The 57,671-nt window shown below is 62.1% G+C and carries 40 protein-coding genes, 2 tRNA genes, 2 pseudogenes and 1 riboswitch (1 of these 45 running past the window's edge); of the genes and pseudogenes, 20 read left to right on the top strand and 24 right to left on the bottom strand.

The window, feature by feature from the left end:
• On the bottom strand, positions 1–258 hold a 258-nt coding region (locus tag Uis1B_RS08010), incomplete at its 3' end, for a helix-turn-helix domain-containing protein (RefSeq protein ID WP_133124894.1).
• A 131-nt stretch (positions 259–389) separates the two neighbouring features.
• Between Uis1B_RS08010 and Uis1B_RS08015 the strand changes: the two genes are divergently transcribed.
• The 3 genes from Uis1B_RS08015 to Uis1B_RS08025 all read left to right on the top strand — a co-directional run bounded on the left by Uis1B_RS08015 (position 390) and on the right by Uis1B_RS08025 (position 4,763).
• Complete coding sequence (locus Uis1B_RS08015; RefSeq protein WP_101617232.1) at positions 390–1,724, top strand: Mbeg1-like protein; 1,335 nt, start codon at positions 390–392, stop codon at positions 1,722–1,724.
• 109 nt (positions 1,725–1,833) lie between these two features.
• Positions 1,834–3,204: an NAD-dependent succinate-semialdehyde dehydrogenase gene (locus tag Uis1B_RS08020; protein WP_101617234.1), complete on the top strand. Its 1,371-nt coding sequence runs from the start codon at positions 1,834–1,836 to the stop codon at positions 3,202–3,204.
• A gap of 170 nt (positions 3,205–3,374) precedes the next feature.
• Positions 3,375–4,763 (top strand): NAD-dependent succinate-semialdehyde dehydrogenase, encoded by a 1,389-nt coding sequence (locus Uis1B_RS08025; protein ID WP_101617236.1) that lies wholly within the window; start codon positions 3,375–3,377, stop codon positions 4,761–4,763.
• Between the two features lie 186 nt (positions 4,764–4,949).
• On the opposite strand, the gene pdxT is transcribed toward Uis1B_RS08025, so the two are convergent.
• The 5 genes from pdxT to Uis1B_RS08050 form a co-directional block, all read right to left on the bottom strand.
• Positions 4,950–5,570, bottom strand: a complete 621-nt coding sequence (pdxT, locus tag Uis1B_RS08030) for a pyridoxal 5'-phosphate synthase glutaminase subunit PdxT (RefSeq protein ID WP_101617238.1) — start codon at positions 5,568–5,570, stop codon at positions 4,950–4,952.
• A gap of 7 nt (positions 5,571–5,577) precedes the next feature.
• Complete coding sequence (gene pdxS, locus Uis1B_RS08035) at positions 5,578–6,453, bottom strand: pyridoxal 5'-phosphate synthase lyase subunit PdxS (protein ID WP_101617240.1); 876 nt, start codon at positions 6,451–6,453, stop codon at positions 5,578–5,580.
• A 433-nt stretch (positions 6,454–6,886) separates the two neighbouring features.
• Complete coding sequence (locus Uis1B_RS08040; protein ID WP_101617294.1) at positions 6,887–8,542, bottom strand: ClC family H(+)/Cl(-) exchange transporter; 1,656 nt, start codon at positions 8,540–8,542, stop codon at positions 6,887–6,889.
• Between the two features lie 223 nt (positions 8,543–8,765).
• Positions 8,766–10,121, bottom strand: coding sequence for an MFS transporter (locus Uis1B_RS08045; RefSeq protein ID WP_207763400.1), 1,356 nt, complete (start codon positions 10,119–10,121; stop codon positions 8,766–8,768).
• Positions 10,122–10,447: 326 nt separating this feature from the next.
• Complete coding sequence (locus Uis1B_RS08050) at positions 10,448–12,046, bottom strand: alpha-N-arabinofuranosidase (protein ID WP_101617244.1); 1,599 nt, start codon at positions 12,044–12,046, stop codon at positions 10,448–10,450.
• A gap of 216 nt (positions 12,047–12,262) precedes the next feature.
• Between Uis1B_RS08050 and Uis1B_RS08055 the strand changes: the two genes are divergently transcribed.
• Positions 12,263–13,288, top strand: a complete 1,026-nt coding sequence (locus Uis1B_RS08055; protein ID WP_165782804.1) for a LacI family DNA-binding transcriptional regulator — start codon at positions 12,263–12,265, stop codon at positions 13,286–13,288.
• A 41-nt stretch (positions 13,289–13,329) separates the two neighbouring features.
• Here the strand turns inward: Uis1B_RS08055 and Uis1B_RS08060 are convergent, their stop codons facing one another.
• The 3 genes from Uis1B_RS08060 to Uis1B_RS08070 form a co-directional block, all read right to left on the bottom strand.
• Positions 13,330–13,719 (bottom strand): fluoride efflux transporter FluC, encoded by a 390-nt coding sequence (locus Uis1B_RS08060; RefSeq protein WP_243390318.1) that lies wholly within the window; start codon positions 13,717–13,719, stop codon positions 13,330–13,332.
• On the bottom strand, positions 13,716–14,264 hold the full coding sequence (locus Uis1B_RS08065; RefSeq protein WP_207763401.1) for a FluC/FEX family fluoride channel: 549 nt from the start codon (positions 14,262–14,264) through the stop codon (positions 13,716–13,718). Before Uis1B_RS08065 ends, Uis1B_RS08060 begins: the two co-directional genes overlap by 4 nt.
• Positions 14,265–14,464: 200 nt before the next feature.
• Positions 14,465–14,589: riboswitch (Fluoride riboswitch) on the bottom strand.
• 204 nt (positions 14,590–14,793) lie between these two features.
• Positions 14,794–16,095, bottom strand: a complete 1,302-nt coding sequence (locus Uis1B_RS08070; protein WP_101617247.1) for an adenylosuccinate synthase — start codon at positions 16,093–16,095, stop codon at positions 14,794–14,796.
• Positions 16,096–16,696: 601 nt separating this feature from the next.
• Here Uis1B_RS08070 and Uis1B_RS08075 point away from each other — a divergent pair.
• The gene (locus tag Uis1B_RS08075) at positions 16,697–18,136 is read left to right on the top strand and encodes an MFS transporter (protein ID WP_101617250.1); all 1,440 of its coding nucleotides are present in this window, start codon (positions 16,697–16,699) and stop codon (positions 18,134–18,136) included.
• Positions 18,137–18,310: 174 nt separating this feature from the next.
• Here Uis1B_RS08075 and Uis1B_RS12465 read toward each other — a convergent pair whose 3' ends face one another.
• Positions 18,311–18,433, bottom strand: a complete 123-nt coding sequence (locus tag Uis1B_RS12465; RefSeq protein ID WP_279324941.1) for a hypothetical protein — start codon at positions 18,431–18,433, stop codon at positions 18,311–18,313.
• Between the two features lie 321 nt (positions 18,434–18,754).
• Between Uis1B_RS12465 and Uis1B_RS12240 the strand changes: the two genes are divergently transcribed.
• Positions 18,755–19,144 carry an AlbA family DNA-binding domain-containing protein gene (locus Uis1B_RS12240; protein ID WP_207763402.1) on the top strand — a complete coding sequence of 130 codons (390 nt, stop codon included), beginning with the start codon at positions 18,755–18,757 and terminating at the stop codon, positions 19,142–19,144.
• Positions 19,145–19,183: 39 nt separating this feature from the next.
• Positions 19,184–20,224 (top strand): ATP-binding protein, encoded by a 1,041-nt coding sequence (locus Uis1B_RS08080; RefSeq protein ID WP_207763403.1) that lies wholly within the window; start codon positions 19,184–19,186, stop codon positions 20,222–20,224.
• Positions 20,225–20,531: 307 nt separating this feature from the next.
• On the opposite strand, the gene Uis1B_RS08085 is transcribed toward Uis1B_RS08080, so the two are convergent.
• From Uis1B_RS08085 to Uis1B_RS08105, 6 genes and pseudogenes are all read right to left on the bottom strand, one after another.
• Entirely contained in the window at positions 20,532–22,913 is a 2,382-nt protein-coding gene (locus tag Uis1B_RS08085; RefSeq protein WP_165782803.1) for a PASTA domain-containing protein, read from the bottom strand.
• Positions 22,914–22,916: 3 nt separating this feature from the next.
• Positions 22,917–22,979, bottom strand: a pseudogene (locus Uis1B_RS12560) (zinc-ribbon domain-containing protein); the annotation flags it as partial.
• Between the two features lie 91 nt (positions 22,980–23,070).
• Positions 23,071–23,925 carry an inositol monophosphatase family protein gene (locus Uis1B_RS08090; RefSeq protein ID WP_101617254.1) on the bottom strand — a complete coding sequence of 285 codons (855 nt, stop codon included), beginning with the start codon at positions 23,923–23,925 and terminating at the stop codon, positions 23,071–23,073.
• A 738-nt stretch (positions 23,926–24,663) separates the two neighbouring features.
• Positions 24,664–24,734 (bottom strand) — tRNA-Gly (locus tag Uis1B_RS08095).
• Between the two features lie 103 nt (positions 24,735–24,837).
• A complete protein-coding gene (htpX, locus tag Uis1B_RS08100; RefSeq protein WP_101617256.1) occupies positions 24,838–25,767 on the bottom strand; it encodes a zinc metalloprotease HtpX in 930 nt (309 codons plus the stop codon).
• A 226-nt stretch (positions 25,768–25,993) separates the two neighbouring features.
• Positions 25,994–27,457: an FAD-dependent oxidoreductase gene (locus Uis1B_RS08105; RefSeq protein WP_101617258.1), complete on the bottom strand. Its 1,464-nt coding sequence runs from the start codon at positions 27,455–27,457 to the stop codon at positions 25,994–25,996.
• Between the two features lie 309 nt (positions 27,458–27,766).
• Between Uis1B_RS08105 and Uis1B_RS08110 the strand changes: the two genes are divergently transcribed.
• Positions 27,767–29,230: an amino acid permease gene (locus Uis1B_RS08110; protein WP_101617260.1), complete on the top strand. Its 1,464-nt coding sequence runs from the start codon at positions 27,767–27,769 to the stop codon at positions 29,228–29,230.
• A 16-nt stretch (positions 29,231–29,246) separates the two neighbouring features.
• Positions 29,247–30,242: an asparaginase gene (locus tag Uis1B_RS08115; protein ID WP_101617262.1), complete on the top strand. Its 996-nt coding sequence runs from the start codon at positions 29,247–29,249 to the stop codon at positions 30,240–30,242.
• Positions 30,243–30,351: 109 nt separating this feature from the next.
• Here Uis1B_RS08115 and Uis1B_RS08120 read toward each other — a convergent pair whose 3' ends face one another.
• Complete coding sequence (locus tag Uis1B_RS08120; protein ID WP_165782805.1) at positions 30,352–32,739, bottom strand: HAD-IC family P-type ATPase; 2,388 nt, start codon at positions 32,737–32,739, stop codon at positions 30,352–30,354.
• Between the two features lie 673 nt (positions 32,740–33,412).
• Positions 33,413–35,578: a S1C family serine protease gene (locus tag Uis1B_RS08125; RefSeq protein WP_101617264.1), complete on the bottom strand. Its 2,166-nt coding sequence runs from the start codon at positions 35,576–35,578 to the stop codon at positions 33,413–33,415.
• A 270-nt stretch (positions 35,579–35,848) separates the two neighbouring features.
• Between Uis1B_RS08125 and tgt the strand changes: the two genes are divergently transcribed.
• The 5 genes from tgt to msrA all read left to right on the top strand — a co-directional run bounded on the left by tgt (position 35,849) and on the right by msrA (position 40,149).
• On the top strand, positions 35,849–37,258 hold the full coding sequence (gene tgt, locus Uis1B_RS08130; RefSeq protein WP_101617267.1) for a tRNA guanosine(34) transglycosylase Tgt: 1,410 nt from the start codon (positions 35,849–35,851) through the stop codon (positions 37,256–37,258).
• 178 nt (positions 37,259–37,436) lie between these two features.
• Positions 37,437–38,189 carry a nitroreductase family protein gene (locus Uis1B_RS08135; protein WP_101617269.1) on the top strand — a complete coding sequence of 251 codons (753 nt, stop codon included), beginning with the start codon at positions 37,437–37,439 and terminating at the stop codon, positions 38,187–38,189.
• Positions 38,190–38,341: 152 nt separating this feature from the next.
• Positions 38,342–38,424 (top strand) — tRNA-Leu (locus Uis1B_RS08140).
• A 158-nt stretch (positions 38,425–38,582) separates the two neighbouring features.
• Positions 38,583–38,831 carry a hypothetical protein gene (locus tag Uis1B_RS08145; RefSeq protein WP_101617271.1) on the top strand — a complete coding sequence of 83 codons (249 nt, stop codon included), beginning with the start codon at positions 38,583–38,585 and terminating at the stop codon, positions 38,829–38,831.
• Positions 38,832–39,168: 337 nt separating this feature from the next.
• The gene (msrA, locus tag Uis1B_RS08150) at positions 39,169–40,149 is read left to right on the top strand and encodes a peptide-methionine (S)-S-oxide reductase MsrA (RefSeq protein ID WP_243390320.1); all 981 of its coding nucleotides are present in this window, start codon (positions 39,169–39,171) and stop codon (positions 40,147–40,149) included.
• Between the two features lie 156 nt (positions 40,150–40,305).
• Here the strand turns inward: msrA and Uis1B_RS08155 are convergent, their stop codons facing one another.
• Positions 40,306–40,857 (bottom strand): NADPH-dependent FMN reductase, encoded by a 552-nt coding sequence (locus Uis1B_RS08155; protein ID WP_101617275.1) that lies wholly within the window; start codon positions 40,855–40,857, stop codon positions 40,306–40,308.
• 208 nt (positions 40,858–41,065) lie between these two features.
• On the opposite strand from Uis1B_RS08155, the gene Uis1B_RS08160 reads away from it, so the two are divergent.
• From Uis1B_RS08160 to dcd, 3 genes are all read left to right on the top strand, one after another.
• Positions 41,066–41,431 carry a GntR family transcriptional regulator gene (locus Uis1B_RS08160; protein WP_101617277.1) on the top strand — a complete coding sequence of 122 codons (366 nt, stop codon included), beginning with the start codon at positions 41,066–41,068 and terminating at the stop codon, positions 41,429–41,431.
• Between the two features lie 118 nt (positions 41,432–41,549).
• Entirely contained in the window at positions 41,550–42,797 is a 1,248-nt protein-coding gene (locus Uis1B_RS08165; RefSeq protein WP_101617278.1) for an MFS transporter, read from the top strand.
• A 238-nt stretch (positions 42,798–43,035) separates the two neighbouring features.
• On the top strand, positions 43,036–43,617 hold the full coding sequence (gene dcd, locus Uis1B_RS08170; RefSeq protein ID WP_101617280.1) for a dCTP deaminase: 582 nt from the start codon (positions 43,036–43,038) through the stop codon (positions 43,615–43,617).
• A gap of 25 nt (positions 43,618–43,642) precedes the next feature.
• Here dcd and Uis1B_RS08175 read toward each other — a convergent pair whose 3' ends face one another.
• Together Uis1B_RS08175 and Uis1B_RS08180 are read right to left on the bottom strand one after the other, a co-directional pair.
• Positions 43,643–44,746 (bottom strand): LacI family DNA-binding transcriptional regulator, encoded by a 1,104-nt coding sequence (locus Uis1B_RS08175; RefSeq protein ID WP_101617282.1) that lies wholly within the window; start codon positions 44,744–44,746, stop codon positions 43,643–43,645.
• A 213-nt stretch (positions 44,747–44,959) separates the two neighbouring features.
• Positions 44,960–47,998 carry a cation-translocating P-type ATPase gene (locus Uis1B_RS08180; protein WP_101617284.1) on the bottom strand — a complete coding sequence of 1,013 codons (3,039 nt, stop codon included), beginning with the start codon at positions 47,996–47,998 and terminating at the stop codon, positions 44,960–44,962.
• Positions 47,999–48,416: 418 nt separating this feature from the next.
• Between Uis1B_RS08180 and rlmB the strand changes: the two genes are divergently transcribed.
• Complete coding sequence (gene rlmB, locus Uis1B_RS08185; RefSeq protein ID WP_101617286.1) at positions 48,417–49,430, top strand: 23S rRNA (guanosine(2251)-2'-O)-methyltransferase RlmB; 1,014 nt, start codon at positions 48,417–48,419, stop codon at positions 49,428–49,430.
• A 61-nt stretch (positions 49,431–49,491) separates the two neighbouring features.
• Here rlmB and Uis1B_RS08190 read toward each other — a convergent pair whose 3' ends face one another.
• From Uis1B_RS08190 to Uis1B_RS08200, 3 genes are all read right to left on the bottom strand, one after another.
• Entirely contained in the window at positions 49,492–50,955 is a 1,464-nt protein-coding gene (locus Uis1B_RS08190) for a DUF4032 domain-containing protein (protein WP_101617288.1), read from the bottom strand.
• A gap of 181 nt (positions 50,956–51,136) precedes the next feature.
• Positions 51,137–52,267 carry an ABC transporter ATP-binding protein gene (locus Uis1B_RS08195; RefSeq protein WP_101617290.1) on the bottom strand — a complete coding sequence of 377 codons (1,131 nt, stop codon included), beginning with the start codon at positions 52,265–52,267 and terminating at the stop codon, positions 51,137–51,139.
• 221 nt (positions 52,268–52,488) lie between these two features.
• Positions 52,489–53,688, bottom strand: a complete 1,200-nt coding sequence (locus tag Uis1B_RS08200; RefSeq protein WP_101617292.1) for a glycosyltransferase family 2 protein — start codon at positions 53,686–53,688, stop codon at positions 52,489–52,491.
• A gap of 142 nt (positions 53,689–53,830) precedes the next feature.
• Between Uis1B_RS08200 and Uis1B_RS12490 the strand changes: the two are divergent.
• Both Uis1B_RS12490 and Uis1B_RS08210 read left to right on the top strand, forming a co-directional pair.
• Positions 53,831–54,736, top strand: a pseudogene (locus tag Uis1B_RS12490) (serine/threonine-protein kinase); the annotation flags it as partial.
• A 2,027-nt stretch (positions 54,737–56,763) separates the two neighbouring features.
• Positions 56,764–57,671: the 5' portion of a DsbA family protein gene (locus Uis1B_RS08210; protein ID WP_101617301.1), read on the top strand. The gene runs 79 nt beyond the window's last position; the window shows 908 of its 987 coding nt (coding positions 1–908); the start codon lies at positions 56,764–56,766; its stop codon lies off the right edge, out of view.

Here is a 57,671-nt window from a genome sequence, read left to right on the forward strand (position 1 = left end):
CTTGCGCTGCGCGGTCAGGGCCGAGTAGAACGGGCGCGCGGTCCATGCGCCCGTCTTCAGGCGTTTCGGCCTGTACGGACGGTAGGAGTCGTTCTCGTTGGACGCGAACCACAGGCCGCGCCTCAGCTCGCGGCTGACCGTGGACTTGTCCCGGCCGATCCTCAGGGCGATCTGGCGCACGCCGAGCCCCTCTCGGTTCCTCAGTTCGTCGATCCGGACTCGTTCCTCGGCCGACAGGTGGGAATACACTTTCGTCATGGGCGCAGCACTTTCTCTTCGGTTGTGGACTTGAACACTTCCAACCTTAGACAGGTGTTGCGCTTCTATTTAGAACCCGGGATCCGTGTTCGATCCGAATTCGATCCGTATGATGGAACCGGGAGGCCATCATGGGCAATATCACCGATTTCGCACGCGTCGAAACCCGGGACTTCACCGCACGGCCGTTCGACGATGTCGACGCGTTGGTGCTGTCCCAGCTGATGTACGAGCGCATGCCCGACTGCGTGCCGACCCTTGCCGACGCCGAACGCCGGTACGCCGGTCTTCCGGCCCGACTGCGGTCGTTTTCGCCCGCGCATCCCTTCGCCTCCCTGCGGGCGCTGTGGAATCCACCGTTCCCGGCCGTGTCGCTCAAGCGGATCGATCACGATCTCAGCCCGTCCGACTTCCGGCTCGACACCAATTACGCCGGTCTGGGAGATCCGGCCTGCACCGCCGAGTTCTTCCGCATTCTCGCCGTGAATCCGCGGTTCGCCGATCTGCGATTCGGCGCATACGAGGAGCTGCACGACGAAACCCGACAGGTGCAGTTCGGCGCGGCGACGGTCGATCTGGGGCGGATCCCTGCGCCTACGCTCGCCGTGGTGTTCCGCGGCACCGACACCTCGCTGGTCGGCTGGAAGGAAGATCTCAACATGGCCTCCCGGTATCCGATTCCCGCGCAGGAGGCGGCCGCGCGCTATCTGTGCCGAGTGGCGAGCCTGTGGCCGGGCCGACTGCTCGTCATGGGCCATTCCAAAGGCGGCAATCTTGCGGTGTATGCGGCGATGGCCGCACCCGACGAGGTGGCGGATCGCATCGGCTGCGTGTATTCGCTCGACGGCCCCGGCTTCCTGCCCGAACTGATGGGCGACCGCGCCGCCGACTATCACGCGATCAAGGCCAAAGTGCGCAAGATCGTGCCCGAAGCCTCCAGCGTAGGCATGATCTTCGAGCAGCTGGACGACGCCGATCTTGGCGAATACGCGGCGTTCGTGCCGGTGAAGTCCGACGGGGTGGGCGTGATGCAGCATTTCTCGTTCACCTGGCAGATCGATGTGGCGGGGGTCGATGGCGAACGGCGGTTCGAGGAGGCTGTGTCGGGGGTGGCCGCGCCTACCGGGACGTCGGCTGCGACGTCTGCCGGGGCTGGTGCGACGTCTGCCGGGTCGGGGCCGGCTGCGTCGGCGGGACTGGCTACATCGTCGATGCGATTCAACAGGTCACTGAACGACTGGGTGCTGAGCATGCCTGTGGAACAGCGTCGCCGCGTGATCGACAGCGTGTACGACGTGCTGCGGGCCAGCGGCGTGACATCGATCGTGGACCTGCCGAAATCACTGCCCGGCTCGATTCCCGCGATGCTCGCCGCGGTGCGCAATCTTTCCGCCGACGACCTCGCACAGGTCGGTTCGGCGCTGCGGCTGCTCGCCTCCGCAACGCTGAACAATCTCGGCAAATAGTCGCAAATAGTCAAGTGGCGTTTGGCAAGTCGTAACATCGAGTTCCTCGACAGGCGGGACAATGGGCGTGGGTATGCGGCGGATACATGCGAATACAAGGAGGCCAACGATGGCATACGCAACAACCAATCCGTACACCGGGCAGACGCTGAAAACCTTCCCCGACGCCACCCTTGAGGAGACCGACGCGGCGCTGGAAACCGCGCACGCCGCCTTCGAGCAGTGGAAGGGCGAGCCGATCGAGGAGCGCACCGAGGTGCTGCGGAAGGCAGCGGCGATTCTGGAGACCGAGCGCAACGAATACGCAACGATGCTGACCACCGAGATGGGAAAGATCAGCTCGGAGGCGCAGGCCGAGGTGAGCGTCTGCGTGGCGATCCTGCAGTATTACGTGGAGCACACGAAGGATCTGCTGCGCCCGCGGATGCTGCTCACGAAGGGGTTCGGTGAAACCGATGTGCATCTGGTGAACGACCCGACCGGCATCATCTTCGCCGTGGAGCCATGGAACTTCCCGTATTATCAGGTGATTCGCGTGGCAGCGCCGCAGCTGGCCGCCGGCAATGTGGTGATGCTCAAGCACGCCTCGAACGTGCCGCAATGCGCGCAGCTGATGGAGCGGCTGTTCCTTGAGGCCGGGGCGCCCAAGGGGGTGTTCACGAATCTGTTCCTTCCGCATGAGCTCACTGAGCATGTGATCGCCAGCCCGTACGTGCGCGGTGTGGCGCTCACCGGTTCGGAGAAGGCGGGGGCGATCATCGCTTCGCTGGCCGGCAAGCATCTGAAGAAGAGCACGCTGGAGCTTGGCGGCATGGATGCGTTCATCGTGCTGGAGGACGCCGACATTCAGCTGGCGGCCGAGTGGGCGGTACGCGGGCGTAACCGCAACGCCGGTCAGGTGTGCGTCTCCTCGAAGCGGTTCATTGTGGTCGATGCGGTGTATGACGAGTTCGTACGCCGGTACCGTGCGGAGGCCGCGAAGCTGGTGCCGGGCGATCCGGCCGATCCGAAGACCACGCTCGCGCCTCTTTCCAGTGCCGCGGCGAAGCGGCAGGTGGAACAACAGGTTGCCGACATCGTGGCGCAGGGGGCGTCGGTGGAGTATCTCGTAGACGTGCCCGCCGAGGGCAATTTCTTCCCATCGGCGCTGTTGACGAACATTCCCGAGGGTTCGGCGGCCACGCGCACCGAGATCTTCGGCCCGGTGGCGCAGCTCTATCGGGCCGCCGACGAAGCCGACGCGATTCGCATCGCCAACGACTGCCCGTATGGCCTCGGCGGATCGGTGTTCACGTCGGATGTTCATCACGCGCAGGAGATCGCCCGGCAGCTCGACACCGGCATGGTGACCATCAACCGCGCGAGCGCTTCGGGACCGGACATCCCGTTCGGCGGCGTGAAGAACTCCGGATACGGCCACGAGCTGATCGATCTGGGGCTCAAGGAGTTCCTGAACCAGAAGGTTGTGATCAACGGCTGAGGCCTGACGCAGTCTCCGTCCGAACCACGATGGCGAGCCGACGCCGTGGTTCGGACGCGACCCTTCGCAAAAAACGTTGGCAACTTCTTGACATGTCTCATCGGCGTATCCGCATAATGGTGGCGTCGGGTTTCATTGTCGTCAATGCTGACGATCGAAAGGGGAATACCATGGCATACGCCACCATCAATCCGTACACCAAACAGACCATCAAGACATTTCCCGATGCCACCGAGGCCGAGGTCGATGCCGCGCTGAAGACCGCACACGCCACGTTCCTTGAATGGAAGACGAAGCCGATCTCCGAGCGCGTGGCCGTGCTCGCCAAGGCCGCGGAGATCCTGAAGAACAATCGCAGCGACTACGCCTCCACACTCACTCTGGAAATGGGCAAGATCACCGCCGAGGCCGAGGCCGAAGTCGACCTGTGCGTGGCCATGCTGCGCTACTACGTGGAGCACGGCGAAGAGCTGCTGTCCCCGCGTCTATTGCCGGCGAAGGGCTACGGCGACACCGATGTGCAGTTGGTCAACGACCCGATGGGCATGATCTTTGCCGTGGAACCGTGGAACTTCCCGTACTATCAGGTCATACGCATCACCGCGCCGCAGGCGACCGCCGGCAACGTCGTGGTGCTCAAGCACGCGTCGAATGTACCGCAGAGCGCGGCCCGTATGGAGCAGCTGCTCCTCGAAGCGGGAGCACCTAAGGGGCTGCTCACCAACCTGTATCTACCGCATGCCCTTACCGAGCATGTGATCGCCAGCCCGGTCGTACGCGGCGTGGCGCTCACCGGCTCGGAAAAGGCCGGCGGACACGTAGCCTCGCTCGCCGCGAAGCATCTGAAGAAGAGCACGCTGGAGCTCGGCGGCGCCGACGCGTTCATCGTGCTGGATGACGCTGATGTGGAGAAGGCCGCCGACTGGGCGGTGTTCGGTCGCAACTGGAACGCCGGCCAAGTGTGCGTCTCCTCGAAGCGCCTCATCATCGATGATTCCGTATACGACCGGTTCCTCGAACGCTACCGTGAAGGCGCCGCGAAGCTGGTGGCGGGGGATCCGACCGATCCGAAGACCACCCTCGCGCCGTTGTCGAGCGCCGGAGCCGTGGAAACCCTGAAGCGCCAAGTGGCTTCGGCCGTGGAACAGGGCGCCAAGGTGGAATATCTGGCCGAAGTGCCTGGACAGGGAGCGTTCTTCCCGCCTGCGATCGTCACCGACATCACCGAAGACAACGACGCCTTCCACACCGAGTTCTTCGGACCGGTGGCGCAGGTGTACCGTGCCAAGGACGAGGACGACGCGGTCCGCATCGCCAACGATTCCCCATTCGGCCTTGGCGGCTCCGTATTTAGCTCGGACATCCACCGCGCCCAGCAGGTGGCGCGTCGTCTCGACACCGGTATGGTCGCCATCAACCATCCGACCGTCGTCGCCGCGGACATCCCGTTCGGCGGCGTGAAGAACTCCGGGTACGGCCACGAACTGCTCGATCTCGGACTCAAGGAGTTCGTGAACCAGAAGGTCGTCGCCGTGGCCGATATCAACGGTCCGTTCTAACTGAGTTTTCCCGTTCACTCTTTTCGAGGGTCTTCAAAGAGTGAATGAAAATATGTTCGCATTCACAGAATATTGAACAGGCCGTTCTTGGAGATCGTTGGATTTCCGAGAACGGCCTGTTCAATATTGTGCGTTCTCAATTCACTCTTTTTCGGGGGCCTTCAAAGAGTGAATTGGGATCAGCCCTCACAGCCCCAAAAAGAGCTCGTGAATCCTGGTGTCATCGGTAAGCTCGGGATGGAACGCCGTGGCGATGATGTTGCCCTGACGCAGGCCCACCACGTTGCCGTTCACCTCGGTCTCGACCGAAGCCTCCGGGCCGACGGAAACCACGAATGGCCCGCGGATGAACACCAGCGGGAAATCCCTGATCGCGCCGAAGTCAGCGGTCGCGGCAAACGAGCCAAGCTGACGCCCGTAGGCGTTGCGACGAACGACGGCGTCAAGCGCACCGAAATACACGTTGTCGTCGTTGTCGAGCTTCTTCGCAAGCAGAATCATGCCGGCGCAGGTGCCGAACACGGGCTTGCCTGCGGCGATATGCGCGGCGACCTTTTCGAACAGCCCCGTGGAGTGCAGCAGCTTGCCCTGCGTGGTCGACTCTCCGCCCGGCAGGATCACACGGTCGATGGAATCGTCGAAGTCCTCCGCCGCGCGCAGCAGCTTCCACTGTGCCCCGAGACGGTCGAGCATGGCCGCATGTTCGGCGAACGCACCCTGAACGGCGAGGATGCCGGTCACGCCATGCTTGGCATTCTCAGCCTCGGCCGACTCCTCCTTGGAAATGTATTCAACGGCTACTACCACTGCTGCCTCACTCGCCGCGAGCGGCCATGATGGTTTCGATCTCGTCCTCGTTGATGCCGACCATGGCCTCGCCAAGGTTCTCGGAGAGCTTGGCGAGCAGATCGGCGTCCTGCCAGTTGGCGGTGGCCTGAACGATGGCGGCCGCGCGCTTGGCCGGATCGCCGGACTTGAAGATGCCGGAGCCGACGAACACGCCTTCGGCACCGAGCTCCATCATCAGGGCGGCATCGGCGGGGGTGGCGACGCCGCCGGCGGCGAAGTTCACGACGGGCAGACGGCCGTTGTCGTGCACGTACTTGGCGAGGTCGTAGGGCACGGCCAGCTGCTTGGCGGCCTCGAAGATCTCGTCGTCACGCAGGCCCACGAGCTCGCGGATCTGCTTGTTCATCGTGCGCATGTGACGCACGGCCTGGATCACGTCGCCGGTGCCCGGCTCGCCCTTGGTACGGATCATCGCGGCACCCTCGGCGATGCGGCGCAGCGCCTCGCCCAGGTTCTTGGCACCGCACACGAACGGCACGTCGAACTGGGTCTTGTCGATGTGGTAGACGTCGTCGGCCGGGCTCAACACCTCGGACTCGTCGATGTAGTCGATTTCGATGGCCTGCAGAATGCGGGCTTCGGCGATGTGGCCGATGCGAACCTTGGCCATCACCGGAATCGACACGGCCTCCTGGATGCCCTTGATCATCGCGGGGTCGGACATGCGGGAGACGCCGCCGGCGGCTCGGATGTCGGCCGGAATGCGCTCCAGCGCCATCACCGCGCACGCGCCGGCGTCTTCGGCGACTCGCGCCTGCTCGGGCGTGGTCACGTCCATGATCACACCGCCCTTGAGCATCTGGGCAAGATTCTTGTTCAGCTCGGACCTGTTCTCGGCCATGCTTTCTCCTCTGTTATCGGTACGCCCATATCGTTCGATTGGCGTCTCCCGTCACTCCGCACGCAGGTTCAATCCCGACGATGGCTTGACGGCAGCATACACACAACCATCCATGCTATGAACCCCGCGTTACATCCACCCGCATTGCCCGCATTTCGGCGCGAAACACGCGTTTATGAGATAGGAAATTCCGATAGCCCGCTCAAACATCCCAAATACGCGGGGCACATGCGGCGTCACGGGGCACAGGTATACCCGGTCACACCGCTCGAGGATCGCTGCAATTTCAACGGTTTCCCCAAGGCGTGACCAGGCATAGGTATACCCGGTCACGCAACCCATGCCCGGTTATGCGGGACCCATGCCCGGCTATGCCATGCCCGGCTATGCCACGGTTATGCCCCGCCCGGCTATGCCCCTCGCGTGAGCATGACTACCGCTGCAACCGGCACAACGCATCCATAGCCTCCCGCACGGCGGGGGCATCCTCGCCGCTGAACAATACGATCAGATAGTCGCCGGCGCGAACCTGCGTATCACCGCGCGGCACGATCTCGCTTTCACCTCGACGCAGTCCCACGATCAGGCATCCCGAAGGCCATGCCACGTCACGCACCCGATGCGCGTCCGCGGGCGCCCCCATCTCCACCGGGAACTCCATCACGCCGCGCCCCACCTTGCCTGGCACGCGCGTCCCGGCAGCCCTGACGGCAGGATCATTCGGATGCTGCTCCATATAGCGCTCCAGCAGCGCACCGTAGATCGGCTTGGTATGCAGCACGTCGGAAACCAGCAGTCCGATGAACGCCGCCAGCGCCACCGGCAGCATATGCGTCACCGTGCCGCTCATCTCCACGGTGAGCAGAATCGAGGTGATCGGGGTTTTCACCGAGGCCGAAAGCGTGCCCGCCATGCCGCATACGGCGAACAGCGGGATGCTCTGCGCGGGAAGCCCGGCGATCTGGTGCGCCGCCAGCCCGCAGATGCCTCCACCCAGCGCACCGACCGAAAGAATCGGCATGAAGATGCCGCCCGGCGTTCCCGCACCGAAGCTGGTGGCGGTGAACAGCACCTTGACCACGAACAGCAACGCCATCATGCCGAGCCCCACTTCGGCCGCATCACGAACCGAATCGAATCCCGCAGCGGCCGACTGCAATCCCGCGGCAACATCCGCTCCCGACGCGGCTCCGGAACCACCAGCCGTCAGTACATCCCCGTCGCCCATGCCACCGCCCACATGTTCGGCGAGCGCGATCAGATTCGCGCCCCCACCCAATACCTGCGGCAGCATCAACCCCACGGGCAACGCCAAGCCCAACGCCACCACGGGTCGAATCATCGCCGGCAGCCTGCCGAACAGCGTCTGGAATCCCAACAGGGCACGGTTCATCACCACGCCGACCAGACCGGCGACCACCCCCAGCGGCAGCACCCAGACGTACTGCCCGATCGGCAGCTGCGGCAACGATCCGAAATCCAACACCGGCGTCAGTCCAAAGCAGTATTTGGAGACGAAGTCGGCGGTGAGCGATGCCGCAGTGGCCCCCATCAGTATCGCCGGCGAAAAGCTGCGATGCACTCCTTCAAGCGCGAACATCATGCCGGAAAGCGGGGCGCTGAATGCCGCGGAAAGTCCGGCCGCCGCACCCGCCGTCACCAGATAATGCTCCTGCATATCCTCTCGACGCCCGCGCCGAAGACGATGCGCCACAAACTGTGCTCCGGAGGCGCCGATCTGAATCGACGGGCCTTCGCGGCCCATCGAAAGACCGAACGCCCCCGCCAGAAGCCCCCCGATGAATCGCACCGGCAGAATCGTCTGCCAACGCATCCGCAGTCCGAACAGCACTACGCCTTCGGTCTGGGGAATGCCGCTGCCCGACGCCATCGGCTCCTTGCGGATCATCCACGCGATCAGCACACCAGCCGCCACCGCAGCCATGGCCCACGGTGCGATCAGCCACGGCGTCTGCCGAATCTGTCCGTACATCCACCGCGCGAATTCCACGCCGTATTCGATGCCCAGCCGGTACGCCACCACCAGCACGCCGGAAACGAGGCCGATCAGCACCCCGGCCGCCGCCATCTTCCATTTGAGACGGTTGAACGAGGAAAGCAGCCTGTTCACCCTCGATTGCGTGTTCAAGCCGCCTCCCTCGTCCTTCTTCTCCAGCCGCCGAATGCCATGCAGATGACGTGCAAATCGCCACGCAAGCCGCCGCACCGGCCGCTGTATTCCTAGAGCGAGTCTACGCCTCCTCGTTCTGGATCCTCCAGATCCTCCGGAGCCTCCAAAGCAAGACTCGGTTCTACGCCTCCTTCGCCTCCTTATTCTCCGCATTGCGGCGAGCCACGCCCTCCATGATCTCGGCGTACTTCTTGTCGATGTCATAGAAGCACAGGATCACGATGCTCACCACGAACAGTGCGATCGGAATCCACACGTAGATCTGGTAGATCGAGTTGATGGCGCTGGCCGACTGCTCGGCCTTGGTGCCGTCGTATCCGCCCCAGCCGAGCACCCAGCCGGTGAGCGCGGTGCCGACGCCCACGCCGATCTTCTGGCCGAGCGAGCCTCCGGAATACAGCAGACCCTCGTTGCGCACGCCGGTCTTGGCGTAACCATATTCAATGGTGTCGGGGAACAGCGCCCACACCGCACCGAGCATCGGGCCGTATCCGATGCCCTTCACGATCTGCGTGAACATGATGAATCCGAAGCTGCTCGGCATGAGCATGGGCAGCGCGTAGCCGATGATGCTCACCACGGAGGCGGCCAGCAGCACGCGGGTCTTGCCGTACTTCTCGTACAGCTTCGCGCACACCACGAGCATCACCATGCACGGCGCGAGGTAGCCGATCGACAGTACGCCCACGTATCCGGCATCGTTGAGGATGTACTTGGCGTAGTACACGAGCGAACCCTGCGTCAGCGCGTACATCACGCTCCACACCACGAAGAAGCCGAAGGCAAGGAACCAGTACTTGTTCTGCGCGAGCGCCTTGAGGCTGATCGACAGCGGGATCTTCTCCTTGTGAGGCTGCTGCACGCGCTCCCGCTGGGTTTTGAACACGATGAGCAGCAACACCACGCCGATTGCGGCGAGGATCGCATACGTCCACACCCAGGAGCTCTGCTTGTTGCCGAAGGCGTTGACCAGCGGCAGCGTGAGATTGGTGACGATCAGCACACCGATCTGCGCGAGGAACATGCGGGCGAGGTTGAACTTTTCGCGCTGACCCTGATCCTGAGTAACCAGCGAATTCAGCGTGCCGTATGGGATGGCGATGGACGAGAACGCCACCATCAGCAGATTGTATGAAACGAAGATATAGACCACCTTCACCGTGTCGGACACGTTCGCGGGCACTGCGAACAGCAGTGCGGTCAGTATGGCGAGCGGCACACAGCCGAATAGCAGCCACGGACGGGTCTTGCCCCAGCGGGAGCTGGTTTTGTCCACCAGCGAGCCGACGCACACGTCGATCACGCCGTCGAATGAGCGGGAGAACAGCATCAGCGTGCCGATGATCGTGGCGGAGACACCTACCACGTCGGTGTAGAAGTACACCACATACATGCCCAGCGAGGCGAAGGTGAAGTTGATGGCCATGTCGCCGATGCCATAGCCGGCATAGTCTTTAAGTCCCAGATTCTGTTTCATGGATTGCATGACGGATGGCGATGAGGCGGTTGATTGCGTTGCAGTCATCGTTGTCTCTTTTCTCTGATGGTGATGACGGTTCCCTGATTGGGAATCGAGCATGGTGGGCGATCCGGGCATGGCTTCGCACACCGGTATATGCGATATATGAAATTGCGGATTCGCATAGATGAGACGGCCGTCCGGCAGCTGTGCTGCATTGCAGCCACCGGACGAATCGTCATGATGACGGAAACCGGATCGCGGTCCGGTTTTCAGAGAGGGCGGAAAACCACCCCTTGGTCAATCGGCCCCTCCGACCGCCCTCGGCCGGGGGTCAGCGATAATCAGATCTCGTAGATCAGGACGTTCCAGGAGGCGGCGGGGAGCTCCACGACATCGGAAGCACCCTCCGCAGCCCCGGAGGCGCCCACCGGCAGTTCTGCCGGAACCACGGTGTCCGGATGCTCGAAGGTGTTGCGCGCCTTGAGGTCGTCGCCGGTCAGCACCTCGTGCTTCACCAGCTTCGGCGCAGCCCCACCGAATCCGCGGAATTCCAGGGCGAACGAGGCTGCGGATTCCAGATCGGAGTTCAGGGCGAACACGCGGATCTGTCCGGCCTGCTCATCCGAGACCGCGGCGGCGACCACGCCGGGCAGCTCGCCCATGCGCGTGGACTGCGTCGGCCCGGAGTACACCCCCTTAAGCACGGTGCCGCGACCATAGCGGGTCAGGTCGGCGAACGGGTAGAAGATCGTCTGCTTGAGCAGGTTGCCGTCCTCGTCGGTGGTGATCGGCGCGATCACGTTGATCAGCTGGGCTAGGCAGGCGATCGAGACGATGTCGATGTTGTTGAGGATCGACAGGCCCAGTCCGCCGACGGTCAGCGCGTCGAGCAGCGAGTACTTCTCCTGCAGGATCGGCGGATGCTCCTCCCACTTGCCGGCGCTGGTGAGCTCGAACGTGGTCTTGCCGTTGAGGTCCTCCATGGAGTCCATCTTGATGTCCTGGAAGTTCCACACGTTCCATTCGTCGAGGCAGATCTTCACGTCCTTGGTCTCGTGCAGCTTGTCCTTCGAAAGCTGGATCGCGTGACGGGTGTTGTTGATGTGGTTGTCGAGCTCCTTCCACGATGCGAGGAAGTCCACGTCGTTGATGTCGCGCGACTGCATGGTGTAGTAGTGCGTGGAGACGTAGTCGACGTACCGGTACAGTTCGCGCAGCACGCTCACATCCCAGTCGAGGTACTCGGGCAGCATTTCGTAGCTGGTACCGCACACCACGAGCTTGATGTCCTGATCCACCCACTTCATCATCTTGGCGGCTTCGCGCGCCTTCTTGGCGTAGTCCTCGGCGGAAAGGTGGCCGGCCTGCCACGAGCCCTCCATCTCGTTGCCCAGGCACCAGTACTTCACGTTGTACGGTTCGCGGTGGCCGTTCTTGATGCGCAGGTCGCTCCAGTAGGTGCCGGAGTCGTGGTTGCAGTATTCCACCAGTTCGGCGGCGGAGCGGATCGTGCCGGTGCCGAGGTTCACGGCGATCATCGGCTCCACGCCCACCTCCTCGCACCACTGGCAGAAGTCGTCGATGCCGAACTGGTTGGTTTCGATGCTCGACCATGCGAATTCCATGGTCTTCCTCCGCTCCGACTTCGGGCCGATGCCGTCCTTCCAGTCGTAGTTGGAGACGAAGTTGCCGCCCGGGTAGCGGATCACGCCGAGGTTGAGGTCCTTGACGACCTGCTTGACGTCGTTGCGGAAGCCCTTCTCGTCGGAGTACGGCTTGCCGGGATCGTAGATGCCCTCGTAGATGGAGCGGCCCAGATGCTCGGTGAACGAGCTCCACACCTTGTCGTCGATGGCACCGACCGTGAAGTCCTTGTCGAAGATGTATGTTGCGGTTTTGTTCGCGTTGGCCGCATTGGCCGTGACGTTTGCAGTGGTCATCGTCAACCCCTTAGTTAGTATTTGCCGACCGTCGTCCGTGACAGTCGTGACAGCTACACCGTCACGAAATATTATACGCACTTTTGTTTATATAGCAAAATATTTTAAAGAAATATTTCTCTCCCGAGCGGGATCACGCACCGCCACTCCAGCAATATCCACTCCTAACCGTCACGCTATAATCCTTGTAGCCGTTGAACAAGTGGGATGGAAACCGTGGTACAGGAACAGAACGCACCGAAAAGCAAAATGACCGTGGCCGACATCGCCGCAATCGCCCAGGTCTCCGCCCCCACCGTCTCCAAGGTGATCAACGGCCGGTCGGGCGTCTCCGACGCCACCCGCGAACGGATCCTGACGATTCTCAAGGAGCACAACTACGTCTCCCCCGTCTCCCCCAGTTCGCGCAAAACCGGCATCATCGAACTGCTGATCTCCCACCCGCACACCGCATGGGCCGACGAAATCCTCGTCGGCACGCTGGCGGGTCTCGAAGGATCGGGATACACCCCCGCCGTGTCCAGCTGCCCGCCGGTGGAATGGAGCTTCGACCCGTGGATCGACGCGGCCGTGCAGCACGGCGCTTCGGGCGCCATGATCTGCCTGGCAAACATTCCCCCGGCCAGCATCGAGCGCCTGCGCAAGGCGGGCATCAAGGTCATGCTTGTGGACCCGACCGGCGTGGTGCCGCAGGACGTGTCGATGATCGGATCGTCCGACTATCAAGGAGCAAACGACGCCACCCGGCATCTGGTGCAGCTCGGACACAAGCGCATCGCATTTCTCAAGGGTCCGGACGACTGGCGCACCTGCCGCGCCCGATTCAACGGCTACCGGTCGATGATGGAGGAGGCCGGTCTGCCGATCGACCCGGATCTGGTGACCGGCAGCGTGTACTACTACGAGGACGGATACGAATGCGGGCAGAGGCTGTTCGCCATGCCCGATCCGCCCACCGCCGTGTTCGCGTCCAGCGACATGCAGGCGGCCGGACTGTATCAGGCGGCGCAGGAGGCCGGACTGACCATCCCGGACGACGTGTCGATCATCGGATTCGACGACCTGCCGTATGTGCAGTTCCTCAGCCCGCGGCTGACCACCGTGCACCATGCGATTCAGGACATGGCTCGGCTGGGCGCACGGTCATTGGTGAAGATGATCAACGGCAACGAATCGCTGACCCGGATCGATCTGCTCACGCATCTGGAGGTTCGCGGCAGCACGGCCCCGCCGAAGCGGTAGGAAACCGGCCGGCGTCCGGCCTCCGGGCTACGGTCTCCGTGCTACAGCACGCTCATCAGCTGCCAGCCGAGGGCCGCGCAGACCAGCGGCACCACCATGCAGGCGATCAGATAGTAGCCCGACATCGAAAGCCGGTGATTCCGTCCCAGCGACACCACTTCATTGATCGCGGTGGAGAACGTGGAGAGTCCTCCGAGGAATCCGGTCGCCGCCATCAGATGCCACGGTTCGGGGAACGCGGCGGATGCTGCGGCGAAGCCCGCCATGCCGGCAAGCAGCGACGCGATGATGTTGATCACCAGCGTGGACAGCGGAAACGCGCTCTTCCACGACAGCTTGATGGCGGTATCGAGCACGAAGCGCAGCGTGGCACCGAACCCGCCGCACACGCAGACGGCCAGAAACGTCAGCACTGAAACCATGAAACTCATCGTCCGGCCTCCTCGTCGCCAAGCTCTGCGCTCACCTCGGCGTCCACCACGGCATCCTCACGGCGCCTCGCCAATGCCAACGCCAGTCGCACGCCGAAATACGCGAACAGCACACCGAAGCCGAAGCTGAGCAGCACATACACCAGCACGCCGAAGATATTGCCGCGAGCCAGATCGCCGAACTGTTCGAACGCCAGCGTGCTCATGGTAGAAAGCCCGCCGCACATGCCCATGCCGAATCCGCGGGACACCAGCTCGCGGCTGCGCTTGCGAATCCAGAGGGCCTGCGACATGTAGGCGGCGAGGGCCGCGTAGATGAAGCATGCCACGATGTTGGCCGTGAACGTGCCGAGATGGATGGCCGACCAGACGCCGCCATCGCTCGCTCCGGCTGCCGAACCGCCAGACGCCGTGGCCGCATTGGCCAGCGAAAGCCCGTATCTCATGCCCGTGCCCAGGCATCCTCCGAGAAACACCACAAGATAGATCATCGGATCGGCGAGCGGAGGCCGTTGCTCCGCAGAGCCGACGGGGATTCCTGCCATGTCTTTTCCTTCCTCTCCATCGTGGAAGGCGACAAGCAGAACAACGAGAATGCGCATCCGCTGAATTCGACCATCCACGATGCCTGCCATGCATGTTCCACACATGCCACACACATCATCAACCCGCGCGACTGCACACGAATGCGCCCCTCGCACAGGCGTTCTGCATACGATCTTCGGCGGAACCGAGCATCGTCTGTCGAATTGTAGGAACCATCAGCGGAAATGCGGTTCAGACATTCGGCGTCATGCCTCACGATCGCCACGCATTCAGCGCGTCGAATCGATGCCGAACATCTCGGTGAGTTCCATCACCGGGCAACAATATACGCCGATCGCCCCCACAAGGCAATCGGCGTTTCCACGAGACAGAAAAACCCGAGTTGTGAGGCTTCATTCTTCAGACACCGCATAAATCGCTTCGAAGGCACGCTGAAAACCTTGCAATTTCAACGGCGCTTTGCTGCAGAGCGATCACTTTCGCGGAACAAAGCCTCACAACTCGGGGTTTTGAGGGTTTTTGAATGCGTCAGTCGATCAGCGAGTGGATCGAGATGATGTGATCGCGCTGCGGGCCGGTGCCGATCGCGGAGATGCGGCAGTTGGAGATCTCCTCCAGCCGCTTCACGTATGCCTGACAGGTGGACGGCAGATCGTTGAAGTCATGCACCTGTGAGATGTCCTCGGTCCAGCCGGGCAGCTCCTCGTAGATCGGCTTGGCCTTGGCGAACGCGGACTGATCGACCGGCATCTCGTCGTAGCGGGTATGCGTACCGTCGGCGTTCTCCACATCGTAGGCCACGCAGACCGGAATCCTCTCCAGGCCGGTAAGCACGTCGAGCTTGGTGAGCACGAGATCGGTCAGGCCATTGACCTGAGAAGCGTAACGGGTCACCACGGCGTCGAACCAGCCGCAGCGACGCGGTCGACCGGTGGTCACACCGTATTCGTGACCCTGCGCACGCAGCCAGTCTCCCTGCTCGTCGAACAGCTCGGTGGGGAACGGGCCTTCGCCCACGCGGGTGGTGTAGGCCTTGGCCACGGCGATCACACGGTCGATCTTGGTGGGGCCGACGCCCGTGCCGGTGCACGCGCCGCCGGCGGTCGGGTTGGAGGATGTGACGAACGGATAGGTGCCGTGGTCCACGTCGAGCATGGTGGCCTGACCGCCTTCGAACAGCACGGTCTTGCCTTCATCAAGCGCCTTGTTGAGCACCAGCGACGTGTTGGCCACGAACGGCTTGAGCTTTTCGCCCAGCGCCAGCAGCTCGTCGGTGGTCTGATCGACGTCGATCGGACGGCGGTTGTACAGCTTCACCAGCATCTGGTTCTTCTGGTGCAGGCTGGCCTCCACCTTGTCGTGCAGATGCTCGGCGTTGAACAGATCGTGGACTCGAATGCCCACGCGGTTGATCTTGTCGGCGTAGGCCGGGCCGATGCCGCGGCCGGTGGTGCCGATCTTGTGCTTGCCGAGGAACCGCTCGGTCACCTTGTCGATCGTGCGGTGGTAGGGCGCGATGATGTGCGCGGATTCGCTTACCAGCAGACGGGAGCAGTCGACGCCACGGGATTCAAGGCCTTCGATCTCCTCGAACAGCACTTCGGGATCGACCACCACGCCGTTGCCGATCACCGGCGTCACGTTCGGGCTGATGATGCCGGAGGGCAGCAGGTGCAGCGCGTACGATTCGTTGCCCACGACCACGGTGTGGCCGGCGTTGTTGCCGCCGTTGAAGCGGGCGACGTAGTCCACCTTGGTACCGATGAGGTCGGTGGCCTTGCCTTTGCCTTCGTCGCCCCACTGGGCGCCGATGAGAATGATTCCGGGCATGATGCACCTCCGCATGCGCGATTTTCCCGATTTTCCGCCGCAAACAGCGTACCCCAGCCCCTAAACCGCGCCGAACACCCGACCATTTGCCGAACATCGTCCGCCATTATCAACCGGCCGTGAAACCGATACAGCCCCATACGTCATCCATACGACCGCCACCGGAGGCACCGAAGCAGATTCCTCAACAACCGATGATTACGGGTGATTACGACACGATAACAACGATCACAGGACCATAACAATGATTACAAGGCCATAAAAATTCCATATATTTCCCCGATCAAGGAAATACGCGACCACTCACGACGAAACGGTTTCACAAAAAACGTTACACCCATTGAAATACCGGGAAAACCATGGCAACCGAACATCGGCAATCTCTCCTCGCAAGCACGCCAAATCGAACTCCGTCATCGCCCGAATTGTTATTTTTCGATGTTGACTTTGCATCGAACCTTCCTATTATTCGAACTGCGTTAGCGCTAACAAGGGCGTTACACCGGACGTCGCGGTACGGTCAGCAACGACATCGCACCCTGTGGCCCCGGCCCGTCGCACCCCGAAGAGCGCAATGTGGTGATCGATTTTAGGGAGAACAATGAGTAGCTCGATAACATCAAGCTTCAAGGAGAAGCTGGGCTTCAAGGACTATGTGTTCTACGGCTTCGGCGATATGGCCATCAACTTCACGTTCGGCTCTTTGGGCATGTTCGTGGTGTACTTCTACACGGATGTCGTCGGCATTTCCGCCGCCGCGGTCGGCACGCTGATGCTGATCTCGCGTTCCTTCGACGGCATCATCGACGTGTGCGTCGGAACGCTGGTCGACAAGACCCATTCCAAGTGGGGCAAGGCCCGTCCGTGGCTGCTGTTCGGCGCCATTCCGTTCGGCATCCTGACCGTCACGCTGTTCGCCGTGCCGCAGAACGCCTCCGATACCACGAAGATCATCTACATCTTCATTTCCTACAACCTCCTGATGGTCGCGTTCTCGTCGATGGCCATCCCGTACGGCACCCTGAACTCGCTGGTCACTCAGGATCAGGAGCAGCGTGAGAAGCTCAACCTCTCCCGTATGTTCCTCGCCCAGATCGGTATTCTGATCATCACCAACGCCACCATGCCGCTGGTCAACGCCTTCGGCGGCGGCCAGATGGGCTGGGTGCTCGCCTACACCGTGCTGTCGATCGTCGCCTGCGCCCTGTTCTGGACCGTGTTCGGCACCCAGAAGGAGCGCGTGAAGGTCGCCAAGGGCACCAAGAAGAACAGCCGCTACCCGTTCAAGGTGGAGGTCAAGGCCTGGCTGAAGAACAAGTACTGGTTCATGGCCTTCGGTTTCCTGGCGTTCTTCCACGTCGCCTACTCGCTGACCCAGGGCTCGCTGGTCTACTACGCCAAGTACTACCTGCACCAGCCCGACGCCGTCGGCGTGCTCACCCTCGCCTACCTGCTGCCCGCCATGGTCGGCATCCTCGCCTGCACCAAGCTGTTCCCGAAGTTCGGCAAGACCAAGGTCGTCATCGTCTGCCTGGTCGTGTCGATCATCGCCTACGTGCTGCCGCTGTTCGGCAAGGAAAGCTACAGCTTCATCGTGTTCACCCAGATCGTGAAGGGCATCGTCTACGGCCCGATCCTGGGCTCCATCTGGGCCTTCTTCCCCGACACCATCGAGTACGGCTACTGGAAGACCAAGATCCGTGTTGAGGGTCTGCTCTACTCCGGTGGTTCGCTCGGCCAGAAGATCGGTCTGGGCATCGGAACCGCCATGGTCGGCTGGGTGCTGGCCGCCGGCGGCTACGACGGTGAAAAGGCCGTGCAGACCGCTTCCGCCATGAACGCCATCGACATGATCTATGTGTGGCTGCCGATCATCTTCTTCGCCGTCTGCATCGTGCTGATGGCCATGTACCGCATCGACAAGATCTTCCCGCAGGTCATGTCCGATCTGGCCGAGTGGAAGACCAACGGCGCCCCGAAGCCGGATCCGGAATTCCAGAAGCTGCTGGATGAGGCCGACGCCAAGGTTTCCGATAAGTAGTGATTTGCTGATCGATCGGCCGGGTCGACGATAACCGCCGGCCGGTTCGATCGCATCTACCGACTGATTTCACGAAAAAGGCCGGACCGCTTTCGAGTGGTCCGGCCTTTTGCTATCCTGCGCTATCCTGCGCCACGCACGCAGGTCCGAGCGACCCGGTTGACGGCACCCGGCTCAGCTGTTCAGGTACCGGGTTCGCAGCAGATCGTAGATCGCGGGGGTGCCGGCGAGCACGGCGGTTTCCATCGCATGGCCCAGACCGCCGCCGTTCCAATCGCCGACCTTGCCGCCCTCCACACATACCGTTCCGCGGCCTCCCGAACGATCGACTCCACGTCCGCGATCTTCACCGGGGTCACCAATCCCATAACACGTCTCAGGATATGAGTTGCGTTACAAGGCGTGGCCGAAGGCACCCGTCTGTACACGTCGCTTTCGGAGATGTGCAGTATCAGTCTGAATTCAGAGATCGATTTAACTTTCTTTAACTTTCCATAGCGCCAGACTCCGAGATCACCAGCCACTTCGCGCAAATTGAAGAACCTTGTATTATCGGCATTTCTGACACCCCGCAAGCATATGATTTAACTTTCCTCATTAATAGCGAAGTTGCATAATATGTTCATGGAAAACCTAACGTTACTGGTTAACGAGTTGTGCAAGTTGCCCGCGGAAACCGAATGGCTTGAATTCAAACACAACAAGTACACTCCCACAATGATCGGAGAAGACATTAGCGCACTGGCCAACAGCGCCACCATCGCAGGGCACCCTTTTGCCTATCTCATATGGGGAGTGGATGATACCACCCATGACATTCTGGGCACCGATAACGAATGGTACGCCATGCGCAGTAAGCAGCAGGAAATCGAAAGCTGGATACGGATGCAACTGTCAGGCAACACCGAACTCGATTTTCAGAGGGCTCAAATCGATGAGCAACGCCATGTTCTTATCCTCAAGATAGGCAGCGCCGTAAATCGTCCCATATCCTTTGCCAAGGTGTAGTACATCCGAGTTGGCAGCTATACGAAGAAGCTTCGAGACGTGCCGTCCAAGCAAACGGCACTGTGGGATCGACTGCGCGCCAGTCGGTTCGAAAACGGCATCGCCAAGAATAATCTGACTCCGGAGGAAGTTCTATCGTTACTTGATGCGCAAGCATGTTTTGATCACCTGCACAGACCATATCCGTCAACGTCTCGTTCAATCATCGAATACTTTCGTGAGGAAGGAATCGTCATCCAACAAGACGATGGCAGGCTGTCCATTTCCAATATGGGGGCTTTGCTTTTCGCCAAGCACCTTGATGCGTTCCCTCGCTTGAAGCGTAAAACCGTAAGGATCATTCGATACGAAGGTGACGACAGAATAGGAGCCAGCAAGGAAGAGGAATATGATTCCGGCTATGCCGTCGATTTTGATGGACTGATCAGACTGGTTAATGCTATGACCCCGTCTCGAGAAACCATCGGCAAAGCTTTGCGCGAAGAGCATGGCAATTATCCGGAACGAGCAATTCGCGAGACCATAGCCAATGCTCTCATTCATCAGGATTTCACTATCACTGGAGCAGGTCCGATGATCGAAATTTTCAATCATCGCATGGAAATAACCAATCCCGGAACGCTCATGGTCGATCGCATGCGTATCATTGACGCTCCACCCCGGTCTCGCAATGAGGATACCGCAGCACTCATGCGACGGATGAAGATTTGCGAGGAACGAGGCACTGGTTGGGACAAAATCGCCATGTCATGCGAACTCATGGAACTCCCTGCACCCCGAATCCGTGGATATGATGCCGGAACCCGAGTCACGCTCTATTCAGAACGTCCATTTGCGCGAATTTCCATGGACGATCGGGAATGGGCATGTTATATGCATGCGTGTCTGCGATACATAAACGAAGACGAGGAATCAACGTACATGACCAACAGCAGTCTTCGTCGGCGTTTCGGGCTGGGCCAGCAGTCCCAGCCAGTGATTTCCAAACTCATCAAACGGACCATGGAGAGCGGGTTGATCAAGCCTCTCGATCCAAACACAGCACCTCGTTACATGAAATACATCCCGGGCTGGGCATAACGACCGTAATGAGAATGATATCAGCATAGGCGCATCGACATCACTGACCGTCGTGGCGGGCGGCGAGTTGAGGTAGTCGATCTCCTCGTCGAGAAAGAACCTTTTTCTATAACTCATGATCGTACGGTCCCCTGCACACGCGTCACATGGGCCGGGCGGGCCCATGTGACGGTACCCGGCCCACGTGACAGCGTATCCGACCAAACGACCGGACCATCAGACACACAATTTGGCCTATAACCGGCCTTTTTCGGTATTCGCTACTGTCTCTCCTCATTCGCCTGCGGCTCACCCGCGGCTCATCATCTCACCGCTGAGTGCGTTCATATATGCCGGCGGCATCCTCATTCACCAACAGCCAATCCTTCGGCCCATCCGCCTCACCGCGGGTCTGCAACGTCAATCGCACAGCCGTATCCAACGTACTGATTGAGGTACCGGACGGATAGGCGGTGAATTTCCCGCACGGTTTGAGTCCGGATTCGCCGGAATCCTCGGTTTTCAGCGAAGAGGTGTCGCACTGCAGCACGTAGGTGCCGTTCTTGCCCGCGGTCGCCGACGCGAACCGGCCACTGAACGGGTACTCCTTGCGTGGCGCGGAGGCCACGGAGTCACCGCCGCTGAGATCGGCCACATACGTTGTGCCGCTGAACGAACCGTCTGATTTCAACGTCATCAGAGAATACATGCTGCCATCGGCCGACGGGGAAAACGCATATTGCGCTCCGGCCAGTTCCGCGAAGATCTTCGCAGATGCGGCATCGGCGCCGCTGGATGGCGATCCACCGCCGGATTGCGAATCCGAAGGTGCCGACGTCTTCGCCGATGAATCGGCCCCGGCCACATTCGCATCCGCCAGCGAACTCCAATCAAGCCGATAGTAGTCCTCATCGAGGTAATACACCGTCTCGTTCGAAGGAGCGGGCTTCATCTTCAGGCTCGTATCGGTCCCCGGAACCCGCGGATCGGCCGGCAGGAACGGGTTGGGCGCGGCGTTGCTCGCATATGCGGTTTCGGTCTGCGACTTGTCGTACAGCGACTTGTCGCGCATCACGATGAACGGCCGGTCGGAGTCCACGGCCTGCTGCTTCCTAGCCTTGGCGAGCGCGGAAGCGTCGAAGTAGCCGGAATCTTCCACTGCCTTGAGATCCGCACCGACCGGCACGTAGAGGAAGAAGTCATTCATCTTGCGGACCAGACCGGTGGGCGCGGACAGCATCGTCGGGTCGAAAACCCGTTTCCCGTTAACGCAGGAGACTCCGCCGCTGTCGCCGACGGCCTCATCACCGCAATAGACATCACCTTCGGCGGAAGCGATCGGGAACAGCTCGAACGCACCGGTCTTGCCGTTGATCAGCAGGCCGTCGTCGACCGCGCCGGGGGCTTTGCCGAGTGCCTGGAAATCGCGGGAGACAGTGAGCCAGTCGGAACGGACGCTGTAGTCGAAACCGATATCGTTGTTGTATTCACCGCTATCGGCGGGACCGCCGAGAGTCTTGTGACCGCTCGATTCGGGGAACACGCCGTACAGGTACCCGTCCTCCTGCGAGGTGGCGAGCACGAAACAGTCGTTGGACAGGCCGGAACCGGTGGAGTCGGCCTTGCAGAACCGACCGTCCAGGAACGACGGCTTGTTGATGATGAGTTTATGCCCCTCCAGGGTCTGAGTGAACATGGTCTTCACCTGGCTGGCATCGACGCCGTAATACAGGGTGATCTCGCCGCCGGACGGCACCGATGAGCCGAGCATGGGGTTCGAAGCCATGATCTTGCCGAGATGAGCTTTGGACGAGAACTTCGGCTTCAGTGTGACGACGTATCCCTTGGATTCCAGTTCGGCCTTGGCTCTGTCTTTGTCCATGCCGAAGAGGTCATAGCCCACGCCGTTGCCCTCGACGGCCACACCCACGTCGATGGTGTTGTCATAATCGTCGGTCAGCGCACTGCCGTCGGCGGGGGAGGTGGCAATGACCGTCCCCGGTTTGTGCGCCGAAGTATCACTGACCACGACCTGCTTGTACCGCACCTTGGCACCCATGGATTTGAGCGTACCGGTCACTTTGTCTGCCGACTGGCCGACCGTCCCCTTGGGAACGCCCGGCCCCATGGATTCGTTGACTGTCACCGTCTGGGACGGTTTGACGCTTTCGCCGTACTGCACACCGTCAAAGCCAATGAACGTTCCGGAATCCTTGCCGGAATACACCCTGTTGATCGTGGTTTTGATTCCTCGATCATTGAGCTGCTTGGCCACTTCGTCCGCGGTGATCCGTTTCCCGGTTTGCGGTTGGATCTCCTCCGCTGTCGGTATGGTTTTCCGCCCCCATATGCCCGCGCGGTATGTGGCGAACAGTCCGCCGCAAACCACCAGTGCCACAGCTACGATCGTCGCGATAATAAGCGTCAGCCTGTTTCCGGGACGGTTGGGTTCGGTGTCAGGCTGCTTGGAGTCTCCGGCTTGGCCCGTGTCCGCCGAATCATTGCCTTCCCGATCGTCGGGATCGGAGACGGCAGCGAGCGTGTCGGATAATTCGGATAATGCTTCGTCGGAAACCTCGTCCGCCGATTCGGCCGCGTCTTCCGATTCAGTCTCACTTTCCGACGTCGAGGCACTCTCCGGATCGGCAGACTCGGCCGAATCATCGATGACCGAACTCCTGTCGTCCGCCTCACCGTCGGCATGCAACAATTGACCACATTGATTGCAGAATCTGTCCGTCTCGGCATTCTCCGCACCGCATCGTCTGCAGAACATAGACCATACCCCTTTCCTCAACCGTCCACTATGCCCTTCAGTGTATCGAGACCGTCACACGGCCCGAGCGACCCGGTTGACGGCACCCGGCTCAGCTGTTCAGGTACCGGGTTCGCAGCAGATCGTAGATCGCGGGGGTGCCGGCGAGCACGGCGGTTTCCATCGCATGGCCCAGACCGCCGCCGTTCCAATCGCCGACCTTGCCTCCGGCTTCGGTGACGATCAGCCGGCCTGCCGCGTAATCCCAGAGTTTGATGCTGCCTTCGAAGTAGGCGTCGGCCCGGCCGCAGGCCACGTATGCCAGGTCGAGTGCCGCGGAACCGGTACGGCGAATGTCCGCGGAGTCCACGAACACCCGTCGCATCAGCTCGAAGTTCCGGTCGGCCTGCTCGTGGTGATACGGCGACGTGCCCACGTTCACCAGCGCACGGCTCATATCGGATTCGCCGGTTACGTGGATCGGCTCGCCGTTGAGGAACGCGCCCCGTCCGGCTTCGGCGGTGAACATCTCGTCGCTCCACGGCTGGTAGATCAGCGCCTTCACGGTATTGTCGCCGCTGAGCAGTCCCAGTGATATCGCACTGTGATGGAAGTCGTGGATCAGGTTCGTGGTCCCGTCGATCGGGTCAAGCACCCAGTAGAGGCCATTGAAATCAACGTGCTGCTCGCCGTTCTCCTCGCCGAGGAACTGGATGCGCGGGTAGCGCATGGCCAAGCGCGCCTTGACGAACTTCTGTACGCTGGTATCCACGTCGGTGACGAAATCCGCCACACCTTTCACGGTAATGTGCGAGCGGGCCTCACTGGCCTTATCGCCCACCACGTACCGTTCCGCGGCCTCCCGAACGATCGACTCCACGTCGGTCATGGTCACCGATGCGATCAGCTCGTCGATGATTGCGGACGTTTTCCCGGGCTGCGCATCAGCCCCATTCAGATCACCCATGCCCCCAATTCTTCCACCACCGCTGCACAGGACGATCGAATGAGCCCCAATGCCGGTATCACGCTGGATCAGTGCGCCGCCAGGCCATCCGCCACGTCAAACCGACGTGCCATGCCGGTGCGCCGCCAGGCCGGATCGGCACGCCGCCACGTCAGACCGTTGCGCCGCCACGCCAGGCGTTCCTGTGATCAAACTTCACCGCACGACCTCACCAAAAGCGTCACCCGGTATACCCACACCCGGTGACGCATACCCGAAACCCTTGTAATCTCAACGTTTTATTCACCCCATCACCCGGCATACCTATACCCGGTGACGCTACCCATACCCGGTCACGCTACCCATACCCGGTCACGTCGTCTATACCCAGTTCCCCAGCCGACTCGCCGCCGAGTTACCCGGTTATGCAGTTACCCGGTTGTATCCGGTCGCACCTCTGACGCGAGTTCCCGCATGCCGAAGGCCCAGTTACCCAGTTAGTCAGTTACCCAGTTAGTCAGTCGCGCCATACGAATCGTCACGCAGATTTCAGACGATGATCCGCACGCACGGCCGCAATGCGGTTTGATCAGATGAGGAAAAAGGGAAAAGATGAACAAGCGCATAGGCGGCTCTCCGAGGAAAACGTCAAGTCCAGCGTCAAGTCAAGACGCCTAGCACGTTGCCGAATAGTCCAAGAATGTGGGGATATCTCCGAGAATGTGGGGATATCGCCGAAACGACGATGCGGGGGATCGGAGCGGATGACGGGAGTCGAACCCGCCTCTACAGCTTGGGAAGCTGTCGTTCTACCGATGAACTACATCCGCATGTGCGTAATGCACAAATCACTACTGTAGCACGACGGCGACCATAATCGAAAGCGCGTCCGTCGACGCTGAGACCATCGGCTCAGGAAATCGCCGGCAATCGCTAGTTGAGGGCGACGCGACCGCCGGGGGCGACACCGGCCTCCTGAAGCTCGCGGCTCATCTGCATCAGACGTTCGATGCGCTCGGAAGTCGGCGGGTGCGTGGAGAACAGGCGGGTCACGCCTTCGGCGCTGAACGGGTTCGCGATCATCAGCGCGGAGACGTTCTGCGTGCCGGGCGTCTGCTGCATCGGAGCCATCTGCACGCCGGTCTCGATTTTGTTCAGCGCGGAGGCGAGCGCCAGCGGATCCCCGGTGAGGCGGCTGCCGTCCTCGTCCGCGTCGAATTCGCGGGTGCGCGAGATGGCCATCTGAATCAGCGATGCGCCGATCGGCGCGAGGATCATGCTGAGCAGCATGCCGATCGCGCCCAGCGCGCCACGGTTGTCCTCATCGTCGCGGCCGCCGCCGAACCACATCAGCGAGTAGCCGAGATACGTGATGACCGTGCTCATGGCCGAGGCGATCGCGCCGGTGAGAATATCGCGATTGTAGACGTGCATGAGCTCGTGGCCGAGCACCCCGCGGATCTCGCGTTCGTTGAGCAGCTGCAGAATGCCTTCGGTGCAGCACACGGCGGCGTGACGCTCGTTGCGGCCGGTGGCGAAGGCATTGGGGCTCATGGTGGGAGCGATGTAGATGCGCGGCATGGGCTTGCCGGCGCGGGCGGAAAGTTCACGGACGATGCGATACAGCGCGGGCGCCTGCTGCTCGGTCACATGCTGGGCCTGCATGGATGCGATGGCGAGTTTGTCGGAGAACCAGTATGAGACGAACGTGGTGCCCAACCCGATGAGAATATAGATGCCCAGCGTGTGGCTGCTACCCCCGGTGAGCCACCAGATCAGCATGATGATGGCCCACATCAACGCGAACAGCAGCGTGGTCTTCAGCCCATTGAAGTGGCCGCGCACATGAATTTCCCGTTCCATAAGGTTCAACGTATCCGCCGTATCTGGAGATTTGCTGGATATTCCCGGAAACACGCCGAAGGCAACAATCGGCACGCAACAGGAAGGGCCCGTACGGGAGCAATCACCCCCGCACGGGCCCATAAGCCCATCCCGCCGATCAACACCGCCGATCAACACCGCCGATCAGCAATACCGATCAGCACGATCAGCGATCAGCACGATCAGCGCCGCCGATCAGCGCAACTCACTCGCCGTGGGCGAGCGCACGCATCTGCTCCGGCTCGACCACCTTCACATGCTCACGGCCACGCTTGGCACCCTCGGCACGCTCGTAGGCGTCGATCCGCTTCCATCCGGCGAAGTCGATCGGCCTGATGCCCTTCTCGGCCAGCAGCCGGTCGATCGATTCGGGATCGGCGTCGGGGGCGAGCAGACCGTGCTCCGGGGTGGCGGCGAAGTCCTCAAGCATGTTGTTCACGATGAACAGCGCGTCGGACTTGGTCGATCCGATCAGACCGACCGGACCGCGCTTGGCCCAACCGGTGGAGTACAGACGCGGCCGAACCTCGCCGCCCTCCACGGCGGTGAGGATGCGGCCCTCCTCATTGGCGAGCGTGGTGCGCTTCTCGTCGTAGGCGATGCCGGGCGCGGATGCCGGCTTGTATCCGATCGCGTGGTACACGGCTTCGACCGGATAGTCCTCGAACTCGCCGGTGCGGTGCATCCTGCCGTCCGCACCGGTTTCGGTGCGCTCCACGCGGATCGCGGTCACCTTGCCGTCCTCGCCGAGGATCTCGGTGGGCGCGGCGTTGAAGTGCACGTAGTATTTGCGGTCGGCGGGGTTGCCTTCGAAGTCGACGTCGCCGTCGTCCTCCATGTCCTCGGCCATCTCGCGGATCGCGAACAGCTCCTCCACCATCTGACGGGTGAGCTTGTCCTTGCCGGCCACCTCGATGGTCTCGTCGTCGAGGTCGAAATCGTCCTCGTTGATGATCAGCTGCACGCCGGGCAGCTTCTCCATCTCGCGCAGCTCCTGCACCGAGAACTTGGCCTGGGCCACGCCGCGGCGGATGAACAGGTGCAGCACCTTGGCCTTGTTGGCCTTGATGCCCTCGTACACGTTGTCGGGGATGTCGGTTTTCGCGGCGAGGTCGTCGGCGTTGCGCATCAGTTCGCGGGCCACGTCCATGGCCACGTTGCCGCCGCCGATCACGGCCACGTTCTCGGCCGTCAGCGGCCAGGTGCGGGCGCCGGTGGGGTATCCGTCGTACCATTCCACGAACTTCGCGGCACCGTACACGCCGTCGAGGTCCGCGCCGGGCAGGTTCAGCGGCTTGTCCTTCACGGCGCCGGTGGCGAACAGTACGGCATCGTAGCGTTCCAGCAGTTCGTCGAGGGTGACGTCCTTGCCGAATTCCACATCGCAGTACAGGTGGATGTTCGGATTGTCGAGCGTCTTCTCCAGAGCGCCGGCGATGAACTTGATCGACGGGTGGTCGGGGGCCACGCCGTAGCGCACCAGGCCGAACGGCACGGGCAGCTTTTCGAACAGATCGATGCGGGCCTCGGCGGGCAGACCGAGCTCACCGGCACGCTTGGCAAGCTGCTTGAGCAGGATGTCGGAGGAGTACACGCCTGCGGGGCCGGAGCCGATGACGGCGATGCGCAGCGGGCGCAGGGATTCATTGGAAGTATTCGTTTCAGTCACGCCTTACAGGGTAACGCATTTGACGTCTACGGAACAGGGCAAAAATCGACGGATTTGCACGGAACGTCGGCAGCGTTCCGCACCACCGTCCGGACAGCCCCGACAGAACACCCCTGCCGTGGAGGTGCGGAATTGGAGACACCGGACCGGCAGCACCAGACTGACAGCGGCCGGTAAAGCAACCGTAACAACGACGACCATCGCCCGTCCTATGATTATGCACCGTTTGCCGGCACGACGGTTTCCATTTACCATACATCCACCGGCAGGCGATACGGACACCGATATCACCCGATATAAGGACATGTCATGACAGAGAAGAACGAAGAGGGGACTGCGGCCGCCGGCCACGGTCATGTCACACATGATAAAAGCGACGCCGGTTATGCGAAGGATCTCAAGCCCCGGCACATTCAGATGATCGCCATCGGCGGTTCGATCGGCACCGGACTGTTCCTTGGCGCCGGCGGCCGTCTTTCGCAGGGCGGCGCGGGCCTGACGATCGCCTACGCGGTCTGCGGCATCTTCGCGTTCCTGATGGTGCGCGCGCTCGGCGAGCTGGCGATCCGCCGCCCGTCATCCGGCGCATTCGTCTCCTACGCCCGCGAGTTCCTCGGCGAGAAGGGCGCCTACATCACAGGCTGGCTGTTCTTCCTCGACTGGTCCACCACCGTAATGGCCGACATCACCGCCGTGGCCGTGTACTTCCACTACTGGCAGGCGTTCACCGTGATCCCGCAGTGGGTGCTGGCACTTGCCGCGCTGGCCTTGGTGTTCGTACTCAACATGCTGAGCGTGAAGATGTTCGGCGAGGCCGAATTCTGGTTCGCCGCGATCAAGGTGTTCACCATCATCGCGTTCATGGTCATCGCCATCTGGGCCATCGTCACGGGTGCGCCGGTGGGCGAGGCTCACGCCGGTCTGGCCAACATCACCGAGCATGGCGGCTTCTTCCCGATGGGCATCGCTCCGGTGTTCGCTCTTACGCTGGGCGTGGTGTTCGCGTTCGGCGGCACCGAGATGGTCGGCGTCGCGGCCGGCGAGGCCAAGGAGGCCAAACAGGTGCTGCCGAAGGCCATCAATTCGATGATCATCCGCATCTTCGTGTTCTACGTCGGTTCGGTGATTCTGATGTCGCTGGTCCTGCCATACACCGCGTACTCCTCGAACGAATCCCCGTTCGTCACGTTCTTCTCCGGCATCGGCATTCCGCACGCCGGCGACGTGATCCAGGTGGTCGTGCTCACCGCGGCCCTGTCGTCGCTGAACGCCGGCCTGTATGCCACCGGCCGTACGCTGCGGTCCATGGCTGTGGCCGGTTCCGGCCCGAAGTTCGCCGCCCGTATGAACAAGCATCACATTCCGTACGGCGGCATCATCATCACCTCCGCCCTTGGCCTGATCGGCGTGGTGCTCAACGCCGTACTGCCCGCCGACGCCTTCGAGATCATCATGAATCTGGCCGGCATCGGCATCGCCGGTACGTGGGCCGCGATCCTGGTCACGCATCTGGCGTTCCTGAAGAAGGTCAAGGCCGGCGAGGAGACCCGTCCGGAATACCGGATGCCGGGCGCCCCGTACACCAACTACGTGTCGCTGCTTTTCTTCGCCATCGTGGTGATTTCGAATCTCACGAGCGCTTCCGGTCGTTGGACGCTCGCCCTGTTCGTGGTGGTCGTCATCGCCATGATCATCGGATGGTATTACGTGCGCGGACGCATCGACGGTAATCTGATGGACGACATGCTCGACGCGGACGCCGACGCGGCATAGCGGAACGGAGGGATCGATGCGCATCCACATCACATATACCGGCGGCACGATCGGCATGGTCGACTCGCCACATGGTCTCGTTCCCGGCGCGGATATGCGCGGCTGGCTGTACGGGCTGATCGACGGCACGCAGATTTCGGCCGATCAGGTGTCGTTCACCCAGCTCGACCCGCTGATCGACTCGTCGTGTGCCACGCCGGAGAACTGGCAGGCCATCGTCGATGATCTGCTGGCACACCGCGATGACGCCGATGCGTTCATCATCCTGCACGGCACCGATACGATGAGCTACTCTTCGGCCGCCGTATCGTATGCACTCACCGGTTTCGGCAAGCCGGTGGTGTTCACCGGATCCCAGTATCCGCTCGGCATGGTGGAAACCGACGCCACCGCCAATGTGACCGGCGCGCTCAACGCCGTGCTGAGCGGGCGGGCGGAAGGCGTTTCGCTGTTTTTCGGCCACCACCTGATCGCCGGCAACCGGGTGAGCAAGGTCTCCTCCTGGGCGTTCGAAGGGTTCGCGGCGCCATCGGTCGGACTGCTCGCGCAGACGGGCGCGCCCTGGCATTGGGAGCCGTATGACGGGCACGGTGACGGCTGGGCAAACCCCGAACCGTATACGCGCCACGACGTGCCGGTGATCGACATGGCGCCGGGCATCACCGCGGCACGGTTGGAGGCCATGTTCACGCCGCGGCCGGAAGCCGTATTGGTTCGCGCGTACGGCGTGGGCAATGTGCCCGCCGACGAGCCGGGGCTCACCGACGTGTTCGCCGGTCTGCTCGGCGAAGGCATTCCCGTGGTGGTGGCCTCGCAGTGTCAGCAGGCGCGCGTGCTGCTCGGCCATTACGAGGCCGGGGATGCGATCGCCCGGGCGGGAGCCATCGGCACGGGAGACATGACGCTGGAGGCCGCCTACGCGAAGATCGTGTTCCTGCTTTCGCAGGGTCTGCGCGGCCGTGATCTCGCCGAATGGATCCCGAAATCCATCGCCGGCGAGATCACTGTGTGAGCGGCAGACGGTTGTCGTCCCGGTGGGGTGTCCCGGTGGGGTGTCCCGGTGGGGTGTCCCGGTGGGATGTCCCGGTGGGGTGTCCCGGTGGGATGTCCCGGTGGGGTGATTAGTCCCGATCGATCAGCGCCGTCAGCGCCCACAGGATGCTCACCACGTCGATGGCTTCCTGCATGAACGCGCCGATCACCACCGGAATCAGATCGAAGGCGGCCGCTATCATGCCCACCAGGGCCAATCCGAGACCAAGGCACACCGCCTGCAGCATCACCCGCTTGGTTCGCCGGGCGATGGCGATCGCGTTCGGCACGCCGGCGATGTCGTCGTTCATGATCACCGCCTGAGCGGATTCGGAGGCTGCGGTGCTCGTGCCGTCGGTGATGGCCATGCCGATGTCGGCCGCCGCCAGCACGGGCGCGTCGTTCACCCCGTCGCCCACCATCATGGTCACGGGCTTCGCGGCGTTCTTTCCGGCGAACCACTGCAGCGCACGGTCCCACGGTGACTGTCGGTTCGGCTGTTCCGTGGAAGCCTCGCGCACGGCCGACACCTTGCCTTCGGGGAAGAGCTCCGCCTTCACGTCGTCGAGGCCCACTTCCTCGGCGATGATTGTCGCCGATGCGGTCTTATCGCCCGTCAGCATGGAGAGCCGTTCCACGCCCATCGATCGCAGTCGCGCCAACGATTCCCGGGAATTGCCGCGCGGCACGTCCCTCAGCACGATCCGCGCGACGAGACGACCGTCCACCGCCACGTAGGCGGCCATTTCGTCGGGCGCGAGAGCCGCGAAATGGTCGGACGGGAACAGCACGTCGCGCATGGCGTGACGGCGAGCGCGACTGGCGGCTTTATCCGCGCGCTTGACGGTTTCCGGAGTCCGGCGCGTTCCCCCCGTCGATGCGGACGGGATGATCACCGATCGGAATCCGCTCGATCCCGCTGTGGGGGCATGACCGGCCGCCGCGGCCACATCAACGCCCGGCAGCGCGGCGAACTGTGCCGCGATCGCCCCCATACCGCGCATGCCTTCGGTGACGAAGTCGAATCGACCGACCCGAACCGTATGGCCGTTGACCTCGCCGCTGACGCCGTTGCCGGTGTCCTCGCTGATGTGCCGTACCACCGGATACACCCGTCCTCGCTCGGGCAGGCCGCTGCCGGGCCGGTTGCGCTCCGGGCACTGCCGTTGGCCGGCGTCATAGCGGGACTGAAGTCGTTCGACGGCCTCGGCGCCGGCCTTCGCGATGCCTTTGGCGAGAATATGCACGGAATAGCTTTCCACCACGCCGGCGAACATGAGGATATGGTCTTCGTTCAGTGCGGCGGGGTGTCTTCCCGTCTTCCGCGAATCAGCCGATCCGGTCGCAATTGGCACTGTCGCAGCCACTGCCTCATCCGGATCCGGCAGCGCCACCACGCCGACCGGAATGTCCACGCGCACGACCTGTGGTTTCTTGACCGTCAGGGTGCCGGTCTTGTCGAAGAAGATATGCGAGACCCGGCCGAGATTCTCCAGCGTCTCCTGCGTTTTGACCAGAATGCCAGCCTTGGCGAGCCGCCCGGTGCCGGCCATGTAGGCCACCGGCGCGGCGATGAGCAGCGGGCAGGGTGTGGCGAGGACCAATACCTGGGCGAATCGTGTCGGCACGCCGGAGACGATCCATGCCACGCATGCGATGACGAACGAGATTACGGTGAACGGCACGGCCATCAGATCGGCGGTTTTCACCACGGCTGCACGCGAGTTCTGGGCGGACTGCACGAGTTCGAGAATGCGCTGGTATTGGGAATCGCGGGAAAGTTCGGTGGCGCGCATGGTGATCACGGTGGATCCGTTCACCGCGCCCGACATCACGCGGGCGCCGGCGAACACCTCGCGCGGCACCGGCTCGCCGTTGATGTTCGAAAGATCCAGTGTGGCCGTACCGCTGAGCAGTTCGCCGTCCACCGGCACGGTTTCGCCCGGCAGTATGCGCAATACGTCTCCGGGGCGAACCTGATCGACGGGAACCGTGCGCATATGGGAGTCCGCGGCCGTGCCATGCGCGGCGGTGCCGGACGGTTTGGCCGAACGGCCTCCCACGCCGGAAAGATCCATCACATGCGCGGTCTGCGGCGCGGCGGCCATCAGTGCGGTGAGATTGCTTTCGGCCTTGGCCTGCGCATACTCCTCGATGGCCTCGCCGGAGCTGATCATCAGCACCACGGCCCAGCTCGCCCAGTATTCCTGAACGGCCAGTGTGGAGAGAATCGCCACCACGGCCAGCACGTCCACGCCCACATGCCCGTGACGAATGTCGTCGATCATCCCGCGCAACGTATCGATGACGGTGTAGACGACCAGAATGATGACGATCCACTGCCCCACGCTGGGATCGACCACCCAGAACGGCCGGGGCCACGGACGCCAATCCCATAGTCCCGCCACGGCGAACGCGGCGAATATGGTGATCGGCAGTAATGGAACCCGTCGGCAAAGATTGATGATGCTGTGCATCCGATGCTCCTTACGCTGGTATGAGCCGACCTCGATGTCGTCTGCAACCGCGAACGGGAACCGTGGAAACCGTGGGATCCGTGAGAACCATGGACGTGGTCGCAAGGCCGGGTCGGCTTTGCAATCACGCCTTGTTAACCCACTGCGTTCCGCCAGAGCGGATCGCAATACACGGCGTAAAGATGTTCGATATTCAGTTGTTGCGCTGTTATGTTCGATATTCAGTGTTCAGCGTTTGCCACGATACCAGATGATCCACGACAACACGGCATCCGACCCTCCCCGCCTTCCCCTTAGGCCGAGCCGTGAAGAAAATGCCAGAGGCATTTTCAGGCGAGGGCTCGCCGACAGGCGAGCAGAAAAGCCGCGGCCGTAGGCCGTCCACTCTTGCGAAGAAGGTGGCCGACGAAGTCTGGCCTTCCCGACCTTCCCTCCGAAAGGAACGTGTCCGGCGAAGACGAACCTTCCACTTTCCGACCTTCCCCTTTCGGATCACCGGGTGTTGCAACGACCACTGGAACCCACCCAGGTTCCGGCCTTCCCCTTTGAGGGAAGGTGGCCGGCGAAGCCGGACGGATGAGGTGATGCAAGCGAAACACCACTCAATCTGCGTATCGCTCGCATCACCCCATCAATCGACTCCGCCAGCCCCCAGTCCCGGACCGGCCATCGATCACCAGCCGAACAGGTCGCCGTATCCGTTGTCGGAACCGTCGCTGCCGGATCCGCTGTCGCCATTGCCGGAATTACCGGAGCCGCTGTCGCCGTTGCCGTTCTGGCTGTTGCCGTTACCGTTGTTCTGGAAGAACGGGCTGGTCGATTCGGAACGGTTGGAGCCGTTGACCGCGCTTTCCTCCTTGTTCATCGTCACGCTGAGCTCGACGGTCTTGCCATTGCGCACCACGGTGAGCTTGGCGGTGTCGCCCATGGCCGTCGCTCTCACGAAGCCGAGCAGCGAGGCGTTGGAGCCCACGGCCTTGCCGTTGTATCCCACGATCACGTCGCCGGCCTTCACGCCGGCCTTTTCGGCCGGGCCGCCGGAGACCACGCTCTGCACCGCGGAGCCGGCGCGGGTCACGCCGTCGGCGGTGGCGGTGTCGGTCTTCACCGTGACGCCGAGGGCCACATGCTGCACCTTGCCGCTCTTGATGATCTCGTCGGTCACCCGCTTGACGAGGTTCGAGGGGATCGCGAAGCCGATGCCGATCGATCCGCTGGACGAGCTGGAGCTGCTGGACGAGCTGGATGTGGCGATCGAGGAGTTGATGCCGATGATCTGTCCGGCCGCGTTGAAGGTCGGGCCGCCCGAATTGCCGGGGTTGATCGCGGCGTCGAGCTGCACGGCGTTGGTGACGATCTCGTTGTTGTCGTCGTCCATCACAGTCACCGGACGGTTCAGCGCGGAGACGATGCCGGTGGTGGCGGTGTTCTCGTAGCCCAGCGGGTTGCCGATGGCCATCACGTTCTCGCCGACGGCCAGTTCGTCGGAATCCGCGAACTGGGCGACGGTCAGGTCGCTCGGCGGGTTCTGCAGCCTGATCACGGCCAGATCGGTGGTCACGTCGGTGCCGACGACCTTGGCTTCGTACAGGTTGCCGTTGGAAAGCGTCACCATGATCTGCGAAGCGCCGGAGACGACGTGGTTGTTGGTGACGATGTCACCGTTCTTGCTAATGATCGCGCCGGAGCCCTTGGCCACGCCGGTCTGGCCGTTCGAGCTCACCTGGGTCTGGATGGCGACCACGGATCCGGAGACGTTCTTGGCCACGGTCTGCCAGTCGGGGGACTCACCGGATTCCACCTTCGCCGTTCCGCTGCCGGAGGAGTTGGAGTTCAGCGACGACAGCGATCCGGAGGTAGGCACCTGCACCCAGCCCGCGGTGAGCGCCGCGAATCCGATGCCGAGACTCACCGCCACGGCCACCACGGCCGCGATGACGGCGGTGACGATGGAAACCATACCGGACCTGCCTCCGCCGGCCTGACCGCCGTTCGGAGTCCCGTTGGGCATGCCGTTGCCGGAACCGCCCGGAACGTTGGGGGCACCGGGCATGTTGGGCGCACCGGGGCCTGCCGGGCCACCGGCGTTCGGATTGCCGTTGCCGGCGTTCATTCCGGCATTGCGGTTCTGCGGATTGTTCTGCGGATTCTGGAACGGATTGTACGGGGCATTGCCCTGCCGGTTCTGCTGACCGCCGTTGCCGTTGTTGCCGTTGTTGTCATTGCCGGTCTGGATGCCGAAGAAGTCCCGGATCGGATGGCCGGACTGGCCATTCTGGTCGTTCTGTGAGGACGACTGCCCCTGCTGCTGGTTCTGCGCCTCCTGCTCGCGACGGGTCTCCTCCGGGATCGGACCGTACGCACCGTACAGCGGTGCCGGCCGGTACGGGGAATTGGAGCTGACGCCGGGGGCATTGCCGGGAGTCGGAGTATTGGGGTTGGAAGCCGGGGCCGGCGGCTGCGGTGACTGAGCCGGTCGAGTATTCACGTTCTGCCCGAACGGATTCAGCGGCAGCGACGGCGCGGCATCCTGCGGTGCGGCAGGCCGAGCCGGCGGCTGCGGCAGAGCCTGGGTTTCCTGCGCGTCCCGCTGCGACACCGGCGTGATCGCCTCGGTGGGCTGTTCGCTGAGCGGCTGCTGGATCGTGGTGCGCTCGGCGTCCGGAATCACCGGCTTCGAATTGGAAGTATTGACGTTGTTGGCGTCGACGTTGGCGTCGGCGGCACTACCCGCGTTTGCCGGGGCGTTACCGGCTTCCCCCTGCTCGGCTCGGCCCGGCTGCTGCTGTCCGCCGTTACGCGGATCCCAATCATTGGGATTGCTGTTGTTCTCAGCCATTGCTGCTCCTTCATCATTCGTAGGGGCCTGTGGTCGTTTGAGATCCCGCCATCCCCCGCGCGCGAAACCCTGCGTCCGCATGGGTGTTCCGCTGCTGTTCTTTACGGCTACCTACAGAGTAAAGACCGCGGCTCTGGAAGTTTCCTGAACGTTCGTTGAAAGATATTCTCGAATACTCTTCCGACTTGCTCGGATTCCTCGAATGATCCGCCGGTTCTGTAAACCCTGACCAGCCATAACCCTGACCAGCCATAGCCTAGAGTGGTGATCATGACTGACGCAACGAATACAACCGACACCACGTCGCTCGTACCGGCGACTTCGCCATCCTTGGCGCCATCCTTGGTCTCCGCCTCGGTTGCCGCCGGCTCCCCCGAAGCCGCGGCCCTCGTCGATCATCCCCGTGGCGCCCAGAATGGGCTTCCGGGCGATCGATCCGCCTTCGGCTTCGAAGTCGTTCGACGGCTCGACCCCACCGCGGACGGGCTGGGCCGCGATGGCTTCCGTCATGGCCGGGCCGGCATTCTCCACACCCCCCACGGCGATATCCAGACCCCCGCATTCGTACCCGTGGCCACGCAGGCCACCATGAAGGCCATGCTGCCCGAGCAGCTGGTTGATCTCGGCGCTCAGTGCACGCTGGCCAACGCATTTCACCTGTTCGAACGTCCCGGCGAGGATATTCTCGACGAAGCCGGCGGGCTTGCGAAGTTCATGAACTGGAACGGCCCCACCTTCACCGATTCCGGTGGATTCCAGGTGCTTTCACTGGGAGCCGGGTTCAAGAAGACGCTGGCCATGGACGTCACCGGGTTGAAATCCGATGACGTGATCGCCGAAGGCAAGGAGCGCCGGGCTTTCGTGGACGAGGACGGCGTGACGTTCAAATCCCCCCTTAACGGCGACGTGCACCGATTCAGCGCCGAAATCTCGATGGGCATCCAGCACAAGCTCGGCGCGGACATCATGTTCGCCTTCGACGAGCTGACCACGCTGATGAACACACGGTCGTATCAGGAGCAGTCGGTGGAGCGCACCTACCGCTGGGCGAAGCGTTGCGTGGCCGAGCATCAGCGGCTCACCGCCGCCCGCACCGGCAAGCCGTATCAGGCGCTGTTCGGCGTGGTGCAGGGCGCGAACTACGAGGATCTGCGCCGGCACGCGGCCCGGCAGATCGCCTCGCTGGACTTCGACGGCGTGGGCATCGGCGGAGCGATCGAAAAGCGACTGCTCGGCAACACCTGCGCATGGATCTGCGATGAAATGCCGGAATTGCGGCCGCGTCACGTTCTCGGCATCGCCGCGGTGGACGATATCTTCGCCGGTGTGGAGAACGGCGGCGACACCTTCGACTGCGTGGCCCCCGCCCGCACGGCCCGCAACGGCGCGATCTACACGCGAGACGGACGCTGGAACGTGCTGCGCGCCGCGCTGAAGCGCGATTTCCGCCCGCTTGAGGAGGGCTGCGACTGCTACACCTGCCAGCATTATTCGCGCGCATATCTGCATCATCTGCTCAAGGCGCGCGAGATGAGCGGCTGCACGTTGGCCACGATTCACAACGAGCGGTTCTTCGTGAAGCTGATCGACGACATCCGCGAATCGATCGTCGGCGGATACTTCGACGAGTTCAAGCGCGAAACCCTGGCGCGGTTCTACGCCAACGGCTCCCGCGGCTAATCCGCAATCGGACGACGCGGCATAGATTTCGGCTTTACCGATCTTTCGCGCGAGCTGAACTTTCGGTGAAGCCGAAACATTGGCCGAGCCGTTCCTTACATGCCTGGCCCTACCATGGCAGTAGCGCATAGCACGTCAGCAACAGCACGTAAGCATTTGGGGACGAAAGAGAGACGTCATGGAACTGCTTGAAGCGATGGAGAACCGTCACGCCATCCGCATGTACACCGACGAACCGGTCGACGCCGATACGCTTTCGGCGCTGCAGAGCGAAATCGATGCCTGCAATGCCGAAAGCGGACTGCACTTCCAGATGACCCATGATCTGGACGACGCGTTCCTCGGACTGAAGACGCATTACGGTCGGTTCAAGGGCGTGCACAATGCGATCGCACTGATCGGCGCTCCGGTTCCTCCCGCGGAAGGCGCCACCGCCGGTTGGATCAAGGAAGGCACTGCGGATGAGGCCGCCACCGATCCCGGTGAGATCCTGCTGCAGGAGAAGGTCGGCTATTACGGTGAGCGACTGGCGCTGAAGATCGTGCAGCTTGGACTGGAGACGTCCTGGTCGGTGCTCGACAACGCCGACGCCTCGGCAGACGCCTGGTGGCAGCTTGGCCCCGACGAGAAGATCGTGTGGGTGTTGGCGTTCGGCCATGGCGCACGGCCGGGTGGCAAGCACCGCACGAAGCCGATCGAGGATCTGTGCAGCGTCCCCGAAGGCGAGGAGATGCCCGACTGGTTCCGCAATGGCATGGAGGCGGCGATGCTGGCCCCCACGTCGCTCAGTCAGCAGCCGTTCCTGTTCACACTGCATTCGGATGGTTCGGTAAGCGCCGAAGCGACCGAGGGACTGTTCGCCCATGTGGGATTGGGCTGCGCGATCTACCATTTCGAAGCGGTTTCCGGACATCGGGTCGAATGGCGGTGACGGCGGTCGATTCCGCGATTCAGTAACTGCACGACTCAGTGATTCAGTAGGAATCGACGGTCATCGCAGACGCCCGCCAACAAACGCGACACGCCGAAGCGCTTTCGGATTTGCCAGATTCGCAAAGCCGATGCTAAATTAACTGTTTGTCTGCGAGCGTGGCGGAATGGTAGACGCGCTGTCTTCAGGTGGCAGTGAGTGTATGCTCGTGGGGGTTCAACTCCCCCCGCTCGCACGATTGAACAAGGACCGGAAGTGTTGGTATTTCAACGCTTTCGGTCTTTTTCTTTTTTCAAGCCGAGCGTTTTGGCGATAACAATGGTGACAAAATCTGGGCTATAACCCCTATAACCGGAAGTTCCTCAACGAGATCGACAGGCTAAGGAGCGGACGATGAGCACGAGCAGGCATGACGATGAGCTGCTGGCCCTGGTCGGCATGACCGGGGAGCAGGCCGAACGCGACGCCGCGCTGGCCGAGGACGAGACGACGCCCGACAGACCCAGCAGCACCAGCTTCCGATACCGTCACGCGGGCCATTTCGCGTCACACGGAATGGGTGCACCATGTGACGCACCCGTAAAAACGTTGGAATATCAAGGGTTTGATCACTGCGTCACACGGAATGGGTGCACCATGTGACGGTACCCGCGCCATGTGACGGTACCTGTTCCATGTGACGGCGTTCGGACCGTCCCGAACCGCCTACGTCGGCACAGAATATGCAGGAAGCCCGAACAGACCGCGTGAGGGGATCAGGCAGCGGCAATCAAGGTTGGGATATGGTGTTCTCGACCGTAAGGACTTGGCCCGAGCGGCCCGGAGCGTGTCGAGAACGCCATATCCAAACCGTCTGAGTCCAAACCACTCACACCCCCCAAAAAACTTTCCCGGCCCAAACCGCTCATGCCCAACCACGAAACCCGCCCCAAACCAATCAGGATCGTAGACTGGCCGTATGAGCGAAAACAGTGATCAGATGACACAGGATGCGTCCCGAATCGCACAGCCGACAACCCCGCAATCAACGGACCAGACCGCCTACTTCGCCGGCGGCTGCTTCTGGGGACTGGAACGATATTTCAGCAACGTGGACGGCGTCACAGCCACCACGGTCGGCTACGCACAGTCCAACACCCCGAATCCCACGTACGAGCAGGTCTGTTCCGGCACGACCGACGCCACGGAAACCGTGCTCGTGCGGTTCGATCCGACCCGTGTGACGCTACGCACGCTGAGCCTGCTGTTCCTGGAGGTGATCGACCCGTTCTCCGTGGACCGGCAAGGCAACGATACCGGCCGTCAATATCGGACCGGCATGTTCTACACGGACGATGATCAGCGCGACGTCTACATCGCCGCGATCGAACAGCTCATCGACCGCGAACCTCGCCGACCGGCCGTGCTGATCGAGCCGCTGCGCAATTTCTATCCGGCCGAACCGTACCATCAGGATTATCTCGACAAGAATCCCGGCGGATACTGTCATATTCCGCTAAGCAAGATCGCCAACGTCCGCAATCGCCAACGGTATGTCGAACGCATCTGGGATCTAACGCTCGAACAGTTCGCGGTCACGCAGCATGCCGCCACGGAACGGCCGTTCGTCAACGAATACGACCACACCTTCGAGCCGGGCATCTACGTGGATATCGTCAGCGGCGAACCGTTGTTCCTTTCCACCGATAAATTCGACTCCGGTTGCGGATGGCCCGCTTTTTCGAAGCCGATCCGTCCCGATCTCGTCACCGAGCATGAGGATGATCGTGTTCCCGGAAGGCCTCGCATCGAGATCCGTACGGCGGACACGCAGATTCATCTCGGTCATGTTTTCGATGACGGTCCGGCTGAACTGGGCGGACACCGATACTGCATGAACTCCGCTTCGCTGCGATTCGTGCCGCTTGATCGGATGGCCGCCGAGGGTTACGGGGAGTATATTCCGCTGCTTCAGCGGTGAACGATTCAGACAGATCAAGCAGATCAGACCGAATCAGATCAAACCGTGCCGTGTACAACAACCAAGGTGGGCCACCCCCTTTCGGGAATGGCCCACCTTATCGCAATACCGACTTATACGGTGTCGGCAGTGCACTACCGACGAATCACCCGTGAATCACTCGGCGACGAACTTCAGGAAGGCGTCAGCCTGAGCGCCCAGCTTTTCGCGATCGGCGTCGGTCAGGCCCAGCTCGCCGTTGCCCCAGGCTTCGGGAGCGAGTACCACGCCCAGCTGATCGTCAAGCAGTTCGGCCTTGTTGAAGCCGAGCACCTCGGTGAGCTTGCCGCGAGTGCCGGCACCGGCGGACTGGCCGGAAACGGAGCTCAGCGCGATCTTCTTGCCGGCGAGCACGGAAGCGGACTCGGCCGGGTACGGCTCCAGCGGGCGGGACAGCCAGTCGAGCAGGTTCTTCAGCACGCCCGGGTAGCTGTAGTTGTACTCCGGGGAGAAGATCCACACGCCATCGGCGAGCACGACCTCACGACGCACGGCGGAGACGGCGTCCGGAGCCGGATATTCGTCGTCCTGGTTGAAGAACGGCACGGCGGTGTAGTCCAGGAACTTCACTTCGGCGCGGTCGCCGATGAGCTTCTTGGCCTCTTCGGCGAGCTGAAGGTTGAACCCGTTCTTGCGCAGCGAGCCCACCACGAACAGCAGCTGAGTCATGATTCCTCCTATTGGTCTTGTTGGTTTTCGATCGGACGTATTACCTTCCGTTGGTATTGTCGCTCGAGGGTTCCGACATGCTTTGCCCTAAGAGAAGCAGCCCCGCAAAACGTTGATATTCCAACAAAAGACGGCACCCAACTGTATTATCACAGAGATACAGTTGAGCAGGATTTCCGACGGGCTTCCGGAAAGGATCAAGGACCGTATGACGTTCACCATCGACCGCAGCGACCCCACGCCGGTATTCAATCAGATCTACATGCGGTTCGAAGGTCTGATTCGCTCCGGGCTGATGGAGGCCGGCTCTCCCCTGCCATCCATACGGCAGCTTGCAAGGAGTCTCGACGTTTCCGCGAATTCCGTGAAGCACGCCTACGAGGAACTGGAGTCGAACGGTCTGATCGTCACCAGTCCCGGCCGCACGGCACGGGTGGCGGACCAGTCACGGCTGCCCTGCGACGTGCTCGCGGCCATCCAGTGCCTCGTCGTCGCCGCGCATAAGGCCGACACCGATCTGGCCGCCACCCAGCACGTCCTCAGCGCAGTCTGGGAGATGGAACCCGCGGAGTAAGGCTATCAATTCTGATGTGCGCCGGCCCTCGGCCCACCTGTAATTTGATCGTTCAAACCATGAGTTACACTGTGCGAAACCACAACCCTTCCGAACAACGACAGTTATCCGAGGCCTTATGACGCAACAAGCCAGATCGCCGCATGCAGCGAATCGCATCGCCACGGGGAACGCCACGCCCCCGAACTACGACCGCACAGTGGTGGCCTGTTTCAACGGGTATGTCACCCAGGCGGTGGTGAACAATTTTCTGCCGCTGCTGTTCGTCACGCTCAGCACCTCTCTGCACATGTCGCTCACCGAACTGTCCGGCCTGATCACGGTGAACTTCATCACCCAGCTGATCGTGGACGTCCTCGCCGGCAAATACGTGGATCGCATCGGCTACAAGCGCTGCATCGTCGCCGCGCACGTCTGCGCCGCGGTGGGCCTCGTGTCTCTGGGCATACTACCGCAGCATGTCGCCGACCCCTACGCAGCCTTGCTGACATCGATCTTCCTGTATGCCATCGGTGGCGGCCTGATCGAAGTGATGGTCTCACCGATCGTGGAGGCCTGCCCCACCCGACACAAGGCGCAGGCCATGAGTCTGCTGCATTCGTTCTACTGTTGGGGCCAGCTCGCCACCGTAGGCGTCTCGACCCTGTTCTTCGCCGTATTCGGCATCGACGCATGGCCGTATCTTGCCTGCCTGTGGGCGTTGATTCCCCTTGCCGGAATCGTCATGTTCGCCAAGGCCCCGATGCCCGAAATCATCCCCGAAGGCGTGGAACACATGCGCACGGGCACCCTGTTGCGCAAGCCGCTGTTCTACCTGCTGTTCGTCATGATGCTGTGCGCGGGAGCCGCGGAACAGGGCATGGCGCAATGGGCGTCCGCCTTCGCCGAAACCGGCCTCGGCGTGAGTAAAACCATCGGCGACCTCGCCGGTCCCGCAGCCTTCGCGCTTACCATGGCGCTTTCACGTACCCTGTACGGCATCATCGGCCGCAAGATCAACCTTCGTATCTGCATCGCCGGCAGCGCGGTGCTGTGCGTCGCAATGTATCTGCTCGCCGCACTCTCCCCCATGCCGATTCTCGGCCTGCTCGGATGCGCGTTCACCGGATTCACGGTGGGCATCATGTGGCCGGGCACGTTCTCCCTGGCCGCGGAACGAATGCCGGGCGGCGGCACACTGATGTTCGCCCTGTTCGCCGTCGCGGGCGATCTCGGCTGCTCGGCCGGCCCGGCCGTCGTCGGACTGGTCGCATCCGCCAACAACGGCAACCTGCATTCCGGGCTGCTCGCCGGCACGCTCTTCGCCGTCGGACTGCTGATCTGCACCGCACTGCTGGGGCGCTCGCGGAAAGTCGCGCGGTCGTGAACCGATCCGTACCGGCAAGTTAATCCGCATAGGCAAGCCGACCGCCTTCGCGGCAACACCCGCAGCCCAGGTGTTCCAAGGTTTCCTATCGACCCACTAGACTTGTGGCACAGGAAGCGTTGCACAGTGCGGGGTTCGCCGCGCAACGATCTCCTCATTCGCGTCAGGGTCTCCGCATCCGCGCCGGGGAGAAGGCACGCAGACCCGCACGAGGAAACCCGCGTAAGGAGAAACATTCATGCTGCTTAGCGATCACGATATCCTGGCCGCTCAGGAGAACGGCAACATCTCGCTGACGCCCTGGACCCCGGAAATGGTGCAGCCGGCTTCGGTCGACGTTCGTCTCGACCGGTTCTTCCGCGTATTCAACAGCCACAAGTACACCTACGTCGATCCGGCCGAGAATCAGGGCGATCTCACCGAGCAGTTCGAGGTGCCCGCGGACGAACCGTGGATCCTGCACCCCGGCGAATTCATCCTCGGCTCCACATGGGAATACGTGAAGCTTGACGCCTCCATCGCCGCGCGGCTCGAAGGCAAGAGCTCGCTGGGCCGTCTGGGTATTCTCACCCACTCCACCGCCGGATTCATCGACCCCGGATTCGAAGGGCATATCACGCTGGAGCTGTCCAACGTCAGCACGCTGCCGGTGAAACTGTGGCCGGGTATGAAGATCGGCCAGATGTGCTTCTTCTCACTGAGCTCGCCCGCCGATCATCCGTATGGTTCCGGCGAACTCGGATCGCATTATCAGGGGCAGCGCGGCCCGACTCCGAGCCGGTCGTACATCAACTTCTACCGCGCCGACGTCAACGACTGACCGGCCGGCCGATCCACACGGCCGGTCAATTCTCCTCATACGGAGAATTGCGCCATACCAGTTCCGGCTGCAGCAGCTTATGCCACTGCTCGTCGTCGGTAACCGGCTTGCCGTCGAGCACATCCCGCGTCATCCGCAGCAGCTCGCGCGCCACCACGTCCAGCGGCTGCCTGATCGACGGGAACGAAAACGCCTTGGCCAACGCGGAATCGTCGAATCCGGTGACCCATACCGGGCGGGAAAGCATGGCGACGTTGGGATTGCCGTCGATCACCGCATGCTTGACGATATGACTGATGCTGGAAAGCGCACCGACCGCAAGATTGTCGGACGGGCAGACGATGGCGTCCAACTCCGGATGCCGGGCATACAGTTCGGCCGCCGCCTCCTCACCGGCCCGCATGGCCTCGATCGTGCCGATCGCCCAGGAGCTTAGCGGAGATTCGCCATATCGCTCCCGCTCCGCGGACTGCGAAACCACCAAACCGGCCTCAACCAGCGCATCATGCCAGCCGGCATACCGGTTCAGTGCGGTTCCGGTACCGGTATTCCATCCGATATAGCCGATATGACGACGTCCGGCCCGGATCAGCCGGTGGGTCATCTCCTTGATCGCGCTGTAGCCGTCCACGTCCACCCACGGAATCCGTGCGGCCTCCTCCTCGGGAATGTTCCACGGCCTGCCGAACAGCACGAACGGCTGATGATGCTCGATCAGCCAGCGGGGGCGACCGTCGGCCACTTCCAGTTCGTTCAGCACGATCGCATCGACGTCGGACTGTTCCATCAGGCTTTCGATGTGCTGGATCTCACTGGCCTCATCGATGCGCGGGTACAGCATGATCTGCTTGCCGTCGACGTTGGCCTCAGCGGCCAGCAGATGCAGGAACTCATCGAAGATCGGCGAAGGCGCGCGATGCTTGCCCGCAGCGATGCCCACGGCCACCACGTCACTGCGTCCGGAACGCAGACGCCGGGCCGAAGCGTTCGGCTTGTACCCCAACTCCTCGATGGCCGCCTGAATCTTGGCTCGCGTGGCCGCGGACACAATATTCGGAGAGTTGATGGCGTTGGACACCGTCTGGTGAGAGACGCCGGCCTTGCGCGCCACATCGCGAATGCTGACCATAGGATCGCCCCCTGATGCCTGATACGTCGGCTACCATGCCGTCCGCGTATCGCCTTGCAGGCGTGACGGGGTCGCATGCACGTCGATCGCGACGGCATCCGACCTCGTCACACGCATGATGTGCGATACTGTTCGTTTAGCTTTGTCTAAGCCGATTATTCCACATCCATATGAACGTTCAAGTTCCGTTGCCAAATAATGCCGCGCCGAAGGCTACGCCCGCCGGCCGGCCACTCGCAGCACAATCTTGTAGATCTCACTGCCGGCCAGCACCAGCGCGGCCAATCCCAGGCATTCCAGCCACTGATGCGGATCAAGCGGGGTGGTGCCGAACGCGGTATTGAGCACCGGCACGTAGATCACCAGCAGCTGCAGCGCCACGGAAAGCGCGATTGCCCCCCACAGCCAGCGGTTGGCGAACATGCCCCTGAAGGCGCTCTGCGTGGCCGAACGGGCGGCGAGCGCGTTGAACAGCTGCGCGAACACCAGAATCGTGAATCCCATCGTCCGAGCCATGACGATCTGGTCGGCGTGCGCCACTCCCATGGCCGAGTCGTCGGTCAGCAGTCCGCCGGGCAGGTACAGGTCCATGCCGATCAGAGTCACCGTTGCCATCAGCAGACCGACCACGATCACGTCGCCCCACATGCGTCCGTCGATCACACGGTCGGTGAGCTTGCGGGGGCCGCGGTTCATCACGTTTTCGGTGGACGGATCCACGCCCATCGCCATGGCGGGCGCGGCGTCGGTCAGCAGGTTGATCCACAGCAGCTGGGTGGCGAGCAGCGGTACGGTTACGCTGTCCGCACCCGGCTCGGCGATGCCGAGGAATCCGGCGAGCATCACGCCGCCGAACACGGTAAACACCTCGCCCACGTTGGAGCTGAGCAGGTACCGCAGGAACTTGCGGATGTTGTCGAAGATCGACCGGCCTTCGCGCACGGCGGCCACGATGGTGGCGAAGTTGTCGTCGGTCAGGATCATCTTGGCGGATTCCTTGGTCACTTCGGTGCCGGTGATGCCCATGGCCACGCCGATGTCCGCGGATTTCACGGCCGGCGCGTCGTTCACGCCGTCGCCGGTCATGGCCACGATCTGCCCCTGAGTCTGAAGAGCGTCCACGATCCGCATCTTATGTTCGGGGGCCACGCGCGCGTAGACGGAGACGCTGCGTACGGCCGAATCGAATTCCGCAGGCGCAAGACGATCCAGATCATCGCCGGTCATGGCCTTCCCGGATTCTTCGATGATGCCGAGATCCTTGGCGATGCGGGCGGCGGTAAGGGGGTGGTCGCCGGTGATCATCACCGTACGGATGCCGGCTGCGTGTGCTTCGGTCACGGCGTCGCGCACCTCGGTTCGCGGCGGGTCGATGATGCCGACCATGCCCGACCAGATCATCTCCCGCTCGATGATCTCCGGATGATCGGCGACATCGGCGGCGGGCGCGTCTCCGGCTTCGGCATTCGGCCCGATGGCCTGCTCCAGTCCGGGGATCTGTCCGATTCGCGTCACGCCCAACGGCCGGTATGCGGCGCCGAGCGTACGGTACGCCTGATCGGAAAGACGCTCGACTGCGGCCAGAATCCCCGCACGGTCAGTGTCAGTCAGCGGACGGACCTGCCCGGCGACTTCGATGCGGTCGCAGTAGCCGAGCAGCACGTCGGGCGCTCCCTTGGCAAGTGCGACCAGATGATCGTCATCGTCATGGTCGGCGGCGATCACCGTCATGCGCTTTCGATCCGAGGTGAAGGGGATTTCGGCCACACGGGAATATCTCGCGGCGGGATCGGTTCGTCCGTAAAGGCCGCGGACCGCCGTCTTTCGCATGGCCACGATCAGCGACACTTCGGTGGGATCGCCGATGATCGCATGCCCACCGTCGGTCTGATCGTCGCTCAGCTGCCCGTCGTTGGCGGTCGCTCCGATCAATAGCGTTCTGCCGGCTTCCGTACGACGGGGATCGTCGACCTGCAGTTCGGTCCCATCCACGGCGGTCATTTCGCCGATCGGTTCGTATCCGGTGCCGGTGAGCGCAACTTCGCCGGATGGGGTGACCACGCGCTGCACGGTCATTTCGTTGCGGGTGAGCGTGCCGGTTTTGTCGGAGCAGATCACCGAGGCCGATCCCAGTGTCTCCACCGAGGAGAGCTTCTTGACGATGGCATGGTGGCGGGCCATACGCTGCACGCCGAGCGCGAGCACGACGGTGAGGATGGCGGCCAATCCTTCGGGGACCGCGGCCACGGCGAGCGAGACGGCGAGCAGCAGGGATTCGATCACATCCTGCGTGGAGTTGAATCCGTAGACGATCGCCAGCAAGGCCAGCACCAGCACGGCGATGGCGCACACCGCCAGACCGAGTACCTTGGAGACGAACGCGATCTCCTTCTGCAGCGGCGTCGGTTCCTCCTTCTGAGCGGACAGCATGTCGGCGATTTTGCCCACCTGCGTGTTCATGCCGGTGGCGGTGACAACGAATCGGCCGGTGCCCTGCGTCACCGACGTGCCGTTGAACACCATGTTGGCCCGATCTCCGAGCGCCTTGGCTTCGGGCAGAGTGGTGACGTTCTTGGTCACCGGTACGGATTCGCCGGTAAGCGAGGCTTCGGCCACATGCAAGGCGGCCGCGGCGAACAGTCGGCCATCGGCGGCGACGGTATCGCCTTCGGACAGCAGCACCACGTCGCCCGGCACCACGTCGGCGGTGGGGATGGAGACGGATTGACCGTCGCGCAGTACCGTGGCGTGTGCGGCGGCCATGCGGGAAAGCGCCGCGACGGCCTGCTCGGCCTTGGCCTCCTGCATGTAGCCGAGTACCGCGTTCACGATGAGGATCAGTACGATCACGATGCAGTCGAACGGCAGTTTTTCGGCTTCGGCGGGATTGTTCGCCCGCTCGATGAGCCAGGCGACCAGTGAGATTGCCGTGGCACCGAGCAGCAGGTACACCAGCGGATCGTTGAACTGGGCCAGGAATTTCTTCCACTTCGGCATTGCGGGCGCGCCGACGAGCTCGTTGGGGCCATGTTTGGTCAAGCGTCGGCCCGCTTCTTCGGCGGTCAGACCGTTGTCGAGATCGGTATGCAGCGCTTCGGCCACGGTTTGCGGGGCGACCAGCGATGGGTCATCCGAATACTCGATATCGGTGTCAGTGCCGATATCGGCGCCGCCAGACTTGTTGTCAAGCTGACCGGATTCGCCGGCAGCATGGACACGTGAGAACGATGATGCGTGAGTGTTGGGTTCCATGATGTTCCCCTTGGTTCCGCCGCAGAGTAGTCAGTTTTCGGCGGCCGAAAACGGTCGCGCCGTGAAACTGTGCGGATGCCATCCCACCGCGAAACCGCGGCGGTTATTCGCATTGTATCGGGCATGGTTTGGCAATGCGACAAACACATTTCAACAACATGTCGTTTTTCGTTGAGGATCGATCACCGTGCTGCAACCGATACGACAACCCACCGAAACGTGTCCATTGCAACCGTTTTCCGCACGCCGGATAATCAAAGCACGGCGCCAACAACGGCGTTGACGCCGGCCAATTATTCCGTAGCGACCAACGTCAAATATAAAAACTTATAAAAACTTATAAAAGATATAAAAGCGTCTTCGACTCCGGTTCCGCCCAGACCCTCCGCACGGAATACCTTGTGGGACAATGGAATCTATGGCATTGAAGAAAGGACCGACCAAGGGGTCGGGAGGAAAGCATCGTAACAAGCTACGCGGGTACGGCCCTACGCCCAAGGCCGAAGATCGCGTATATCACAAGGCGTACCGGGCCAAGAAGGCGGCGGATCGCCGTAAGATGGCCGATCCGAGACTGGCGGCCAAGCGTCGCGCCGCGAAATTCACGTCGGATTCCGATGATCTGGTGATCGGCCGCAATGCGGTGGTCGAAGCGCTGCGAGTCGGCGTACCGGCCAAGGAACTGTATCTGGCGGCCCGCATCGAGCACGACGACCGCACTCGTGAGATCGTGCAGCTGGCCACCAAGAGCGGACTGCACCTGCTGGAAGCCGACCGTCTGGAAATGGATCGCATCGCCCGCAGCTCCAACCATCAGGGTGTGGTGCTCAAGGTACTGCCGTTCCAATATTCGTCGCTGGCCGATCTGGTCGACCGCGCCGATCGCAAGGCCAAGGCCATGAACGCCGCCTCCGAATCCGCGCGAATCAAGGCTCGCCCGCTGTTCATCGCATTGGACGGCGTTACCGATCCGCAGAATCTCGGCGCGGTGATCCGATCCGCCGCCGCATTCGGCGCAAACGGTGTGATCCTGCCCGAACGTCGTTCCGCCTCGGTGACCGCCGCGGCATGGAAGGTCTCCGCCGGCGCCGCGGCCCACATGCCGGTGGCCCGCGTGGTGAACCTCACCAAGGCCATCGAAAGTCTGAAGGAGCGCGGCTACTATGCCGTCGGCCTGGACGGTGGCGGCGACGCGCTGGTCGGCGAAACCGGCTTTGAAACCGATCCACTGATCGTGGTGCTCGGCTCCGAAGGCAAGGGTCTGAGCCGTCTGGTCCGCGAATCCTGCGATTCGATCGCCGGCATCCCGATCAGCTCCATGGTCGAATCCCTGAACGCCTCCGTGGCCGCCGGCATCAGCCTGTACGCCGTGGATCGCGCCCGTCGAGAAGCCGCGACCGCAGCCGCAGCACCGCAAACCAACGCCCAATAAATCACGCAACAGCGTTCGTTGGAAGCGGAGGAACCGTTCCGCTTCCAACCTTCCTTCCCGATCAGCTGGCCCAGACGGCCGCATCGGGATCATCGTCGGGATTGTAGTCGCCGTCAGGATCGGAACCGTCCGCCGGTGCGTCATCATAGGTCGAAACGTCGTCGACCACACCGGCATCGGCATCAGCGTTGATGGCGTCCATCACCTTGGCATCAAGCTTGTACTGCGGCAGCACATTGTCGATGTAGCTGCGCACGGCTTCGGCCATCGGCACGTCATGCCCCACCTTCTCGGCCAGATACCAACGGTGGGTCAGCACCTCGTGGAAGAACTGCGCCGGTTCGATCTGCGACCGGTATTCCTTCGGGATCATCCGCACGGTGGGCTCGAATGATTCGCGCATCCAGTCCGTGGCCACGATCTCCAGATCCTCGCCCTGCCGCCAGGTGGAGGCACGGTAGGCGTCGAGATCGTTGAGCAGTCGGCGGGCCTGATTCTCCTGCACGTCCAGACCGGTGAGCCGCAGCAGCTTGCGGGAGGCATATCCGGCATCGACCACGCGGGGACGCACGCGCACGCGATTGCCGTCCTCGTCGGTGTCCATCTCCAGCTCATCCACGTCGAAACCGAGCTCGTTGAGCTTATTGACTCGCTTCTCGATCTTCCACATCTCATCGGGGCTGAAGCTTTCCACGTCGGTCAGCGCACTCCACAGCGAATGATAGCGCTCCACCAGCCGGTTGCCGACCTCCACCTCATCCACATCGGAAGGCAGCAGACGTCCGGAACTCAGATCCATGAGCTCGCCGATGATGTTCACGCGAGCCAGATCGATGTCGTATTCGCGCTGTCCTTCGGTGAGCTGCGGGTAGAGTTCGCCGGTTTCGGCATCCACCAGCACGGCGGCGAAGGAGTCGGCATCGCGCAGAAACAGCACGTTCGACAGCGACACATCACCCCAGTAGAAGCCGATCAGATGCAAACGGACCAGCAGCACGGCGAGCGCGTCAATCAGTCGGTCGGCGGTGTCGTCGCGCAGATTGCGGGCGAACAGCGCACGGTACGGCAACGAGAACTTCAGATGCTGGGTGACGAGGATCGCCTCCAAGGGATTGCCATCTCGATCATGACGACCGGTGACCACGGCGATCGGCTTCACCGACGGCACGTCGATCTTTTCCAACTGACGGAGCAGCTCGTATTCACGTTCGGCCACCGACTGGGTGATCTCCTTCATCGCGTAGACGTCGTGCCCCACGCGCACGAAACGCACGACGTGGCGGGAGATGCCGCGAGGCAGGTTGGCGAGCAGTTCGTCGGGCCATTGGGCGAGCGGCTTATGCCACGGCAGCGTGAACATCTTCGGATTCGAGCTGGCCGCGGTGATCTTCAATGCCTTCGGCTGGGCCGGACGATTGCCTCCGGCCACGATGCCGGTACCGGACAGGGCCGCGTTGATCGGTAGATCGGCGGATTTCACCGAGGTGGCCTGTACGAGTCTGGGGTCCAATTCCACGTTTTCCATAAGCACCAACTTAGTAGATGGGAACGAACGGGGGGGGGGAGGCAAAAGGAAGCCCCGCAACCAGCACTGGCTGCGGGGCTACTTTTCTGCGGTGAGGCAAATGAGAGAGGAAGAGAGGGGACCTGCCTCACCTATCGGCACCAAAGGCAATCCCACAAAAACCTTCGATGCCGACGTGTTATCAGTTCAGACGCAGCTCGCTGCTCGGAGAGAAGAGATGCATCTTGGCGGGATCGATCTTGATCCGCACGGTGTCGCCGACTTTCGGCAGCAGACGCGGGTTCACGCGGACGGTGGTCATCTTGTCCTGATCGGACATCACGGCGCTGGCCTGTTCGGCGGCGGAACCGTCGGTGATGATGGTGCCGTAGATGTAACCGTCGGAACCGAGGTCCTCAACGTTGGCGACGTGCAGCTTGAAGGCGTTGGCGTCGTCCGGACCGGCGAGAGTGGCGTCTTCGGGACGGAATCCCACGACGATCTTGTCATCGTCCTCCGGCGTTAGCTTGGCCACGACGTCCTTCGGCAGATCGACGGTGTCGTCGCCGATCTTGGCCTGGCCGTTGACCACCGGGTGCACGTTGATGTTCATCGACGGGGAGCCGATGAAGCCTGCGACGAACACGTTGGCCGGACGATCGTACAGTTCGGTCGGAGCGCCGACCTGCTGCAGGATGCCAAGCTTGATGACGGCGATGCGATCGCCCATCGTCAGAGCCTCGGTCTGGTCGTGGGTCACGTACAGGGTGGTGACGCCGAGCTGACGCTGCAGAGCGGCGATCTGAGTACGGGTCTGCACACGAAGCTTCGCGTCGAGGTTCGAGAGCGGCTCGTCCATCAGGAAGACCTTCGGCTTGCGGACGATGGCGCGGCCCATGGCCACACGCTGACGCTGGCCGCCGGAAAGGGCCTTCGGCTTGCGATCAAGGAACTCGGTCAGATCGAGGATCTTCGCGGCTTCCTCAACGCGCTTGCGAATCTCCTCCTTCGGCGTGCCGGCGATCTTCAGAGCGAAGCCCATGTTGTCGGCCACCGACATGTGCGGGTACAGTGCGTAGTTCTGGAAGACCATGGCGATGTCACGGTCCTTCGGCTGCATGTTGGTGACGTCCTTATCACCGATGAGAATACGGCCCTTGTTCACTTCCTCAAGACCGGCGAGCATACGAAGCGTGGTGGACTTGCCGCAGCCGGAGGGGCCGACGAGTACGAGGAACTCGCCATCCTTGATGTCAAGATTCAGATTATCGACCGAAGGCTTGTCGTTGCCCGGGTAGATACGGGTGACATGGTCAAAAATCACTTCTGCCATGGTTGATCATTTCCTTTCACTGGCAGGTACGTGCCAGACGATCCGTTGTAAAAGGGGTGGGTATGTTGTTATTGAGTTATTACCGTTGTTGGATTGCGTTCCCCGCTTTGGGTCCACGTCACCACTAACTGCATTGTTGGCGATTGAAGATTCTCTTCGATGAGCCACTTCCCAACAGTACACTACGACACGCCGGCCCGAAAAGGGTGCCAGGCTTGATTTCAGGCCTCGTCCCAAGCCTCCTCCCACGCCTTCATATCGGCATGACTCAAGCCGGACCCCGGCTGCGTGGCCTCCTTCAGCGCCTTGCGTCGGGCCCTCTCCTCGGCTTTTTCCTCGGCTCGCGTTTCCGCTTCGGCCTTGTTTTCCGCAGCCTTCGCGGCCCAGCCCGCGCGCAGCTGATGCCAGTATTCGCGCACGTCCCGGAAGTTGTCCTTCACGTCGTCCACCGCCTCGTCCATCGAACGGGTCAGCAGTTCGAGCAGCTCACGAGTGGCCTGCGGCATCTCCTCGTCGCCGCCCTCCACATCACGGGTCAGCCCCTCGATTCTCCGTCGCATCGCATCGGCGTCCTCGGGGTCGATCTTCAGCCCCGTGATGATCGACTGGCGAATGGTTTCATAGTCCAGGTTGGCGAAGAAGTTCAGCTGCTGCATCTTCATGAACGATTTCAGCTCGGGATACCGCGTTTCCACGTATTCCTCGCGATCGTCGGCGGCCCGTCGCCAATCCCGGTTCAGCTTCGGGTCGAGCGTGGCCGTGATCGACCCCTGCCGCAGACGGTAGTGGTACAGCACCTTCGGAATGCGCACGATGCGCGTCGATTCGCCGATCACGTTGCAGATGCGGGCCATGTCCTCGATCTTCCGCCCTACCGGGAACGAGAAATCATGATCCTTGTACGTGGCCGCCGGGGCGAGGAACGCCCAGAAATATCCGTCGATCTCCGATTTCACCTGTGCCTTGATACCCTCCTGTGGGGCGAGGAGCCGCACATCGTCGAAATCGTTGTGCTTGTAATCGCTCAGCAGGGTCCGACCGTTTTCGGAAATCGTGTCGAACTTGAACATCACCAGATCAGCGTCATACTGTGACAAGGCCTTGAGGCAATCCTCAACGAGGTGCGGATCGACGGTGTCGTCGGAGTCGGCAAAGTATACGTACTCGCCGGTGGACTGCGCCAAACCGACGTTCCGCGCATCCGAAAGCCCCCCGTTCTGCTTGTGAATCACACGAATCCGTTCGTCCTTCTCGGCCCATGCGTCGCACATCGCCGGGCAGTTGTCGGGAGAGCCGTCGTCCACCAGCAGGATCTCCAGATTCCGATACGTCTGCCCGGTCACGCTCGTCACGCATTCGTCCAGAAACTTCTCCACCTTATATACGGGGATGATCACGGACACGAGCGGATTTTCGACCATATCGACCTCCACGAAAACCGTATGACGACGTTGTGGCCATAATACGTGGCCACCGGGAACATACGCCCTCATCCGAACAGACCGCGAAACTTATGCAACGAAGTCTCCGAATGCCAATCGGCCGGCGGAAGCGGGTGCCACAATGGGCGGCATGACTGATTTGAATGCGTTGAATCTGGAAGCGGGAAGTCTGGTCGGGGGGTATACGCTGATCTCCCGTCTCGGCGGCGGCGCAATGGGCTCCGTATGGCGGGTGAAGGACGACGGCGGCACCGTATACGCCATGAAGATTCTGCGCGATTCGCTGGTGGACGACGAGCCCGCAGGCGAGGATGACACCGCGCGCACGTCTGCGAACGGATTCCGTACCGGCGAGACCAGCAAGGCCACGGCCCGCGAGCGCCTGCGGCGCGAGGCGGCCGCGCTGCGACGGGTGAATCATCCCGGCGTGTGCCAGATCGTGGATATGGAGCTTGATGATTCGCTGGCGTTCATCGTCACGGAGCTGATCGAGGGCAAGAATCTGCGTGAGGATGTAGCCGCGAACGGACGGTATGTGGCCGGTGATCTGGAGCGTTTGGCGCGTAAGCTGATCGACGCGGTGTCGGCCGTGCATCGGGCCGGCATTATTCACCGTGATATCAAACCGACCAATGTGATGATCTCCCGTACCGGCCCGGTACTGGTGGATTTCGGCATTGCGATGGGAGAGGGTGAAAGCCATGTAACCCGTACCGGTCTGGTGATGGGTACGCCGGGATTCATCGCCCCCGAAATCATCGACGGCGTGGAGTCGAGCGAGGCGACCGACTGGTGGAGTGTGGCCGCGGTTCTGGCGTTCGCCGCCACCGGCCGCCCGGTATTCGGCACGAAACCGATGATGGCCGTGCTGGAGCGTGCAGCGGCCGGCCATGCGAATCTGGCCGGGTTGCCGCCTCGCACCACGGCTGCGTTCCGTCGAGCGCTCAGTCCGAACCGTGATGAGCGGTGCACGCCGCTGGAACTGTTGCAGACGATCGAACGGGATGCGCTTACTCCCGAACTGTGGTCGTTCTCGGCAGCGTCGGCATTGTCCGGCATCGGGGAGGCCGGGGCAGGAGCCGCTGCAACCGACACCGCCGATGACGTGCCGTCCAGCGCACCGGCTTCCGGAAGCACGGCCGTCACCGGTCCCACCGATTCCGTGTATACGCCGTCCTTCATCAATACGGCGCTCGGAGACGGCGGCGACGCCGTCCCGCCGATCAGTTCCGGCGGTTTTCCGGCGATCGGTGGCAGCTTGACAGGTCAGACCACCCCCGCCACCGATAGCGGTACCAATAAGACAGGTAGTTCGACCGACGGTGAGACCGGCAACGGCAAGGGGGCGGTGCGCCCTTTTGGAGAAAATTCCGCCGACCCCGATAATCCCCGTACCCTCTGGAAGGAACAGGATGAACGGGCCGACGCAGCCGCCTTCACCAATGCTGCGGCCACCATGCCGTTGAAGGCTCGGACCTTCGATCCGCGTGCCCATGCGAATGATTTGGGCACGGTGGCCTTGCATACGGCCGCCAGCGAAAACCCGACTCCCGATTCCGACGAGTCGCCGATGAAAACATCGGTTATGCCGGTCGACGCGGTACCGACCATGGCCGTACCCAACGATCACATGGTCGTCGACCGTGCAACCAACAACCGCGCAACCAACGACCAAACGATCGGCAGCAATGGTCTGCCCAACGACGGCATGCCGCTCGGCACGCAGATCGTCACCAAAGCCAGCATTCCGGCACCGGCGAAACCGGCTGCGGAGGCTGGGATCGCAGCGGCGCCGGCCATTCGCCCGCTGAGCGCAACCGTGCCGATATCTCGCGTGCCGCTGCCGCCCAGCGCATCAGCGCAGTCCGTCACGGCGCCATCGGCAGCGATACCGGCACCGCCACGCCCGCGAATGGCCCAGTCCTCCGTCATGACGTCGCCACCGCCAGCCGATCCGGAGGCGACGACCGTCATGGCGCCACTGGAAAACATGACGCCACTGGAAGACATGACGCCACTGGAAGAGCCGGATGACTATGCCGAACCGCAATACCCGGCTCCGGTGTATACCGAACCTCCCGCAGACATCAACCCCGTACCGTACGACGGTTCGTACGATCACGAAGGCGCCATGACCTCCTGGTACATGCCGCGAGGCCGTTCGCTGCTGATGCTGCTCACCGTACCGCTGTGTCTGTTCGCCGCCACCGCTCCGTTCGGCGGCGCGATTGCAGCCGCGTTCCTGCTGTGGGCGTTCACCGTACTGGGACTTTCCACACGATCGCAGCTGAAACGCGAAGCCAAACGCGGCGGCGAGCGCAAAAGCACCGATAGCGCGTGGATCATCGGTGCTCTCCCCTGGCATTTGGTGAAGGGACTCGCACTGGCGATCGGACCGGCACTGCTGATGGTCGTGATTCTGCTAACGCTGTCATCGTTCCTCACCGTGGCGTTGAACCTGATCAGCGCCGATTTCGTGATTTCGATCGCCCGATTCGACATCCGCATTCCGGTTGCAGCCGACGTGCCGCTATCCGCATCCGGTCTGATGCTGTTCCTGTCGATGGCAGCGTCGTGGTCCGTGGCCGCACTGGGACCATATTCCCGAACGGCCCGGCTTGGGGCGGGAGCCGTGCGAGGCGCCTACGGCTCCCCCAAACCCCCTTGGCGATTCAGCGACCCAGCAGACGATAGACAGGATGAAAACGGTTTCACTGTTTCGGATGAGAATGTGCAGTCAGCCCGCCGCCGGAACTGGACGCTGACGATCATCTGGGCGGTACTGATCCTGACCGGCATAGCGCTGATCCTCGCCAACAACAGCATCGACTGGTCGCCGCTCGTGCTGTCCTGAAGCCCGTCGACGAACGGCTTCCAATATCGGCCGGTCGCATAACCGTCCAGTCATACGGCCGATCATCACCATTTATTTACCCTGTCTCGCTATACTGAACCGCAGTCGCCGGCCGGATGTCTATTCGCATCACGTTCGGCGGTCCTCTATCGGAGGCGAATCACACATCCGAAGAAATGAAGGATATTCCGGGGAACATCATGGCTGGAAACACGGGGAACACCAACAACTCGAAGAACACCGCACAGGGGAAGAACAGTCAGCGAAAGCCCGCGACCCGCAAGGCGCGTCAGGCAGCCGCGGAGGCCGCAGCCAAGGCCCGCGCCGAACAGGCAGCAAAGGATCGCCGCGTGCAGACCATCATCGGCATCGCCGTGGTGGTCGTGGTGGCGATTGTCCTCGGTGCGATCGGCTTCGGTATCTGGAGGTCGAACCACCCCACTCAGGACGCCGGCGAATACAATTCGGCATGGTCCGCCGTGCAGAAGGCCGAGCCCAAGCCCGCCCACTCCACAGAAAAGGGCGGATTCGTGATCTCCAAGAACGGTCTCGACAAGCCGGTGAAGGACGTGCCCACCGTGGCGGTGTACATGGACTTCATGTGCCCGGGATGCGGTGCGATGGAACGCCAGCTCGGCACCACCTATCAGCAGATGGTCGACGCCGGCCAGATCAATCTCGAAATCCATCCGATGGCCTTCATGGACCGCTACTCCACCGACGAATACTCCACCCGTGCAGGCAATGCGGCCATTGAGATCGCCGAGGCGGAACCCCAGCATCTGCTGAAGTTCATCGAACTGATGTACGCCGAGGACTTCCAGCCCAATGAAAGCGACTACCAGCCCGTCTCCAACGCCGACATCAAGCAGCAGGCGGTCGCGGCCGGGGTGAGCGAATCCGTGGCGGCCAGGGCCACCGATGAGGACTACCAGTACAAGAGCTGGCTCTCCGCCATGAGCACCTTCACCCCGCTGCGCTCGGAACTGTGGAACCGGAGCGGCCAGCTCAAGGGTCAGATGAGCACGCCCACGATCACCGTCAATGGCGAGTACTGGGACCGCAACAAGCTCGGTTCCACCGACATGCGTACCGGCCTGCTCAAGGC

This window comes from Bifidobacterium margollesii, assembly GCF_002860355.1.
GTDB classification, from domain to species: Bacteria; Actinomycetota; Actinomycetes; order Actinomycetales; family Bifidobacteriaceae; genus Galliscardovia; species Galliscardovia margollesii.

Coding starts and splice junctions, on each gene's coding strand:
- msrA (WP_243390320.1), top strand. CDS start 39,169: ATGACACAGGATGCGTCCCGAATCGCACAGCCGACAACCCCGCAATCA.
- Uis1B_RS08155 (WP_101617275.1), bottom strand. CDS start 40,857: ATGACTCAGCTGCTGTTCGTGGTGGGCTCGCTGCGCAAGAACGGGTTC.
- Uis1B_RS08015 (WP_101617232.1), top strand. CDS start 390: ATGGGCAATATCACCGATTTCGCACGCGTCGAAACCCGGGACTTCACC.
- Uis1B_RS08125 (WP_101617264.1), bottom strand. CDS start 35,578: ATGGCTGAGAACAACAGCAATCCCAATGATTGGGATCCGCGTAACGGC.
- Uis1B_RS08070 (WP_101617247.1), bottom strand. CDS start 16,095: ATGCCCGGAATCATTCTCATCGGCGCCCAGTGGGGCGACGAAGGCAAA.
- Uis1B_RS08025 (WP_101617236.1), top strand. CDS start 3,375: ATGGCATACGCCACCATCAATCCGTACACCAAACAGACCATCAAGACA.
- Uis1B_RS08110 (WP_101617260.1), top strand. CDS start 27,767: ATGACAGAGAAGAACGAAGAGGGGACTGCGGCCGCCGGCCACGGTCAT.
- Uis1B_RS08115 (WP_101617262.1), top strand. CDS start 29,247: ATGCGCATCCACATCACATATACCGGCGGCACGATCGGCATGGTCGAC.
- Uis1B_RS08180 (WP_101617284.1), bottom strand. CDS start 47,998: ATGGAACCCAACACTCACGCATCATCGTTCTCACGTGTCCATGCTGCC.
- Uis1B_RS08160 (WP_101617277.1), top strand. CDS start 41,066: ATGACGTTCACCATCGACCGCAGCGACCCCACGCCGGTATTCAATCAG.
- Uis1B_RS08075 (WP_101617250.1), top strand. CDS start 16,697: ATGAGTAGCTCGATAACATCAAGCTTCAAGGAGAAGCTGGGCTTCAAG.
- tgt (WP_101617267.1), top strand. CDS start 35,849: ATGACTGACGCAACGAATACAACCGACACCACGTCGCTCGTACCGGCG.
- Uis1B_RS08020 (WP_101617234.1), top strand. CDS start 1,834: ATGGCATACGCAACAACCAATCCGTACACCGGGCAGACGCTGAAAACC.
- pdxS (WP_101617240.1), bottom strand. CDS start 6,453: ATGGCCGAGAACAGGTCCGAGCTGAACAAGAATCTTGCCCAGATGCTC.
- Uis1B_RS08120 (WP_165782805.1), bottom strand. CDS start 32,739: ATGCACAGCATCATCAATCTTTGCCGACGGGTTCCATTACTGCCGATC.
- Uis1B_RS08045 (WP_207763400.1), bottom strand. CDS start 10,121: ATGAAACAGAATCTGGGACTTAAAGACTATGCCGGCTATGGCATCGGC.
- Uis1B_RS08050 (WP_101617244.1), bottom strand. CDS start 12,046: ATGACCACTGCAAACGTCACGGCCAATGCGGCCAACGCGAACAAAACC.
- Uis1B_RS08195 (WP_101617290.1), bottom strand. CDS start 52,267: ATGGCAGAAGTGATTTTTGACCATGTCACCCGTATCTACCCGGGCAAC.
- Uis1B_RS08040 (WP_101617294.1), bottom strand. CDS start 8,542: ATGGCGGCGGCCGGGGTGCTGATCGGCCTCGTTTCCGGCGTGCTGGTG.
- rlmB (WP_101617286.1), top strand. CDS start 48,417: ATGGCATTGAAGAAAGGACCGACCAAGGGGTCGGGAGGAAAGCATCGT.
- Uis1B_RS08065 (WP_207763401.1), bottom strand. CDS start 14,264: ATGGCAGGAATCCCCGTCGGCTCTGCGGAGCAACGGCCTCCGCTCGCC.
- Uis1B_RS08060 (WP_243390318.1), bottom strand. CDS start 13,719: ATGAGTTTCATGGTTTCAGTGCTGACGTTTCTGGCCGTCTGCGTGTGC.
- Uis1B_RS08145 (WP_101617271.1), top strand. CDS start 38,583: ATGAGCACGAGCAGGCATGACGATGAGCTGCTGGCCCTGGTCGGCATG.
- Uis1B_RS08165 (WP_101617278.1), top strand. CDS start 41,550: ATGACGCAACAAGCCAGATCGCCGCATGCAGCGAATCGCATCGCCACG.
- Uis1B_RS12240 (WP_207763402.1), top strand. CDS start 18,755: ATGTTCATGGAAAACCTAACGTTACTGGTTAACGAGTTGTGCAAGTTG.
- Uis1B_RS08175 (WP_101617282.1), bottom strand. CDS start 44,746: ATGGTCAGCATTCGCGATGTGGCGCGCAAGGCCGGCGTCTCTCACCAG.
- Uis1B_RS08135 (WP_101617269.1), top strand. CDS start 37,437: ATGGAACTGCTTGAAGCGATGGAGAACCGTCACGCCATCCGCATGTAC.
- Uis1B_RS08090 (WP_101617254.1), bottom strand. CDS start 23,925: ATGGGTGATCTGAATGGGGCTGATGCGCAGCCCGGGAAAACGTCCGCA.
- Uis1B_RS08200 (WP_101617292.1), bottom strand. CDS start 53,688: ATGGTCGAAAATCCGCTCGTGTCCGTGATCATCCCCGTATATAAGGTG.
- Uis1B_RS08190 (WP_101617288.1), bottom strand. CDS start 50,955: ATGGAAAACGTGGAATTGGACCCCAGACTCGTACAGGCCACCTCGGTG.
- dcd (WP_101617280.1), top strand. CDS start 43,036: ATGCTGCTTAGCGATCACGATATCCTGGCCGCTCAGGAGAACGGCAAC.
- htpX (WP_101617256.1), bottom strand. CDS start 25,767: ATGGAACGGGAAATTCATGTGCGCGGCCACTTCAATGGGCTGAAGACC.